Source organism: Streptomyces sp. NPDC001157, assembly GCF_053598255.1.
The window spans coordinates 1-56,252 of record NZ_JBSFJW010000049.1 but is presented as its reverse complement, the minus strand read 5'-3'; the positions used below and the strand labels follow the sequence as shown (position 1 = coordinate 56,252).

Here is a 56,252-nt window from a genome sequence, read left to right as displayed (position 1 = left end):
GCGATGATGTACACCTCTGGATGGCCGAAGAACCAGAAGAGGTGTTGCCACAGCAGCGCGCCGCCATTGGCCGCGTCGAAGACATGCGCACCGAACTTCCGATCCGCCTCCAGCGCGAACAGCGCGGCGGCGAGGACGGGGAAGGCGAGCAGGACCAGCACCGCGGTCAGCAGCACGTTCCACACGAAGATCGGCATGCGGAACATGGTCATGCCGGGTGCGCGCATGCAGATGATGGTGGTGATGAAGTTGACCGCACCGAGGATCGTGCCGAAGCCGGAGAAGGCCAGACCCATGATCCACAGGTCGGCGCCGACGCCCGGCGAACGGACCGCGTCCGACAGCGGGGAGTAGGCGAACCAGCCGAAGTCGGCCGCACCCTGCGGGGTGAGGAAGCCGCCCACGGCGATCGTCGAGCCGAACAGGTAGAGCCAGTAGGCGAACATGTTCAGCCGCGGGAACGCCACGTCGGGCGCGCCGATCTGCAGCGGCATGATCCAGTTGGTGAAGCCGGCGAACAGCGGCGTCGCGAACATCAGCAGCATGATCGTGCCGTGCATCGTGAACGCCTGGTTGAACTGCTCGTTCGACATGATCTGCAGACCAGGTCGAGCCAGCTCGGCGCGCATCAGCAGCGCCATCACGCCGCCGATCAGGAAGAACGCGAACGACGTGACGAGGTAGAGCGTCCCGATCGTCTTGTGGTCAGTGGTGGTGAGCCACTTGATGACGACGTTGCCGGGCTGCTTGCGCCGGACCGGCAGCTCGTCCGTGTAGTGGGACTCCGCCGCGGCGCCCTGGGGTTCGTTGACGATGCTCACAGGTTGTTCGTCTCCCGGTTCTTCTCGTGGCTCGTCTGCGCGATGCCGGCGGGAACGTAACCGGTCTGCCCCTTCTTGGCGAGTTCCTGGAGGTGCTTCTCGTAGCGGTCCGGGGAGACGACCTTCACGTTGAACAGCATCCGGGAGTGGTCGACGCCGCAGAGCTCGGCGCACTTCCCGAGGAAGGTGCCCTCCTTGTTGGGGGTCACCTGGAAGGCGTTGGTGTGGCCCGGGATGACGTCCATCTTCATCAGGAACGGCACCACCCAGAAGGAGTGGATGACGTCGCGCGAGGTCAGGACGAAGCGGACCGTCTTGCCCTTGGGCAGCCACAGCGTCGGGCCCGGGTTGCCGGTCTGCGGGTTCCTCGTGGCCGGCGTACCGACGTCGTAGACACCGCCGGCGTTCGCCGGGAACTCGTTCTTGAACCGGTCCGGAATGGCGGCCAGGTTCTGGTCGGTCTTCGCGTCACCGGTGACACCGGGCACGGGCTCGATGTAGTTGAAGCCCCAGCTCCACTGGAAGCCGACGACGTTCACAGTGACGTCGGGCTTCTTGTCGGAGAGGCTGAGCAGCTTCGACTCGTCGCGGGCCGTGAAGTAGAACAGCACCGAGACGATGACGAGCGGAACGACCGTGTACAGCGCCTCGATCGGCATGTTGTACCGGGTCTGCGGAGGAACTTCGACCTTGGTGCGGCTGCGCCGGTGGAAGAAAGCACTCCACAGGATCAGGCCCCACACCAGCACGCCGGTGGCCAGCGCGGCTGCCCAGGATCCCTGCCACAGGGAGAGGATCCGCGGAGCCTCTTCCGTGGTCGGGGTGGGCATACCAAGGCGGGGGAAGTCCTTGTATGTGCAACCGGTGGCGGTCGCCAGGACCAGGCCCGCGGTCATTGCCTGCAGCAGCTTCCGCCGCATCGGGCGCCGCGGCGAGCGGTCGGAGCCGTTGGGACTCACGTAGCGCCTTCCCGAGAGTCTCGCCCGCGCGGTTGGCTGCGGCCTGCCTTCTTCGGTGGTCGGTCGCCGCCCTGCGTCGGGCAGGGGTTTGGATGTTTATGCGGACCAAACCCTAGCCGACGCTCTTCGGGGGTTCGCGGGGAGGGGTGCCTAGTCACTCCGTGGGTTCGCTGGATTGGCGGCTGCGGGTGCGTGGGGGCTGGTCGCGCAGTTCCCCGCGCCCCTTTAGGGCGTTGCAGTGAACGGCGGTTTAGCGTTGCTGTGTGGGCTACTTCGACGCTGCTTCCAGTGCTCCTCTTCATCCTGTCGCCCGGCAGGCCCTGCTGGCCTCTCTGGACGAGGGGTGGGCCGACCCGGCGCGGTTGTACCGAGAGGGGCGGCGGGCCCGGATGCTGCTGGATGCCGCGCGGGAGGCTGCCGCCGAGGGCGTGGGGTGCCGTCCTGACGAGCTGGTCTTCACCTCATCCGGCACTCGGGCCGTACACAGCGGTGTCGCGGGGGCGTTGGCCGGGCGTCACCGGATTGGCCGTCACCTGATCGTGTCGGCGGTCGAACACTCTTCGGTGCTCCATGCGGCTGACGCGCACGAGGCCGGCGGTGGGAGCGTCACGCAGGTCTCGGTGGACCGGCGGGGCCGGGTGACGCCGGAGTCATACGCCGAGGCCCTGCGCCCGGACACCGCGCTGGCGTGCCTCCAGTCCGCCAACCACGAGGTCGGGACCGTGCAGCCGGTGGCCGAAGTGGCTGCCGTGTGCCGGGCGTCCGGCGTGCCGTTGCTGGTGGATGCGGCGCAGTCGCTGGGGTGGGGGCCGGTGGAGGGTGACTGGTCGCTGCTCACGGCCAGTGCGCACAAGTGGGGTGGGCCGTCCGGGGTCGGGCTGCTCGTCGTGCGGAAGGGTGTGCGGTTCGTGTCGCAAGGGCCTGCGGACGAGCGGGAGTCGGGGCGGGCCGCCGGGTTCGAGAACCTGCCCGCCATCGTTGCGGCCGCGGCCTCGCTGCGGGCCGTGCGGGCGGAGGCGGAGCAAGAGGCGGTACGGCTGCGGGAGCTGACGGAGCGGATCCGGGTGCGGGTGCCGCGGTCGGTGCCGGACGTGGAGGTGGTCGGGGATCCGGAGCGGCGGCTGCCGGGGATCGTCACCTTCTCCTGTCTCTATGTCGACGGGGAGACACTGCTGCATGAGCTGGACCGGGAGGGTTTCTCCGTCTCCTCCGGGTCGTCCTGCACCAGCAGCACACTGACGCCCAGCCATGTGCTGAAGGCGATGGGGGTGCTGAGTGAGGGGAATGTGCGCGTTTCGCTGCCGCTGGGGACGGCGGAGGAGGACGTCGAGCGGTTCCTCGCGGTGCTGCCGGGGGCCGTGGCGGGGGTGCGGGAGAAGCTGGGGGCGCCGGTTCCGGCGCCGACCGTGCGGGAGGACGACGCCCTGGTCGTCGACGCCCTCGGCAAGCGCTGCCCGATTCCCGTCATCGAGCTCGCCAAGGTGATCGGGGACGTGCCGGTGGGCGGCACGGTGCGCGTCCTGTCCGACGACGAGGCGGCGCGGCTGGACATCCCGGCGTGGTGCGAGATGCGGGGCCAGGAGTACGTGGGTGAGGAGCCGGCGGACCACGGTGCCGCGTACGTGGTCCGCCGGGTCTCGTAGGTCAGACCAGGTGCTTCTGGACCTCGGCGGCGGCCTCGTCGCCGTAGGCCTTGGTGAAGCGGTCCATGAAGTGGGCGCGCCGCAGGGTGTACTCCTGGGTGCCGACCGTCTCGATGACGAGCGTGGCGAGCATGCAGCCGACCTGGGCGGCGCGCTCCAGGGAGACGCCCCAGGCGAGGCCGGAGAGGAAGCCGGCGCGGAAGGCGTCGCCGACGCCCGTGGGGTCGGCCTTGCGCTCCTCCTCCGCGCAGCCGACCTCGATCGGGTCCTCGCCGACGCGCTCGACGCGGACGCCGCGCGAGCCGAGGGTGGTGACGCGATGGCCGACCTTGGCGAGGATCTCGGCGTCGCTCCAGCCCGTCTTGGACTCGATCAGGCCCTTCTCGTACTCGTTCGAGAAGAGGTACGTGGCGCCCTCCAGCAGTATCCGGATCTCGTCGCCGTTCATCCGGGCGATCTGCTGGGAGAAGTCGGCGGCGAACGGGATGGACCGGGAGCGGCACTCCTCGGTGTGGCGGAGCATCGCCTCCGGGTCGTCGGCGCCGATCAGGACCAGGTCGAGGCCGCCGACGCGGTCCGCGACGGTCTTCAGCTCGATCTGGCGGGCCTCGCTCATGGCGCCCGTGTAGAAGGAGCCGATCTGGTTGTGGTCGGCGTCCGTGGTGCACACGAAGCGGGCGGTGTGCAGGGTCTCGGAGATACGGACCGAGTCGGTGTCGACGCCGTGCCGGTCCAGCCAGGCGCGGTACTCGTCGAAGTCGAAGCCGGCGGCGCCGACCAGGATCGGGGCCGTGCCGAGCTGCCCCATGCCGAAGGCGATGTTGGCGCCGACGCCGCCCCGGCGTACGTCGAGGTTGTCGACCAGGAAGGAGAGCGAGACCGTGTGCAGCTGGTCCGCGACGAGCTGGTCGGCGAAGCGGCCGGGGAAGGTCATGAGGTGGTCGGTGGCGATGGAGCCGGTGACTGCGATGCGCACGGCGGGGACTCTCCTGTGGGAGACGAAATGACAGTTCACGCTACCGGGTCGTAGCGGAGGGCTGAAGGGGGTCTCTGAAGTGGCCAGAACTACCCGATAGTAGATCTTTCTTCACCGGCTTCGACGTGCATACGGTTCCGCTATGACGAACCTGAAGGTCCATGCCCCGGTCCCGGTCGACCTGGAAGGCGACCTGGCGTCGCTGCGCGGCGACTGCGCCCGGATGGTCCCCCACTGGACCGCCCCCGACCGCATCACCTCCCGCCCGGTCTCCCCGTCACTCATCCACGGCGTGATCGTGCCGCCGAAGTCGGCCCGCCTGCTGGACTCGATGTCGGACTACGGCGACTGAGTACGGCTCCGTGGTCCACTGCGGCCCGGTGGCCCGGGCCGGCGCACGTCAAGGGAACCGCGCGCTCCTCCGCTGCGTCCCATCGCCGTCCCCCGCGAAGGGGATGTGCGATACGACCCTCCAGCAGGCCGTTTTGACAGGGCCGGGTCAGGGTCACAGGACAGCTGTGCAGCCGAAGGAGCGATGCGGTGAACACCGAGCGACCCGACAACGACGCCCCGGACGAGAACGGCACCGCCGGCTCCGTCGAGGAGCAGGGTGCCGTGGAGGAGCAGGGCGCCGCTGCGGGCGCCGGGCTTCCGGGCGTCACGGAGGGCGATGCGGACGCTCCTGGGGAGGAAGCCGCGACCGAGGGGGAGGACGCCGAGGTCGAGGCGACCGCGCCGGTCGAGGAAGCCGCCGCAGCCGAGGCCACAGAGGCCGACGAGGACACCGGCGCCGAGGTTCCGGCAGCCGAGGAGGGCGGCACTGAGGTTCACGACGCCACCCCCGATCCGGACGCGGAGGAACCCCCTCCGTCCCGCCGCCGCTCCCCCGTGCTCATCGCCTCCGTCGCCGCCGCCGTGCTGCTGGTGGGCGGTGGCGGGGCGTACCTTGCCGCGTCGGCCTCCGGCGGGTCCGGTGGTCGTACGGAGTCCGGTGCCTCCGGTGACGGGACCACTCCCCCGCCGCTTGCGCTCGACGGTTACTCCGAGAGTGGTACGAACGGGATCGCGCCCGGGGAGCCCAACCCGTACGGCGTGCGGTACAAAGCCGACGGCGCCCTGCCGGACGGGCCGGACTCGGCGCCCGTGTACCGGGCGGCCGGCGAGGTCACCAAGGACGAGGTGGCACGGCTGGCCAAGGCCCTCGGGCTGGACGGGGCGCCGGTGGCGCAGGGGCAGGCCTGGCAGGTGGGGCCGGCCAAGGACGGATCCGGGCCGAGCCTGGTGGTGGACAAGCAGGCGCCGGGCACGTGGACGTTCCACCGGTACGCGGCCGGCACCGATGCCTGCCAGAGCGTCACCGCGTGTACGAAGGATCCCGTGAACCCGGCCGGTGCCACGGTGAGCGAGGCCGCCGCGAAGAAGGCCGCGGCGCCGGTGCTGAAGGCGGTCGGTCAGGACGACGCGAAGGTGGATGCGAGCCAGATCATGGGCGCCCAGCGGGTGGTGAACGCGAACCCCTTGGTCGGCGGGCTGCCCACGTACGGCTGGACGACCGGGCTGACCGTCGGCTCCCAGGGCGAAGTGGTGGGCGGCAGCGGGCAGTTGAAGGCGCCGGTGAAGGGCGACACGTACCCCGTGCTGGGCGCGCAGAAGACGCTGGACCTGATGAACTCGGCGCCCACGACCGACCACCGCATGGGCATCGGCGGCTGCGCCAGTCCCGTACCGCTGAAGGACCGGCTGGAGGCGCCGTGCGGGCAGTCGACGTCCGGGACGGGCGCGACGCCGCAGAAGCAGACCGTCACCGTCGGCGACGCGGTCTTCGGGCTGGCCGTGCATGCGGTGAACGGGCGGCAGGCGCTGGTGCCGTCCTGGCTGTTCCAGGTGAAGGGCGCGGGCGCGCAGAACGGCTTCACGGTGACGTATCCCGCCGTCGACCCGAAGTACCTGGCCTCGAACTCGACGACGCCGTCCGGGGAGCCCACCCCGTCGGCGAGCGCGCCCGGCGACGGGCCGTCCTCGGCGCCTGCCACCCGTGACGTCAAGGTGGACTACTACACCACCGACGGCAAGGAGCTGAGCCTGGGCTTCACCGGCGGTGTGTGCGCCGACTACAGGGCGACGGCGAGCGAGAGCTCCGACAAGGTGACCGTGAAGGTGACCGAGACGCCCTGGAAGGGCAAGATCTGCATCATGATCGCCAAGGCGATCGACCAGACGGTGCACCTGGACGAGCCGCTGGGCGACCGGAAGGTCGTGGGCACCGACGGCAAGGAGATCCAGCTGCCGAACCCGGGGCAGCGGCTGCCGGGGCAGACGACCGGCGGAGTGCAGTAGCCCGCTGGACACGCGAAGGCGGCGGCCCTGTCGGAGGGGGCCGCCGCCTTCGGTCTGTTCGGTTGTCCAGCAAGCCGAGAGGGCTTAGCTGAAGGAGTCGCCGCAGGCGCAGGAGCCCGTCGCGTTCGGGTTGTCGATCGTGAAGCCCTGCTTCTCGATGGTGTCGACGAAGTCGATCGACGCGCCGCCCAGGTACGGGGCGCTCATACGGTCGGTGACGACCTTGACGCCGCCGAAGTCCTTGACCACGTCTCCGTCGAGGGAGCGCTCGTCGAAGAAGAGCTGGTAGCGCAGGCCGGAGCAGCCGCCGGGCTGAACGGCGACACGCAGGGCCAGGTCGTCACGGCCTTCCTGGTCGAGCAGGGCCTTGACCTTCGCCGCGGCGGCGTCGGACAGGATGATGCCGTCGGTGACGGTGCTGGTCTCGTCCGATACGGACATCTACATCTCTCCCGGGTTGTACGGAGACTGCTTGCCGACTGGTGCAACCGGCAAGGCCGCGGATTCATTCCGGGCCGGGCGCCTTTTTCGGCGCCTCCTTCATGCTCGCACATGCGATGGCGGGCGGAAAACGGCTCATCGGGATTCATGTCACATCGACGCTATGACCATCGTCAAACTGACGTGAAGCGGGTTATGATAGATAGCGTCAGTTAGACGAGAAGCGTGTCCGCAGTACCTCCAGCAGAACCTCCCGCAGAACAGAAAGGGTGCGTGTCGTGACCACCGCCCAGACCCCGGAGCTCGACGTACAGCCGACTCCTCTCGCCCTGCTGCTGCTCGGCCGCGAGGCCGACCCGAAGAGCGAGCGGGGCGTCGAGTGCCCCGGCGACCTGCCGTCCCCGTCCGACCCGGACCTGGTGGCGCGCGCCCGCGCGGCCAAGGAGAAGCTCGGTGACAAGGTCTTCGTGCTCGGCCACCACTACCAGCGCGACGAGGTCATCCAGTTCGCCGACGTCACGGGTGACTCGTTCAAGCTGGCCCGGGACGCGGCGGCGCGTCCGGAGGCCGAGTACATCGTGTTCTGCGGTGTGCACTTCATGGCGGAGTCCGCGGACATCCTGACGTCCGACGACCAGAAGGTCGTCCTGCCCGACCTCGCGGCCGGGTGCTCGATGGCGGACATGGCGACGGCCGAGCAGGTCGCCGAGTGCTGGGACGTGCTGACCGAGGCCGGGATAGCCGAGCAGGTCGTGCCCGTCTCGTACATGAACTCCTCCGCGGACATCAAGGCGTTCACGGGCAAGCACGGCGGCACGATCTGCACCTCCTCCAATGCCAAGAAGGCCCTGGACTGGGCCTTCGAGCAGGGCGAGAAGGTGCTGTTCCTGCCCGACCAGCACCTCGGCCGCAACACCGCCGTCCGCGACATGGGCATGTCCCTGGGCGACTGCGTCGTCTACAACCCGCACAAGCCCGACGGCGGGCTGACGGCGGACGAGCTGCGCGCCGCGAAGATGATCCTGTGGCGCGGCCACTGCTCGGTGCACGGCCGGTTCTCGCTGGACTCGGTGAACGATGTGCGCGAGCGCATCCCGGGCGTGAACGTCCTGGTCCACCCGGAGTGCAAGCACGAGGTCGTGGCCGCGGCGGACTACGTCGGCTCCACGGAGTACATCATCAAGGCCCTGGAGGCCGCGCCCGCCGGTTCCAAGTGGGCCATCGGTACGGAGCTCAATCTCGTACGACGGCTGGCGAACCGTTTCGCGCCCGAGGGCAAGGAGATCGTCTTCCTCGACAAGACGGTCTGCTTCTGCTCGACCATGAACCGCATCGACCTGCCCCACCTGGTGTGGGCGCTGGAGTCGCTGGCCGAGGGCAACCTGGTCAACCGGATCGAGGTCGACAAGGAGACCGAGGCGTTCGCGAAGCTGGCGCTGGAGCGGATGCTGGCGCTGCCGTAGTCCTCGGTGCCCCTGCTCTCACCCCGAGACGGGTTTCCGCTCGGGGTGCGCGGGGTCGAGGGTGAAGAGCGTGCCGTCGGGGCTGGGGACCAGCAGGGCGCCCTGGTACGGGAGCGGTTGCGGTCGTGGGCCGCTGACCTCGCTCACTCGGTCCGCACGCGGGGTGGACTCCCACAGGAGACTCCCCCTGCGGGCATCGAGGGCCGCGACGCGTCCGCCGGCGCTGGCGACGAACACGCTGCGGCGCCCGTCGGCCACCGGTGCGCCGGGCTGCTCCAGTGTCGTCGCCGTCCGCCACAGGCGCGCGCCGGTCAGCGGCGAGAGTGCAGTCACCTGGCCGCTGGAGGTGGAGAAGCAGAGCACGCCGTGCACCAGGGTGCCGAGCCCCTGCTGCTCCTGGGCCAGTCCGGTGGTACGGGTGCTGTCGTCGGCGGGGTCGACCAGCACAGCCCGGGTGTATCCGTTGTCCTGAGCGGTCGGAGCGCTCCTACGGGGTTCGAGAAAGACAAGGCGGCCGTCCAGAGTTCCCACATAGGTGGCGTTCACCGCAGGCGCCGACCGTAGCCGGCGTATCGAGCCGTCGGAGGTGTCGACGGAGAGGAGCACCCGGTGCGCGCCGGAGACGGTGTGGTAGTCGACGCAGTCCGCGTAGAGGCGGCCGCCGTCCGCGAGGAACGCGCAGCGGTGACCGGCCGGCATCGGCATCGTCCAGCGCGCGGTGCCATCGCGCGGTGAGCGTGCCGTCACGGCCGATCCGTCGGGAGTGAGCAGGAGACCGCCGACGAGTTCCGCGTCCGCCAACTGGTTCCGGATCTGCCGCGCCCACAGCCGTTTGCCGTCGCCGGTGGCGAACGCGGCGACGGTGATCGTCCCGTCGGTGCCCGCGGCGTTCATGACCCCTTCCTGCACGAACACCACACCGTCGCGCACGGCGAGTACGGAGGCGCCGTAGCGGTCGAGAGGCGTGTCCCGGGGGGTGATCGCGGCCCGCCAGAGGGTGCGGCCGGTCGAGGCGTCGACACGGACCGGCAGCACTCTGTCGCCGGCACAGTAGACGGACCCACCACCTGGCACGCAGGACGGCAGCATCGTCACGGAGCCGTTGCCCTCGGGGTCCGCCGCCGGAGCCTGCTTCACTCCCTGGGCGGCGGTCGCGTACAGCGTGGTCTGCCAGGGCCGCCATCCGGCCGGGAGGGCTGCCCAGCGGCCCGCCGAGGCACTCGGCGAGGGCCCTGCCTCTGCTGCACCGCCGCCCCGGAGCGGTCCGAGGAAGTACGCCATGAGCGCGATCACCAGCACACCGGCCGTCGACACCAGCACCGGTATCCGGCGGTTGCGGGTCCGTGGGGCGGGCGCGGCGGGCTCCGGGTCGGCGGCCGGGGGCATCGTCGGCTGCGGATCCGCGCGGCGCTGGGGCACCGTGGGCACGTCGCCCGGTGCCGGGTCCGGCAGGGCCGTCACGAAGGCATGCGCGAGTTCGTCCAGGCCGGGGCGGGCGGCCGGCTCCTTGGCCAGACAGCGGGACACGACCGCGCGCAGCGACGGGGACACCGCGTCCAGCTCCGGTTCCTCGCTCATCACCCGGTACGCCGTCAGATAGGGGCTGTCGGTGTCGAAGGGGCCGCGTCCGGTCGCCGCGAACACCACCAGGGCGCCGAGCGAGAAGACGTCCGAGGCCGGCCCCACCGAGCGTGCGTCCACCAGCTGTTCGGGGGACATGAAGGGCGGGGTGCCCATCATGTGCCCGGTCTCCGTCAGCGTCAGGTCCCCCACCGCGCGCGAGATGCCGAAGTCGATGACGCGGGGGCCGTCCTCGGCCATCAGGACGTTGGCCGGCTTCAGGTCGCGGTGCACGACCCCGGCGCGGTGGATGTCACGCAGCGCCTCCACCAACCCGAGGACCAGACGCCGCAGTTCGGCGCCCTGAAGCGGGCCGTCGGCCCGGATGCGGTCGGCGAGCGAGCGCCCGGGCACGTACTGGGTGGCCATCCAGGGCAGCTCGGCCTCCGGGTCCGCGTCCACGACCGGCGCGGTGAAGGCGCCGCTCACCTTCCGGCAGGCCGCGATCTCCTGCCGGAAGCGGGTGCGGAACACGGCGTCCGCGGCGTACTGGGCGTGCACCACCTTGACGGCGACCTCACGGCCCGACCGGGACCTCGCCCGGTAGACGACGCCCATGCCGCCGGACCCGAGCCGGTCGACGATCCGGTACTCGCCCAGCGACCCGGGATCTCCCTCGTACAGTGCCACCGCCCCGTTCCCCCTCCCCCGCAGAGCAGTTCCGGATCACAGAATATGAGAGCCCTGTGAGGAAGGGGACGCAGCTGCGAGTGGATCAGACTCCTGCCGGCTCCGGCTCCGGCACCGGCGTGCCGGTCTTCGCTGCCTTCTTCGCCGCCCGCTTCTTCGCCCGCCGCTCCTTGCGGAGCTCCAGCATCGCGTACAGCGTCGGGACCAGGAGGAGGGTCAGGAGTGTCGACGTGATCAGGCCGCCGATCACGACCACCGCCAGGGGCTGGGCGATGAAGCCGCCCTCGCCCGTGACTCCCAGGGCCATGGGGAGGAGGGCGAAGATCGTCGCCAGTGCCGTCATCAAGATCGGGCGGAGGCGGTGGCGGCCGCCTTCCACCACGGCCTCGACGACGCCGTAACCCTGCTTGCGGTACTGGTTGATCAGATCGATCAGCACGATCGCGTTCGTCACCACGATGCCGATCAGCATCAGCATGCCGATCATCGCGGGGACGCCCATCGGGGTGCCCGTGACGACCAGCAGGCCGATCGCGCCCGTCGCCGCGAAGGGGATGGAGACCAGGAGGATCAGGGGCTGGGCCAGGGACCGGAACGTCGCCACCAGCAGCATGAAGACGATCGCGATCGCCGCCAGCATGGCCAGGCCCAGGTTCTTGAACGCGCTGTCCTGGTCGGACGTGACGCCGCCGATCTCGGCCGTGGCGCCCGCCGGGAGCTTCAGGGTCTTGATCTTGGACTGGAGCTTGGTGCTGACCGCGCCCGTGTTGTCGCCCGTCGGCTTGGCGGTGATGGTGGCGGCTCGTTGGCCGTCGATGCGGGTCATCGAGACCGGGCCGTCGACCAGCTGCACCGTGGCGATGTCGCCCAGTTCCACCGGGCCGAGCTGGAGGTTCTTGAGCTGGTCCAGGGTGGTCGCCGGGGTCGCCGACTTGATGACCACGTCACGCTCGGTGTCGTCCAGGATCGCCTTGGCTGCCGTGGTGCCCTTCACTGCTTGGGCCACCGCCGCGCCCAGCGTCTGGTCGTTGAAACCGGCCGCCGCCGCGCGGGAGTTGGCCTTGACCGAGATGCGCGGCACGCTCTGTGAGAGGTCACTCGTCACGTCCGTCACGTGGTCCAGGCCCGTCACTGCCGCACGTACCTGTTCCGCGGCCTTGCGCAGCACGTCCCCGTCGGCCGCCTTCACGACCACGCTCAGGTCCTGGTTGCCGAAGCCGTCACCGGCCGAGACCGTCGTCGTACCGATGCCGGAGAGCTTCTTCAGGCCCGACTCGATGTCGTCCTGGACCTGTGTGGCCGACGCGTCGTCCGCCAGCATCACCTGGTACGACGCGTGGTTGGTGGTCGTGCTGCCGCCGAAGGCCGCCATGAAGCCGGACGAGCCGACCGTCACCTGGTAGTCCTTGACGCCCTTCACCGAGGCGAGCAGCTGCTCCACCTTCTTCGCCTGCTCGTCGGTCGCCGCCAGGCCGGTGCCCGGCTTCAACTCCTGCTTGACGGTGAGGACTTCCTGCTCGCCCTGGTCGAAGAAGTTCGTCTTCAGCAGCGGCGCCATGCCGAAGGTGCCCACCAGGATCACCACCGCCAGCAGCACGCTGGTGAGGCGGCGGCGGGTCGCGAAGCGCAGGACGGGGACGTAGACGCGCTGGAGTCGGCTTCTCGTCTCCTTCTCCTCCGCCTTGCGGCGGGCCGCTTCCGCGTCCTCCGGTGTGCCCTTCGGGGCGCGTAGGAACCAGTACGACAGGACCGGTACGACCGTCAGGGACACGACGAGCGACGCCAGCAGGGCCGCCGTCACCGTCAGGCTGAACGGGCCGAACAGCTGGCCCACCATGCCACCGACCAGGCCGATCGGCAGGAAGACGGCGACCGTGGTGAGCGTCGAGGACGTCACCGCGCCGGCCACCTCGCGGACGGCGTTCAGGATCGCCGCCTGGCGCTCCTCGCCGTAGCCGAGGTGCCGCTTGATGTTCTCCAGGACCACGATCGAGTCGTCGACGACCCGGCCGATGGCGATGGTCAGCGCGCCGAGCGTCAGCATGTTGAGCGAGAGGTCGCGCGTCCACAGCACGATCAGGGCCAGGACGACCGAGAGCGGGATGCTCACCGCCGTGACCAGCGTCGAGCGGACCGACGCCAGGAAGACCAGGATCACGAGGACCGCGAAGAGGAGACCCAGCCCGCCCTCCGTCGTCAGGCCGCTGATGGCCTTCGAGACCGCCGGGCCCTGGTCGCTGACGACCGTGATCTTCGTTCCGGAGCCCAAGTCCTTCCGGAGACCCGGGAGTTTGTCCTTGACCGCGTTCGAGATCGCGACCGCGCTGCCGTCGTGGTCCATGGTGACCGTCACGGCGAGGGAGGGCTTGCCGTCGGTGCGGGTGATGGAGTCGGCGGTGGCCTGCTGCTGCTTGACGGTGGCCACGTCACCCAGGCGGACCGGGATCGGCTTCTTGGCCGCCGCCGGCGTGCCCTCGCCCGTGACCATGAGGTCCTCGATCTGGGCGAGCGAGGTGAAGCCGCCGCCCACCTGGACGGTGCGGTTGTTGCCGCCCTCGTCGAAGGAGCCGGCCGGGACGGTCGCGCCGCCCGCCTGCAGGGCCTGGGACAGCGCCTGGGTGGTGAGGCCGGCCTTCGCCAGCTTCTTGTCGTCCGGTGTGACGGTGACCTGCAGGTCGCGTACACCGTCGACCGTGACCCGGCCGACGCCGTCGATGCCCTTCAGGTCCGGTACGACGGTCTTGTCGAGCTGGTCGGCGAGGGCCTGCTGGTCCTTGCCGGAGGTGACGGCGAGGACGACGGTCGGCATGTCGTCGGTGGAACCGGCGACGACCTGCGGGTCGACGTCGTCCGGGAGCTGGGCGCGGGACCGGTTGACGGCCTGCTGGACGTCGGCGACGAGCTGCTTGGTGTCGTTGCCGTAGTCGAAGGACGCCATGATCACGGCGTTGCCCTCACTGGCCGTCGAGGTGACGCCCGAAATGCCGTCCACGGCTTCGAGGTTGTTCTCGATGGGCTCCACGACCTGCTTCTCGACGACGTCCGGGGACGCGCCCTGGTACGGAGCGAGGACGGACACCACGGGCAGTTCGATGGAAGGCAGCAACTGCTGCTTGAGCTGGGGTATCGCGATCGCTCCGAAGGCGAGCGCGATGACGGACATCAGCCCGATCAGGGCACGTTGCGCGAGGCTGAATCTCGACAGCCAGGACATGGATGAAGGATCTCTTTCTTCTGTGAGCGGCAGGAGTTCACACGCCGACGCACATGTGAGCGCCCGCCCCTTCACCCTGAGCCATCGGAACTCGGTGATCCGTAGGCCCCAGGTCCATTTCCTTATACGGCGCATACTCCGGCCGCAGTACGGCCGGGTAGAGCTCACTCCACCCTTGGACGTACCAGCCCCGACTCGTACGCGATCACGACCAGCTGGGCCCGGTCGCGCGCGCCCAGCTTGGCCATGGCCCGGTTGACGTGGGTTTTTACCGTGAGCGGGCTGACCTCCAGCCGCTCGGCTATCTCGTCGTTGGAGTGGCCGCCGGCCACCTGGACCAGGACCTCGCGCTCGCGGACGGTGAGCGCCTCCAGACGTTCGGCGCGGGTGGGGTCGCGGCCGTCGTCGCCCTGGGCGAGGAAGCGGGCGATCAGGCCCTTGGTGGCGGCCGGGGAGAGCAGCGCCTCGCCGCCGGCCGCGATCCGGATCGCGTTCAGCAGTTCGTCCGGCTCGCTGCCCTTGCCGAGGAAGCCGGAGGCGCCGGCCCGCAGGGACTGCACGACGTAGTCGTCGACCTCGAAGGTGGTGAGGATGACGATGCGGACATGGGCGAGGGTGGGGTCGTTGCTGATCATGCGGGTGGCGGCGAGACCGTCGGTGCCGGGCATCCGGATGTCCATCAGCACGACGTCGGCCCGCTCCTCCCTGGCCAGCCGTACCGCCTCCGCGCCGTCGGAGGCCTCGCCGACGACCTCCATGTCGGGCTCGGAGTCGACGAGTACGCGGAAGGCGCTGCGCAGCAGAGCCTGGTCGTCGGCGAGCAGGACGCGAATGGTCATGCGGTTCCCCCCGTGGTGGCCGTACGGGTCTTGACCGGCAGGATCGCATGGACGCGGAAACCGCCGCCGTAGCGGGGGCCGGTGGTGAGGGTGCCGCGCAGGGCGGTGACGCGCTCGCGCATGCCGAGCAGGCCGTGGCCGCCGCCGTTGTCGGGTTCGCTGGCGGGAGCGGTGTCCTCGCGGCTGCCGTTGTCGAGGACCGTGACCTCGATGTTCGGGCCCACGCGTACGACGCTGACCTCGGCCTTCGCCTCCGTACCGGCGTGTTTCTGGACGTTGGTGAGGGCTTCCTGGATGACGCGGTACGCGGCCAGGCCGACGGCGGCGGGCAGCGTGGTGCCGTTGTCGGCGCGGGCGACCTCGACGTGCAGGCCGGCGCTGCGGAAGGTGCCGACGAGTTCGTCGAGGCGGTCCAGGCCGGGGGCGGGTTCGGTGGGGGCCTCGGGGTCGCCGGACTGGCGCAACAGGCCGACGGTGGCGCGGAGTTCGTTCAGTGCGGAGCGGCTGGCCTCACGGACGTGGGCGAGGGCCTCCTTGGCCTGGTCGGGGCGCTTGTCCATGACGTGCGCGGCGACGCCCGCCTGGACGTTGACCAGGGCGATGTGGTGGGCGACGACGTCGTGCAGATCGCGGGCGATGCGGAGGCGTTCCTCGGCGACCCGGCGGCGGGCCTCCTCCTCACGGGTGCGTTCGGCTCGCTCGGCGCGTTCGCGGATGGCCTGGACGACGGCTCTACGACTTCGTACCGCGTCCCCCGCGGTGGCGCCGATGCCGGTCCAGGCGAAGACGCCGAGGTTCTCCTGGGCGTACCAGGGGAGCGGGCCGAAGAGCATGGAGGCGCCGGTGAGGACCGTCATCGTCAGCAGGCCGAGGCGCCAGGTGGTGGGGCGGTCGGTGGTGGCGGCGACGGTGAAGAGGGCGATCACCGCGGACATGGCGACGGGGGCCCGGGGGTCGCCCACGACGCACTCGACGAGGGAGACGGTGCCGGTGAGGGCGAGGACCGTTCGGGGGGCGCGGCGGCGGAAGACCAGGGCGAGGGCGCCGAGGACCATGAGGACGAGGGCGAGGGCGTCAGGGGTGCGGACGCCCCAGGTGACGCCGTTCTTGCCGTGCGGGTCGACGAAGGAGCCGGCCACCATGCAGGCGAGTACACCGGCCGCCAGCGTCGCGTCCAGCGCGAGGGGGTGCGCCGTCAGGCGACATCTCGTTCGTTCCAGGGTGCCGCTCACGTTTGAACAGTACGGCGTCCCTGCGGGGCTTGGAACGGGGGTCAGCTGCGGCTTCGTTTGTCGCACCCGGCGGTGACGTGCCCGCACTGGGGGCTGCCGCCCCCAGGCCCCCGCTTCGGCCCCGAAGGGGCCTCGTCCTCAAACTCCCCCACTCTCGGCTTCGCTCGAGCGGGGGGGGACCCCCACGACGGGCTGGTGGTGCCTACCCCGGGATCAAGCCGTCGTCCCTCAGCAGCTCCCGGACCTCCTCCAAGGTCGCGTCCTGGGACGGCAGGATCAGTTCCGACGGTTCCAGGGAGTCGTCGGGCAGGGGCTCGCCCAGTTCGCGGACCTTGGCGAGGAGGGCCCCGAGGGTGCGGCGGAAGCCGGGGCCGTCGCCGTTCTCCATTTCCTGCAGGAGTACGTCGTCGAGCTTGTTGAGTTCGGTGAGGTGGCTGTCGGCCAGCCTCACCTGCCCCTCCCCCATGATCCTTACGATCATGTCGCCCATGTCGGCCTCCTAGGCGTGGGCCCTACTGCTTGTCGAAGCGTGGGGTGTCCTGCGGCTGCTGCTGGGACTGCGACTGGCCGGTGCCGCCCTCGATCGCCTGCTGGGGCGAGCCTCCGGCGAGCTCCGCCTTCATGCGCTGCAGTTCCAGCTCTACATCCGTACCACCGGAGAGGCGGTCCAGCTCGGCCTGGATGTCGTCCTTGTGCATGCCGGACTGGTCGTCCAGGGCACCCGAGGCGAGGAGCTCGTCGATCGCGCCGGCGCGGGCCTGGAGCTGTGCGGTCTTGTCCTCGGCGCGCTGGATCGCCAGGCCCACGTCGCCCATTTCCTCCGAGATGCCGGAGAAGGCCTCGCCGATGCGGGTCTGGGCCTGGGCGGCCGTGTACGTCGCCTTGATCGTCTCCTTCTTCGTACGGAAGGCGTCGACCTTGGCCTGGAGGCGCTGGGCCGCCAGGGTGAGCTTCTCCTCCTCGCCCTGGAGCGTCGCGTGCTGCGTTTCGAGGTCGGTGACCTGCTGCTGGAGTGCGGCGCGGCGGGACAGCGCCTCGCGGGCCAGGTCCTCGCGGCCGAGCGCGAGCGCCTTGCGGCCCTGGTCCTCCAGCTTGGTGGACTGCGACTGCAGCTGGTTCAGCTGGAGTTCCAGGCGCTTGCGGGACGTCGCCACGTCGGCGACACCACGGCGCACCTTCTGGAGCAGCTCCAACTGCTTCTGGTACGAGTAATCGAGGGTTTCGCGCGGGTCCTCGGCCCGGTCAAGGGCCTTGTTCGCCTTCGCGCGGAAGATCATCCCCATACGCTTCATGACACCGCTCATGGGCTTCGCGCGCCCCCTTCTGACGGACTTCCAGCTCCAGCTCTGCGACAGAACCCACAGTACGGGCCCTGCATCCATTGACGCACTGTTCGGGGACGGATGCGCTCATCCCCAAGGACGACTGCGTCCCCTCCCGCTCCGGCCTAGGGAGTAGGTGCCCCCTGGGGAAACAGCCCCCTCTGTCCCTTACATGACGACTGGTGTTGCCGGATCGTTCCCCGCGGGGCTGGGGTCCAACCCCGGGCACCCCGTACCCTTGGGTTTTGTGTTCCGTAGCCGTGCCAAGGAAGAGAAGGCAGCCGTCGTCGACAAGGCGTCGCTGACCGACTCCAAGCAGCCCCGTGACCCGCAGGCGAAGAAGGGTCGGCCCACGCCCAAGCGCAGTGAGGCCCAGTCCCAGCGCCGCAGCGTCGCCAACACCTCGATGACGCGCAAGGACGCCTCCAAGCGCCAGCGCGAGGAGCGCCGTGCCGCGCTGGAGCGGCAGCGCCAGGCGCTGGCCGGCGGTGACGAGCGGTATCTGCCCGCCCGTGACAAGGGTCCGGTGCGGAAGTTCGCCCGCGACTGGATCGACTCGCGGTTCAACGTGGCCGAGTTCTTCCTGCCCATGGCCGTGGTCATCCTGGTGCTGAGCATGGTGCGGGTGGGCGCGCTGCAGAGCATCGCGCTGCTGCTGTGGCTCGTCGTGATCGTGCTGATCGTGCTGGACGCGATCGTCAGCGCCTTCCGGCTGAGGAAGCAGCTCGCCGAGCGCTTCCCCGACCAGAACACGAAGGGCGCCACCCGGTACGCCCTGATGCGCTCCCTCCAGATGCGTCGGCTCCGGCTGCCGAAGCCGCAGGTCAAGCGCGGAGAGCGGCCCTGAGCGCTACGTCGTTCTCCGGGGGCGCGGCGGATGCCTGGCTGGGCAAACTGGGCGGTCTGCGCAATGCCGTACGGCAGGAGCTGGTGGCCCGGCAGCTCGACGAGCAGATAGCGGGGCGGTTCCCGGTCGGGCAGCGGCTGCGGGTGCTCGATGTGGGCATGGGCCAGGGCACTCAGGCGCTGCGACTGGCGCGGGCCGGGCATCAGGTCACCGGCCTTGAGCAGGACCCGACGATGGTCGCGGTCGCGCGCGAGGCCCTTTCCGGTGAGCCCGACGGCATCCGGGAGCGGGTGCGGATCATCGAGGGCGACGGCCGGGACACCGGGGTGCACTTCCTGCCGGGCAGCTTCGACGTGGTGCTGTGCCACGGGGTGCTGATGTACGTCGAGGAACCGGATCCGCTGCTGGCCGGGCTGGCCCGGATGCTGGCCCACGGCGGGCTGCTGTCGCTGCTCGTACGCAACGGCGACGCGCTGGCGATGCGGCCGGGACTGTCCGGGGACTGGGCCGATGCGCTGGGCGCCTTCGACACCGTGTCGTACACGAACCGGCTGGGCCTCGACGTGCGCGCCGACCGCCTGGAGACGCTGACCGCGACACTCGCCGGGATCGCCGCGCCACTGCACGCCTGGTACGGGGTGCGGGTGTTCACGGACACCGCGGCGGACGGGGCGGAGATCCCGGCCGATCTGGAGACCCTGCTCGCGGTCGAGGAGCGGGCGGGGCGGACGGATCCGTATCGCGGGGTGGCGGCGTTGCTGCATCTGTGCGGCGTGCGCGGCTGAGCGCCGCTGGCTATTTCAGGCTGCGGCTGCGCCGCGGGCCACCACTTTCGCCTGCGAGCTCATCGTGGCTGGTCGCGCAGTTCCCCGCGCCCCTTCGGGGCGCTGCCGCACCGCACCGTTCGGGCGTATGGCGCGAGCCGGATATTCACCCCGTAGCGAGACTCGGGGCATGGACGTCACCCACACCCGTGTCCTCCGTCTGCTGGTTCCCGTCACCGTGCTCTGCTGTGTGCTTGCGCTCGTCTCCGGGTGCTCCGGTGAGCGTTCCTCCGGTCAGCAGGAGAAGACGACCGCACAGGCGGCGCAGCCCGCGCAGGCCGTTGCGCCCATGGCGGTCGGCGATCTGCAGAGCGCCTACCAGAAGGTGATCAAGGACGTTCTGCAGTCGGTCGTGCAGATCCAGGCCGACGGCGATCTGGGGTCGGGGATCGTGTTCGACAGCAAGGGGCGCATCGTCACCAACGCGCATGTCGTCGGGGAGTCGAAGACGTTCAAGGTGACGACCGCCAACAGCGTGGACCCGCTCACCGCCAGGCTCGTGTACTCGTACCCGGACCAGGACCTCGCCGTCATCAAGCTGGACAAGGTGCCGAGCGGGCTGAAGGCGGCCGCCTTCGCGGACTCCTCGAAGGTGCAGGTCGGGCAGATCGTGCTGGCGATGGGTTCGCCACTCGGGCTGTCGTCCAGCGTGACGCAGGGCATCGTCTCGGCGACCGGGCGGACCGTGAGCGAGGGCCGTAGCGGCGGGGGCACGGGCGCGACCATCGCCAACATGGTGCAGACGTCCGCGGCCATCAACCCGGGCAACAGCGGCGGCGCCCTCGTCAACCTCGACGGGCAGGTCATCGGCATCCCGACGCTGGCCGCCACCGATCCCGGCCTCGGCAACGGTGCGGCGCCCGGCATCGGGTTCGCGATCCCCTCGACGATGGTGAAGACGATCGCCGACCAGATCGTCAGGAGCGGCAAGGTCACCGACTCGGGGCGGGCCGCGCTCGGCATCACGGGCCGTACCGTCGTCGACGACAGCTACCAGGCAGCCGGGGTCGCCGTGGTCGCAGTGAAGAGCGGCGGGGCGGCCGACAAGGCGGGCATCGAGACCGGGGACGTCATCACCAGGCTGGGTGGTGACACGGACATCACCACGATCACGTCTTTGTCCGAGGCGCTGGCGGCGCAGAAGCCGGGTGACAGGACGTCGGTGACGTTCACCCGGAACGGGAGTCAGAAGAAGGTCGACGTGACGCTGGGCGAGCAGTGAGACGGGAAGGGGGTGGCAGCGGCCGGATTGCGCCGCTGCCACCCCCTCCGTACCGGCTACGCCTCTTCGGCGTGCAGGCTCATCGGTCCGTAGATCTCCGCGGAGTCCTCGAACAGTCGCACCTGGTCGGCGCCGCCGTCCTGCAGGGCCTTCCAGTGCTCCCCGATCCAGGACTCGGCGTCCCCCTGCGTGGTGAACTCCTCGGGCTGGACCGCGGGCTGGACCTCCGCCCCATCGGCCTTCTCGAACCGCCACGTCCATGACGCCATGTACGCCTCCCGTGTCTGAGCACCTGCAGAGCAGAAGGCGGATCTTGGTCCGCCTCCTGCGCGAAGCCTAGTCGGATGGGCAGCACCTGCGCAGACACGCGAAAATCACTTCCGTGGAAGTGACTCTGCTCGGCACCGGTGCCCCCGCGGGCCTGCCCCGCCCCGACTGTCCCTGTGCTGCCTGTGCGACCGCGCTCGGCGCGGATGCCCGTGCGGCGACCGCGGTGCTCGTGGACGGGACCCTGCTGCTCGATCTGACGCCGGGCGCGGCGTTCGCGGCGGCGCGGGCCGGGCATTCGCTCGGCGGTGTACGGCAGGTGCTGTTGTCGCATCCGCACCGCGGGCCCGTGGTCGAGGTGCCGGCGGGGCTGCCGCAGCCCGGGCGGGTGCCGGACGGGCGGGAGTTGGCGCTGCTGACGGGGCATCGGGTGCGGGCGGTGGCGATGGACGGGCCGGGCACGGGCTACGCGGTGACCGGGCCGAACGGGCAGCGGCTGCTGTATCTGCCACCGGGGGGTGCGCCGGCCGGGCTTGAGCACAACGGGGCCGCGGTGTACGACATGGTGCTGACCGATGTCGTGGGGCGGCCGGACGCGCTGGCCAAGCTGCGGGCGGTCGGCGCCGTCGGCCCGACCACGGATGTAGTCGCCGTTCATCTCGACCATGACGTGCCGCCGGGGCCCGAGTTGCGGCGGCGGCTCGCCGCCGCGGGGGCGCGGGCCGTGCCGGACGGGGCGACGCTGACGGTGGGGGTGTACGAGGACGTACCCGATGTGCCGCGGCGGACGCTGGTGCTGGGCGGGGCGCGGTCCGGGAAGTCGGTGGAGGCCGAACGGCGCCTGGAGGCCTTTCCGGAGGTGCTCTACGTGGCGACGGGCGGCTCGCGGAACGGGGACACGGAATGGGCGTCCCGGGTCGCCGTCCACCGGGAGCGGCGGCCGGGGTCCTGGCGGACGGCCGAGACCTGCGATCTGGTGCCGCTGCTGGCGGCCGACGGCCCGCCGCTGCTGATCGACTGTCTGTCGCTGTGGCTGACGGACGCGATGGACTCCGTCGGGGCGTGGGACGACGCGGAGTGGGCCGACGGCGGGGAGCGGGCCCTGCGGGAGCGGGTGCGGGAGCTGACGGACGCGGTGCGGGCGACCCGGCGGACCGTGGTCGCCGTGTCCAATGAGGTCGGCTCGGGGATCGTGCCGGCGACCGCGTCGGGCCGCCGGTACCGCGATGAACTGGGGCGGCTGAACGCGGCGTTCGCCGGGGAGTGCGAGCAGGTGCTGCTGGTGGTGGCCGGGCAGGCGATGGTGCTACGAGGCTGAGGGTCTGCGGCGCGCGATGATCCGGTGCGTGTACGGGAACTCGCCGAGGGCGTGCCGGCTCCTCGCGAGGATCGTGCAGTGCCAGGCCTCGAGTTGGGCGCGCAGGGCGTTCGACCGGGTGGCCGGAGCCTCCACGAGGAGGAGGCCGCCGCGGCGCACGAGAGTGAGGGCGGCGCGGAGCTCGGCGCGCAGATCCGGGACCGGTGAGCGGTGCTGGAGGAGCGTGACGACGTCGTAGCGGGCGCGCAGGATCGTGGTGATGTGAGGGTCCGTCACATGCCCCACGAAGGCCTCCTCCACACGCTCGGCATGGCAGGCGTACGACACCCGCGGGGTGGGGTCGAGGCCGTCGAAGGAGGTGTAGGGGAAGAGTTCGCGTGCCGTTTCGGGGAAGTGGGCGTCGCCCGTGCCCACGTCCAGCCAGCTCTCCGGTTCGGGCAGGAGCCGCAGGACCGCAAGGGCCCTCGCGAGGTGGCGGCGCCGGTCACGGGCACTGACGTGGGTGCTCAGGGCTGTCATGGCGGCTCCTGGAGACGTAGGACAATCCGCTGCAAAACGGAACGTATGGGATCCATATCCCGGGGGCAAAGACGTCACGCGCGCGTGGTCACCATGTGGCGCTGTCCCGTTCGACCGGTGCCGGTACTGTTCGGCGAATGAGCTCGCTTAATCTCGACGACTTCACCGATCTGATCGAGCGCCCCGACGGCGGGGTACGCCGCGACGCCGAGGCGCGCAGGGAGCGCCAGATCGTGCCGCCCGGGTCGCTGGGCCGCCTCGACGACCTGGGTGAGTGGCTGTCGGCGGCACAGTCCGCCGTGCCGGTGCGGCCGATCGAACGGCCCCGGGTGGTTCTCTTCGCCGGCGACCACGGAGTCGCCGAACTGGGAGTGTCGGCGGGGCCCGCGGGCGGCGCCCACCAGTTGGTGCGGGAGGTCCTGGAGGGCGCCCGCCCGGTGTCGGTGCTCGCCCGGCGGCTGGGTGTGCCGGTGCGGATCGTCGACATGGCGCTGGACTGCGACCCGGGGACGCTGCCCGACGAGGTCGTACGGCACCGGGTGCGGCGCGGCAGCGGACGTATCGACGTCGAGGACGCGCTGACGGCCGAGGAGGCCGAGGCCGCCTTCCGTGCCGGTGTCGCGGTGGCCGACGAGGAGGCCGACTCCGGTACGGATCTGGTGGTGCTCGGCGATGTGAGCGTGGGCGGGACGACCGCGGCCGGGGTGCTGATCGCCGCGCTGTGCGGGACCGACGCGTCCGTCGTCACCGGGCGGGGCGGACTCGCCATCGACGACCTGGCATGGATGCGCAAGTGCGCGGCGATCCGGGACGCGTTGCGCCGGGCGCGGCCGGTGCTGGGCGACCAGCTGCAGCTGCTGGCCACCGTCGGCGGGGCCGACCTCGCCGCGATCACGGGCTTCCTGCTGCAGAGCGCGGTGCGCAAGATGCCGGTGGTCCTGGACGGGGTCGTGACGGCCGCCTGCGCCCTGGTGGGGCAGCGGATCGCGTTCCGGGCACCCGACTGGTGGCTGGCCGCGCACGACAGCGGGGAGCCGGGACAGGCCAAGGCGCTGGACCGGATGGCCCTGGAGCCGCTGCTCTCGCACGGGGTGACCGTGGGCGAGGGTGCGGGGGCGCTGCTGGCGCTGCCGCTGGTGCAGGCCGCGGCGGCGCTGGCCGCTGAGCTGCCGGAGAAGCCGCAGGTCTCCGGGGTACCTGAGAAGGATGAACCCAAGGATGACTCCACGGCTGACCTCGTCACGAAGGAGGAGACCGAGTAGGCCGCAGGAGGGCCGAAAGTCGACAGAGCCGCAGACAAAAGATGGATGGGTTGACCCAGGCATCGCCCATATGATCCTTACTCATGGGAGATGCCCGAATTGCCTCGCGGCGAGCTGCCGCATTCGCCGTCTGGTATTTGCGGGCCGTCGCGTTCGTCAATTTCCTCAGTGCCGTCTGGGTCTCTCTGGGGCAGGACGTGCGGCGGCACAACCAGGAGAACTTCTTCACTCCGTATCTGCTGACCGCCGGTTTCGCCTCAGGGGTGTTCACGGCGTTCCTCGCCATCACCATGCGGCGCCGCAAGCGCGCCGCATGGATCCTCAACCTGGCCGTGGCCGGTTCGTTCCTCGTGCTGTTCGGCTTCGCGATGACGTTCCCGGAGATCCGGCAGTACGCCCAGAACTGGATCTCACTGGGCCTCACGGCCCTCTTCGTCGTCGCCCTGCTGGTCGGGCGGCGGGAGTTCTACGCCAAGGGCGACCGTTCGAACCCGAAGCTCGCCGCCGCCGTCGCGGTGGGCGGCACACTGGGCGCCTCGCTGCTCGCCGCGCTGTTGGTGACGGTCACCAACCAGGCGCCGGACGCGGCCAGTTCGACGTTCCTGGAGCGCTGGCGCTACGGCACGCTGAGGCTCGTCTCCGTCGCCGTCGACGAGTCCCGCTTCCCCGGCATCGACGCGCCGAACTGGGTCAACGTCGCCATCAACGTGCTCAGCACGATCCTCGTCCTCGCCGTCCTCTACGCCGCCTTCCGCTCCCGGCGGGCCGTCGACCCGCTCACCGAGGACGACGAGAAGCGGCTGCGGGAGCTGCTGGAGCGGCAGGGCGAGCGGGACTCGCTCGGGTACTTCGCGCTGCGGCGGGAGAAGAGCGTGGTGTGGTCGCCGACCGGCAAGGCGGCGGTCGCGTACCGGGTCGTCGGGGGCGTCTCGCTGGCATCCGGTGATCCGATCGGCGACCCGGAGGCCTGGCCGGGCGCCATCGAGCCATGGCTCGCCGAGGCACGCGCGCACGGGTGGATCCCTGCCGTGATGGGGGCGAGCGAGGAGGCCGGCACGGTGTACGCGCGGCACGGCCTGGACGCCCTGGAGCTCGGCGACGAGGCCCTGGTGGAGGTCGCCGACTTCACCCTCGACGGACGGGCCATGCGCACCGTCCGGCAGGCCTACAACCGGGTGAAGCGAGCCGGGTACACGGTGCGCATCCGGCGGCACGAGGACATTCCGACAGAGGAGATGACGTATCTGCTGAAGCGGGCGGACGACTGGCGCGACGGGGCCACCGAGCGCGGGTTCAGCATGGCGCTGGGGCGGCTCGGGGACCCCGAGGACGGGCGGTGCGTGATGCTCGAATGCACCGACGGCAAGGGCGAGTTGAGGGCGCTGCTGTCCTTCGTCCCCTGGGGCCCGCACGGGCTCTCCCTCGACCTGATGCGCCGGGACCGCGATTCCGACAACGGCCTGATGGAGTTCATGGTCATCGAGCTGCTGCGGCGCGCCGGCGAGATCGAGATCACGCAGGTCTCGCTCAACTTCGCGATGTTCCGTTCGGTCTTCGAACGTGGCGCGCGCCTCGGTGCCGGGCCGGTGCTGAGGCTGTGGCGCTCGCTGCTCAGCTTCTTCTCGCGCTGGTGGCAGATCGAGTCGCTCTACCGCGCCAACGCCAAGTACCGGCCCATCTGGGAGCCACGGTTCCTGCTCTTCGAGAAGAGCGCGGACCTGCCGCGCATCGGCATTGCATCCGCCCGCGCGGAGGGGTTCCTGGAGGCGCCCGGAATGCCGAAGTGGCTGTACCGCAAGCACCTGGAGACGCACAGATGAGGATCGCCGGATGAACAGGCTCGCCCGTTGGGCCCGTGCCGAATGGGGATTCCTGTACGTCACGGTCCGTGAGCCGCTGGTGAAGCGGCGCTGGCGGGCGATCCCGATGACTCTCGGGGCGGTGGTGCTGACGACGGCCATACAGATCGTGCAGAACCGGTCGTGGGGCTTTCAGCTCGTGCAGAACCTGGGGGGTGTGCGCGCCGAGGACCCGCTGTGGCTGTCGCTGCTGCGCACTCCCCTGTCGCTGTTCGTTCCGGCCCTCGACCTTCCCGTGTGGGGTGCGCTCGCGCAGATCCTGTTCGTCTTCGGCGTCGCGGAGATCTGTCTCGGCCGCTGGCGCACCCTCGTCATCGCCTACGCCGCCACGCTCGCCGGCACGCTGTACGCGCGTCTGGGCATCTGGCTGGGCTTCGACAACGCCTTCGGACTGCCCTCCTCGGACGCCCAGGTCGTGGACACCGGCCCGTCGGCGGCGGTGGTGGGCCTCGCCGTGTTCCTCGGCTGGCGCTACGGCGCGTACGTCACGGCGTGCGCGGTGACGGCGGCGATGGCGGTCGAGGTGTTGCTGAAGGGGAATCTTGCCGGCAAGGAACACATGGCGGCGATTGCGGCGGTGGGGGTGCTGTGTTTCATCTCGGCGGTGCGGCACCGCCACCGGCCGGTGGCGCGGATCGGTTCTGGTTCGGGTTTTCCACGGGCGAGATCTTGAACCGTGCGGTCCGGTTTTTAGGGGCGCGGGGCTGTATCGATGTGCGGCTCCGCCGCGATGGGGGTCCCCCCGCTCGAGCGGAGCCGAGAGTGGGGGAGCGACCAGCCACGACGGCGCAGCAGACGATCAACGACCGATGGCACGATTCGGTTGGGGGTCGGGCTTGCCGCCGAGCAGATCCTGGAATCTGCGGCGGGGCCGCGCCCACCGGCGGTCGTGGCGATACGCCCGCAGCGTGGCCTTGGCACGGGCACGCGGGCGGCGGCGGTAGAAGCGTCTGGCCCAGGGCGAGCCGGGGCGGGCCAGGCGGACCAGACCGATCAGGCCGATGAACGGGATGATCACGCTGAAGATCGCCATCCGCGCCTTGCCCTTGCTGAGCACGGCCAGCGAGAACAGGAAGTTGACCACCACGGTCGAGATCACGCTGCCCCGGTCGTGCAGCTCCTCCTGGCTCATGTCGTTGACGCCGAACGGCGAGAACCCCGAGAGCACCAGCCCGACCAGGGCCGCCGTGAGCACGACGACCTCGACGCTCTTGCGGCCCTCCTCGGTCCAGTACACGTCGTCGAGGTGCAGGATCAGTGCGAACTCGTCGAGGACCAGTCCGGCGCCCATGCCGAAGAGGACCGCGCAGACGGCCGCGCCGAAGCCGTGCCGGCTGCTGGCCACCGCCCCGAAGCCGCCGACGACGGTGAGGACGACGCCGGGCACGACGTGATGGATGTGCAGCCCGCCCGCCTTCACGTTCCCGAAGGGCCCCTTGCCCGCCCGGATGAGACGGGTGACGAGCCGGGTGATGAGGAACGTCAGCACGAACGCGGTGAGGGCGAGCAGCAGCGGCAGCTTGCCGGGCTCGACGATGTTGCGCTGCAGCCAATGTCCCATATGCGCACTGTATCCACGGCCGCCGCGGCCCTCCTGCGGACCGCCCGGACTGCGCTCTCCTGGGGGGCGCCCCCCAGACCCCCAGCAGAAAAGCAGGTCGCCCGGACGACCGGTGCGGACATCGCGAGGGAACCCGAGTAACCTGCGCCGATGCCCGACCCCTCCAAGACCCCCTGGCCGGACGGCCTCCGTTTCGCCTTCGGCACCCTCACCGTGCTCCCGGTGGAGGTGACCCGCTGGGACCGGGACGCCGCGCGTGGCGGCATGCTCTGTGCGCCGCTCGCCGGACTGGTCGTCGGCGGATGCGCGGCGTTGGCCGGGGTGGTGCTGCTGGCGCTGGGCGCGGGGGCGCTGCTCGCCGCCGTCGCCTCCGCCGCCGTACCCGCCGTCCTCACCCGCGGTCTGCATCTCGACGGGCTCGCGGACACCGCGGACGGGCTCGGCAGCGGGAAGCCCGCCGAGGACGCGCTGCGGATCATGAAGCAGTCGGACATCGGGCCGTTCGGGGTGATCACGCTCGTCCTCGTGCTGCTGGCGCAGGTGGCGGCGCTGGCTCAGGCGTACGGCGACTCGTGGGCCCGGGGTGCGCTCGCCGCGGTCGTCTCGGCGACGGCGGCCCGGCTGGCGCTCACCCTGGCCGCGCGGACAGGCGTGCCGGCCGCCCGGCCCGAGGGGCTGGGGGCGGCGGTCGCGGGCGTGGTGCCAGTACGGGCGGCTGTGGTCGCGGTGGCCGTGGTGACCGGGGCGGCCGCCGCCGGGGGTGCGCTCCTCGGGAGGTACGACCTGATCCGTACGGCGGCCGCGGTCGTCGTCGCCCTCGCCGGCGCCGAACTCCTGCTCCGGCACTGCACGCGCCGCTTCGGCGGGGTCACGGGCGATGTGTTCGGGGGGCTTGCCGAGACGGCTGCGACGGTTTCGCTCCTGGTGCTTTCGCTGGGGCAGTAATCTCTTCCGCCGTACACGGACAAGTGATCGTGATCGGGGGATGTTCGTGCCGAAGCTTCGTCGTGCCGTGGCCTGGTTCATCGACTTCGCGCTGGTGCTCACGCTGGCGTATCTGCTCGGCGTCCTGACCTTCCACCGGATATCCGCGCTGGTCACCGACGTGCCCGAGCTCGCCGCCCATGGCGGCTTCGACCTCCTGACCTCGCAGGGCGACGTCGTCGGCGCCTCGGAGACCCTCGGGCTGTCGCTGTGGCACAAGGCCGTGCTCGACGTGGAGGAGGCCTTCGGGATGCTGATCGTGGCGACGTTCCTCTACCAGTGGGGCTGCCTCGCCTTCGCCGGACGGACCCTGGGCAAGGGGCTGCTCGGGCTGCGGGTCACCCCGTGCGCCCCCACCCGGGCCGCGGTGCGTGCCATGGTCACCACGGCCGCCGACATCGCCGTCTACGCCGTCGCCTGCATCCTGCTGGTCGAGGGGCAGTTCGTGCTGTCGGTGCTGGTGTGGGCGCTGGCCGTGGTCGTCTTCCTGCTCAACGCGCTGCCGGTGTTCTCCCCCACCCGCCGCTCCCTCGCCGACCGGCTGGCGGGCACGGCGGTCACCGGGCTCGGGGTCAGCACGCCCGCCGCCACACCCCCAGTTCGTACTTTTTGAGCATCGAACTGAGCTTCAGCCGGCGGGACTCGGCGCAGAAGCGGCTGGTGGGCAGCTCGTACTCGACATGGAAGACGGCCTTGCCGGCCTTGATGAAGGGCTTCATGTCGGCGCACTCGCCGTACTGGGCGCACTGTTCGTTGACCGCGAAGTCGAAGTCCCCCACCAGCTGGGGAATCTGGTCCAGGTCGTTCTTCAGACCCACCGCCATGCCCCGCTCGTGGGCCAGCTTCGCGATCAGGCGGTTGTAGCGGAGCTGGTCGGCGGCCTTGAGGGGGAAGCCGGTGGTGTTCTTGTAGCCGTCCATGTTGTCCGGCTCCACCGCGTCGAAGCCCTTCTTGCGGCACATGTCGAAGCGGGCGGCCATCAGCGGCTCCAGTACGTCGGTGCGGCGGATGTCGAGCCAGCGCTCGCCCTTCCAGCCGTTGCCCTTGCCGAGCACCGACTTGGGGAACTTCTTCGCGTCGGGGCGCCAGTCCTCCCAGGCTCCCGTCGAGAGGTAGCAGATGACCTTGCGGCCCTTGCCGTGCAGCGTGGCGACCGTCGTCCTCGGCTGGTCGAAGCCGTCGATGTCGTAGACCGGCACGTCGACGGAGGTGTCGACGTGGCCGCTGAGCTGCCACTGCCAGGCCACACCGGGGCGCGGCTGCCAACGCCCGCCGGACGGCTCGGAGTCGGGCGCGCTGGTGCAGCCTGCCGTCAGCACGGACAGGGCGAGCAGGGCAAGCAGGCGTATCGGACGTTTCAACGAACGGGCTCCAGGGTGCGGGGAAGTGTTCGTACGGATGATCTCCGATACCGGGCACTTCGCACACGCCCACAGGAATGAGTGAACGCGTACACACGCGTAGGCTCATCCCGAGTGTTCGCCGTACCGGGGAAGGCCCCGCTGAGACCGCACCCTGAGGCTGGTCCTAGGGTCGGCTGTCGGGCCCGGTCGACCCACACAGATCGACCACAGAAACTTCACATTGGAAGCGAGAATTCACCACCGTGACTGCTCTCACTCTCAGCACCGCCGCGGCGGCCGGTCTTCGGGCCGACGCGATCGTGATCGGTGTGGCCAAGGGCGCGAAGGGCCCGGTCGTCGCACCGGGCGCCGAGGCCGTGGACAAGGCCTACGACGGCAGGCTCGCCGGCGTCCTGGAAACGCTCGGTGCCTCCGGTGCCGAGGGCGAGGTGACGAAGCTGCCCGCGCCGTCCGGCTTCAAGGCCCCGCTCGTGGTGGCGGTGGGCCTGGGCGCGGAGCCCGAGAAGGACTCCGGCTATGATGGCGAGGCGCTGCGCAAGGCCGCCGGTGCCGCGGCCCGCACCCTCACCGGCGCCAAGAAGGCCGCCTTCGCCCTGCCCGTCCAGGACGCCTCGGACGTCGGCGCGATCAGCGAGGGCGTGCTGCTCGGCGCGTACTCCTTCGACGCCTACAAGAACAACGCGGGCGGCAAGGACGCCAAGGACAAGAACGGCAAGGCGCCGCTCGCCGAGGCCTCCCTGCTGGGCGGCAAGCCCCGCGACAAGGAGCACAAGGCTGCCGTCGAGCGCGCCACCGCCGTCGCCGAGGAGCTCAACCGCGCCCGCGACCTGATCAACACCCCGCCGAACGACCTCGACCCGGAGGCGTTCGCCGCCGTCGCGACGGCCGCGGCCAAGGAGCACGGCATCAAGGTGCAGGTGCTCGACGTGAAGGCCCTGGAGAAGGGCGGCTACGGCGGCATCCTCGGCGTCGGCGCCGGCTCGGCGGCGGGTCCGCGGCTGGTGAAGCTGTCGTACTCCTCCGCCAAGGCGAAGAAGCACCTCGCGTTCGTCGGCAAGGGCATCACCTACGACTCGGGCGGCATCTCGCTGAAGCCGGCCGGCCACAACGAGACGATGAAGTGCGACATGAGCGGGGCGGCGGCCGTCTTCGCCGCCGTGGTCGCCGCCGCGCGCCTGGGTCTCGAGGTCAATGTCACCGGCTGGCTGGCGCTGGCGGAGAACATGCCGTCGGGTTCCGCGACCCGTCCCGGTGACGTGCTGCGCATGTACAGCGGCAAGACGGTCGAGGTCCTCAACACCGACGCCGAGGGTCGGCTGGTCCTCGCGGACGCGCTGTGGGCAGCCTCCGAGGAGAAGCCGGACGCCATCGTGGACGTCGCGACCCTGACCGGCGCGATGGTGCTGGCGCTGGGCAGCCGGACCTTCGGGATCATGGCGAACGACGACGCGTTCCGCTCCGCGGTGCACGAGGCGGCCGAGGAGGTCGGGGAGCCTGCGTGGCAGATGCCGCTGCCGGAGCACCTGCGCAAGGGCATGGACTCCCCCACCGCCGACATCGCGAACATGGGCGAGCGGATGGGCGGCGGCCTGGTCGCCGGCCTCTTCCTGCGCGAGTTCGTGGGCGAGGGGATCACCTGGGCGCACCTGGACATCGCGGGGCCGGCCTTCAACGAGGGCGGACCGTTCGGTTACACCCCCAAGGGCGGCACGGGCACGGCGGTGCGGACCCTGGTTCGGCTGGCGGAGCTGACGGCCTCGGGCGACCTGGGCTGATGTTCTGGTGAGTGAGGGGGCTCCGCGCGCGGGTAGGGCGGAGCCCCCTCGTTCATGCGCCTCACCCATCCGCTCAACTGAACGTGGGACGTCTCACACACCGGCCCGGCGTCTCGTTGCCCCTCGACAAGTGCGAAGATGGGGCACGGCAGGACAGGGCCCCCACCACAGGGCCGAAGAAAGAGCGGCCGGACACCAGCCGCCGACCGGTCACCGCTGACCGGCGTGGCGCACATGCATGGAGGACGTGACGTGGCGAACGACGCCAGCACCGTTTTCGACCTAGTGATCCTCGGCGGTGGTAGTGGCGGTTACGCCGCGGCCCTGCGGGGGGCCCAGCTGGGCCTGGACGTCGCCCTGATCGAGAAGGACAAGGTCGGCGGTACCTGCCTGCACCGGGGGTGCATCCCCACCAAGGCCCTGCTGCACGCGGGCGAGATCGCCGACCAGGCCCGCGAGAGCGAGCAGTTCGGCGTCAAGGCCACCTTCGAGGGCATCGACGTGGCCGCCGTCCACAAGTACAAGGACGGCGTCATCTCCGGCCTGTACAAGGGTCTGCAGGGTCTCATCGCGTCCCGCAAGGTGACGTACATCGAGGGTGAGGGCCGCCTGTCCTCCCCGACCTCCGTCGACGTGAACGGCCGGCGCGTCCAGGGCCGTCACGTGCTCCTCGCGACCGGCTCCGTGCCGAAGTCGCTGCCGGGCCTGGAGATCGACGGCAACCGCATCATCTCCTCGGACCACGCCCTCGTCCTGGACCGCGTGCCGAAGTCGGCGATCGTCCTCGGCGGCGGCGTCATCGGCGTCGAGTTCGCCTCCGCCTGGAAGTCCTTCGGTACGGACGTCACGGTCATCGAGGGCCTCAAGCACCTCGTCCCGGTCGAGGACGAGAACTCCTCCAAGCTTCTTGAGCGCGCGTTCCGCAAGCGCGGCATCAAGTTCAACCTGGGCACCTTCTTCTCGAAGGCCGAGTACACCGCCGACGGCGTCAAGGTCACCCTGGCCGACGGCAAGGAGTTCGAGGCCGAGCTCCTGCTGGTCGCGGTCGGCCGCGGCCCGGTCTCGCAGGGTCTCGGTTACGAGGAGCAGGGCGTCGCGATGGACCGCGGCTATGTCCTGGTCGACGAGTACATGCGGACGAACGTCCCGACCATCTCCGCCGTCGGTGACCTGGTCCCGACGCTCCAGCTCGCGCACGTCGGCTTCGCCGAGGGCATCCTGGTGGCGGAGCGTCTGGCCGGTCTCAAGACCGTCCCGATCGACTACGACGGCGTGCCGCGGGTGACGTACTGCCACCCCGAGGTCGCCTCCGTGGGCATCACCGAGGCCAAGGCCAAGGAGATCTACGGTGCGGACAAGGTCGTCGCTCTGAAGTACAACCTCGCGGGCAACGGCAAGAGCAAGATCCTGAACACCTCGGGCGAGATCAAGCTCGTCCAGGTCAAGGACGGTGCCGTGGTCGGCGTCCACATGGTCGGCGACCGCATGGGCGAGCAGGTCGGCGAGGCCCAGCTGATCTACAACTGGGAAGCGCTGCCCGCCGAGGTCGCCCAGCTCATCCACGCCCACCCGACCCAGAACGAGGCGATGGGCGAGGCCCACCTGGCTCTGGCCGGCAAGCCCCTTCACTCGCACGACTGATCCCTCGGTCGACGAAGCGACGACACAGACTTCCGCACTTTCCGTAAGGAGCAACCGAAACCATGGCGGTTTCCGTAACCCTTCCGGCGCTCGGCGAGAGCGTCACCGAGGGCACTGTCACTCGCTGGCTGAAGGCCGAGGGCGAGCGCGTCGAGGCCGACGAGCCGCTGCTCGAGGTCTCGACCGACAAGGTCGACACCGAGATCCCCTCCCCTGCTGCCGGTGTCCTGGCGTCCATCAAGGTCGCCGAGGACGAGACCGTTGAGGTCGGCGCCGAGCTGGCCGTCATCGACGACGGCACGGGCGCCCCCGCTGCCGCCCCGGCCCCCGCCGCTGCCGAGGCCCCCGCCCCGGCCGCCGAGCCCGCCCCGGCGCCGGTCGCCGAGGCCCCGGCCGCCCCTGCCCCCGCCCCCGCCGCCGAGGCGCCCGCCGCTCCGGCCGGTGGCGCCTCCGGCACCGACGTGGTCCTGCCCGCCCTGGGCGAGTCCGTCACCGAGGGCACCGTCACCCGCTGGCTGAAGTCGGTCGGCGACTCCGTCGAGGCCGACGAGCCGCTGCTCGAGGTCTCCACGGACAAGGTCGACACCGAGATCCCGGCGCCCACCTCCGGTGTGCTGCTCGAGATCACGGTCGGCGAGGACGAGACCGCCGAGGTCGGCGCCAAGCTCGCCGTCCTCGGCGCTCCCGGTGCCGCTCCGGCGGCCGCCCCGGCCCCCGCCGCTCCGGCCCCGGCGCCCGCCGCCGCTGCCCCGGCTCCGGCCCCGGCTGCCCCCGTGGCTCCGCCGGCCCCCGCGCCGACCCCGGCTCCGGCTCCGGCTCCCGCCGCACCGGCTCCCGCGCCCGCCCCGGTCGCCGCCGCTCCGGCTCCGGCCGCCCCGGCGCCCGCGCCGGCCGCTCCGGCTCCGGTCACCCCGGCTGCCCCCGCCCCCGCCGCGCAGGCCACCGACGAGGGCGCCTACGTCACCCCGCTGGTGCGCAAGCTCGCCGCCGAGAACGGCGTCGACCTGGCCGGCGTCAAGGGCACCGGCGTCGGCGGCCGTATCCGCAAGCAGGACGTCATCGCCGCCGCCGAGGCCGCGAAGGCCGCCGCCGCTGCTCCGGCTCCCGCCGCCGCCGCTGCCGCTCCGGCCAAGAAGGCTCCTGCCCTGGAGGCGTCCCCGCTCCGTGGCCAGACCGTCAAGATGCCGCGCATCCGCAAGGTCATCGGCGACAACATGGTCAAGGCGCTGCACGAGCAGGCGCAGTTGTCCTCGGTCGTCGAGGTCGACGTCACGCGTCTGATGAAGCTGCGCGCCCGCGCGAAGGACTCCTTCGCCGCGCGCGAGGGCGTCAAGCTCTCCCCGATGCCGTTCTTCGTCAAGGCCGCCGCCCAGGCGCTGAAGGCCCACGCGCCCATCAACGCCAAGATCAACGAGGCCGAGGGCACGATCACCTACTTCGACACCGAGAACATCGGTATCGCGGTGGACTCCGAGAAGGGCCTGATGACCCCGGTCATCAAGCACGCCGGTGACCTCAACATCGCCGGTATCGCCAAGGCCACGGCCGACCTGGCGGGCAAGGTCCGCGCCAACAAGATCACCCCGGACGAGCTGTCCGGTGCGACCTTCACCATCTCCAACACGGGTTCGCGCGGCGCGCTCTTCGACACGATCATCGTGCCGCCGGGCCAGGTCGCGATCCTCGGCATCGGTGCCACGGTCAAGCGCCCGGCGGTCATCGAGACCGAGGAGGGCACGGTCATCGGCGTCCGCGACATGACCTACCTGACCCTCTCCTACGACCACCGTCTGGTGGACGGCGCCGACGCGGCCCGTTACCTGACCGCGGTCAAGGCGATCCTGGAGGCGGGCGAGTTCGAGGTCGAGCTCGGCCTGTAAGTCACAGGGCCTGTACGCCGGTGCCCCCGTCCGGAGCTTTCCGGGCGGGGGCACCGGCGTATGCGCTACCGGGGCGTCAGCGTGTGGTCGCTCCAGTCCCACAGCGTCTCCACCCACACATTGGGGATGTCCAGGTGCGGCGCGTACGTCAGATCCCGCGTCCGGTAGGCGTGCAGGACGTCATAGGTGGCGTCGAGGCAGTCCCGGGAGGTGAGTTCGCCGGTCGTCCGGTCGAAGCCGACGAGGAAGCCGCGGCTCTCGACGGTACGGATCATCGACCGGGCGTTGTTCACGTCGCCGGTCGACGACGAGATGCAGCGGTAACGGCTGTACGGGTGCTCGGACTTGCCGGGGTAGTGCGCGTCCCGGGACATGTCACTGAGCATCCGCGCGTAGGTCCCCTGCGCATGCCAGGCGCCGATGTAGCCGCCGGGCGGGGTGTACAGCTTGTTCGTCGGGTTCTCGACGGCGCCGTAGACCCACTGGTGCGTGCCGGTGATCCGGAAGCCCCAGCCCACGTGCCCGAACTTCTGCGCCCCGTCGGGCTTGACGAAGACGCAGGCCCCGCCGGGTCCGTCGCCGCTGCGAGCCGCGCCCGCCATGTTCGTGATCGCTTCGGTGCTGCTCGGTTTCGGCTCGGCCGTCGCCCGTGTGGGCATCTGCCGGCAGCCTGTCACGACGACGATCGCGCCGATCACGGCCGCCGCGGCCGTCCAGCGCAGCGCTCCTCGTCGTCCCCCGATGTCCATGCCGTCCCCCTGCCGTTCCCAGGTACGCCTCTTTGCGTGCGCCCCTGCCGAACGCCACACGGATCGGGGCCGCCAGGTTCCGTCGGTGACACGGCGGTGACGGCTCCGGACCACATCCGGTACGGGTCTTTACAGGGGGGCCATGTCTGCCGGGCGTGTAAGTCTCGTCTCACCTGCATGAAAGCGCCCCCGTGCGCCCCTCCCGAACGGGCCCGCGGCCTTATTGTCTAAGCGTCAAACGCCCTTAAGGAGCTCTCATGACCGCGCCCGTCGTCCACTCGCTGCGCGAACAGATCCGCGAGCACATCGTGGAGGGGATCGTCAGCGGGCGCTGGAAGCCGGGCGAGCGGATCGTGGAGCGGCGGATCGCGACCGAGCTGGAGGTCAGCCAGACGCCGGTGCGGGAGGCGCTGCGCGAGCTGGAGTCACTGCGGCTGATCGAGTCGGCGCCGAACAAGGGCGTACGGGTGCGCAACCTGACGGCGGCCGACCTGGAGGAGAGCTACCCGGTGCGGGCCGGCCTGGAGGCGATCGCGGCGGAGCTGGCCGCGGAGAAGCTGGCGGAGGACTGCTCGGCCCTGGAGCCGCACGTCGCCGCCCTCTACGAGGCCGACCGCAACGCCGACGGCACGGGCCAGGTACGGCACACGGTCGGCTTCCACCGCGAGCTGGTGCGGGCGGCGGACAACTCCGTACTGCTGCACACCTGGGAGGGCCTGGGCATCGAGGTGTTCACGGCACTGTCGATCCGCTGGCTGGGCACGGTGCAGCAGTCGTACGCCGAGGAGCACGAGGAGCTCGTCCAGGCGTTCCGGCGCCGGGACCCCCGTATCGCGGAACTGGTGAAGGCACATGTACTGGGCTGCGCGCCGCGGGCCTGACACAGCCGAGCATACGTACGCTCACCTGCGAAAACCCTCGAAATCCACGGCACCGGGTGCCCGCCCGAAAGGCACCGCGTGCCTACTTTCTCGTAATCGAGAAGTTTTGCCTGCAACCCTTTGATCGATCATCGATCAGGGGGTTAGAGTCGCCGACGGGCCCGCGGCGGTAGCCGCAAAGTGTCACAGCACGAGGGCCCTCGCCCTGTCCTGCCAAAGACAAAGGGCACCCCCGAAACACCTCATAGGGAACCCCCTTCGACTGAGGAAGGCGGCGACATGACCGACCCCAACGCCATCCAGCCGAGCGAGCTCGACCAGCTCCCCGACCGGGACCCCGAGGAGACCGCCGAATGGCAGGCCTCCCTGGACGCGGTCGCCAAGGCGGCGGGCCCGCACCGTGCCGCGTATCTGATGCGCCGCACACTGGAGCGCGCGGAGGGCAACGGCATCGCGCTGCCCAAGCTCCTCGAGACGGACTACGTCAACACCATCCCCACCGCCGCCGAGCCGGGCGTGCCCGGTGACGAGGAGATGGAGCGGAAGATCACCGCGTGGAACCGCTGGAACGCGGCCGCGATGGTGACCCGGGGCGCGAAACACGGCGTCGGCGGCCACATCGCCACCTTCGCCTCCGCGGCCTGGCTGTACGAGACCGGCTTCAACCACTTCTTCAAGGGCAAGGAGGCCGACGGCTCGGGCGACCAGCTCTACATCCAGGGCCACGCCTCCCCCGGTATCTACGCCCGCGCCTTCCTCGACGGCCGTCTGACCGAGGCGCACCTCGACAACTTCCGCCAGGAAGCCGGCGGCAACGGCCTGCCGTCGTACCCGCACCCGCGGCGCCTGCCCTGGCTCTGGGAGTTCCCGACGGTCTCCATGGGCCTCGGCCCGCTGTCGGCGATCTACCAGGCCCGCTTCAACCGCTATCTGACGGCGCGCGGCATCAAGGACGTCTCGTCCTCGCACGTCTGGGCGTTCCTCGGCGACGGCGAGATGGACGAGCCCGAGTCGACGGCGGCACTCGCACTCGCCAGCCGCGAGGGTCTCGACAACCTCACCTTCGTCATCAACTGCAACCTGCAGCGCCTCGACGGCCCGGTCCGCGCCAACTTCAAGATCGTGCAGGAGCTGGAGGCCCAGTTCCGCGGCGCCGGCTGGAACGTCGTGAAGACGCTGTGGGGTACGGCCTGGGACGAGCTGTTCGCCCTCGACACGACCGGCGCGCTGGTACGCCGGCTGCGCGAGGTACCGGACGCCCAGGTGCAGACGTACCAGACGCGTGACGCGGCCTACATCCGCGAGGACTTCTTCGGCAAGGACCCGGCGCTCGTCGAGATGGCGAAGCTGCTGAGCGACGACAAGATCCTCGAGTGTTTCCACCTGTCGCGCGGTGGCCACGAGGCCCGCAAGGTCTACGCCGCCTACAAGGCCGCGCTCGACCACAAGGGTGCCCCGACGGTCATCCTGGCCCAGACCGTCAAGGGCTTCACCCTCGGTGAGGGCTTCGCGTCGAAGAACGCCAACCACCAGATGAAGAAGCTGACGGTGGACGAGTTCAAGAAGATGCGTGACCTTCTTGAACTGCCCATCAAGGACAGTGACTTCGTCGACGGTCAGGTGCCCTACGGCCACCCGGGCGCCGACTCCCCCGAGGTCCGCTACCTCCAGGAGCGCCGCGCCGCTCTCGGCGGGCCGGCCCCGGCCCGCCGTACGCACGCGCTGGCCCCGCTGCCCGCCCCCGCCGAGAAGGCCTTCGCCTCCTTCGACAAGGGTTCCGGCTCCCAGAACGTGGCCACCACCATGGCCTTCGTCCGCCTCATCAAGGACCTGGTCCGCGACAAGGAGACGGGCAAGCGCTGGGTGCCGATCGTCCCCGACGAGGCGCGCACCTTCGGCATGGAGTCGCTGTTCCCGTCGCTCGGGATCTACTCCCCCAAGGGCCAGACGTACGAGCCGGTCGACCGCGACCAGCTGATGTACTACAAGGAAGCCAAGAACGGCCAGATCCTCAACGAGGGGATCACCGAGGCCGGTTCGATGGCCGACTTCATCGCCGCGTCCACCGCGTACTCCACGCACGGCGAAGCGATGATCCCGTTCTACATCTTCTACTCGATGTTCGGCTGGCAGCGCACGGCCGACCAGATGTGGCAGCTCGGCGACCAGCTCGGCCGCGGCTTCCTCGTCGGCGCGACGGCCGGCCGTACGACGCTGACGGGCGAGGGCCTGCAGCACGCCGACGGCCACTCGCCGGTGATCGCCGCGACCAACCCGGCGGCGCTGACGTACGACCCGGCGTTCGCCTACGAGGTCGCCGCGATCGTCAAGGACGGTCTGCGCCGTATGTACGGCGAGGCGGCGCCGGGCGAGGACCCGAACGTCTTCTACTACCTCACGGTCTACAACGAGCCGCTGCCGCAGCCCGCGAAGCCTGCCGGTCTCGGCATCGACGAGGGCATCGTCAAGGGCCTGTACCGCTTCAACACGGCGGAGTCGGCCGGGCTTTCGCCGGTGGCCAACGCCCCGCGCATCCAGCTGCTGGGCTCCGGCACGGCGATCCACTGGGTGATCGAGGCACAGAAGCTGCTCGCACAGGAGTGGGGCATCGCGGCCGACGTCTGGTCGGCGACCTCCTGGACGGAGCTGCGGCGCGACGCGCTGGAGGCCGACGCGGCCCTGCTGCGCGGCGAGGAGCGGGTGCCGTACGTCCGTCAGGCGCTGCACGGCGCCGAGGGCCCGGTGCTGGCCGTCTCCGACTACATGCGGCAGGTCCCGGACCAGATCGCGCAGTGGGTGGACCAGGACTACTCCTCGCTCGGCGCCGACGGCTTCGGCCTGTCGGACACCCGCGAGGCGGCCCGCCGCCACTTCGGGGTCGACGCCCAGTCGATCGTGGTCGCAGCCCTCGCCCAGCTCGCCCGGCGGAGCGAGGTCAAGGCGACGGCGGTGAAGGAAGCGCGCGAGAAGTACGGGCTGTAGAGCCCGCGGTGCTGAAGGGGCCCTGCGGTCTGCCGCGGGGCCCCTTCACCCTTTTCCGGTTGTTTGTCGCTGCGGGCCGGTGGGGGCTTGTCGCGCAGTTCCCCGCGCCCCCAACAACCGGGCCCCGTCCGGGGGCGCGGGGCTGCATCGATTTGCGGCTCCGCCGCGTGGGCGCGATCAACCCCCACCGGCCCGCACCCGACGACGTACCCCACCCGCAGAGCCTCGGCAGAATGAACGCATGCGTGCTGCCCGCCTCATCAAGATGGTGCTGCTCCTGCAGTCCCGGCCCTCCATGACCGCCGCCGAGCTGGCGCGCGAGCTGGAGGTGTCCGAGCGGACGGTCACGCGGGACGCGCAGGCGTTGTCGGAGGCGGGGGTTCCGGTGTACGCGGACCGGGGCCGGGCCGGCGGCTACCGGCTCATCGGCGGGTACCGCACCCGGCTGACCGGGCTGGCGCGCGGTGAGGCCGAGGCGCTGTTCCTGTCCGGTGTGCCGGGGGCGCTGCGGGAGATGGGGCTGGAGGACGCGGCCTCGGCGGCCCGGCTGAAGGTGTCGGCGGCGCTGCTGCCCTCCCTGCGGGACGCCTCGAAGACCGCCGCGCAGCGCTTCCATCTGGACGCACCGAACTGGTTCACGGAGCCGAGGACACCCGAGCTGCTGCCGGCCGTGGCCGACGCCGTCTGGGACGACCGGCGGATCAGCGCGCGCTACCGGAGCCGGGAGGCCGAGGTGGAGCGGGAGCTGGAGCCCTACGGGCTCGTGCTCAAGGCGGGGGTCTGGTACGTGTGTGCGCGGGTTGCGGAGGGCCACGGGCCGTACCGCGTCTACCGGATCGACCGGTTCACGGCGGTGGCTGCCTCCGAGGAGCGTTTCTCGCGGGACGAGGAGTTCGACCTGCCCGGCTTCTGGGAGGAACAGGCCGAGCAGTTCGCGCGGTCGATCCTGCGGGCCGAGGTCGTGGTGCGGCTGTCGGCGGCCGGGGCGCGGAGACTGCCGTACGCCGTCGATCCCGCCTCCGCCCGGGAGGCACTGGCGGCCGCCGGCGCCCCCGACGAGGACGGTTGGCTGACGTTGACGGTCCCCGTGGAGTCCGAGGAGGTCGCCCATGCGCAGCTCGCGGGGCTCGGTCCGGAGGTGGAGGTGCTGGCGCCCGAGAGCCTGCGCGGGCGTTTCGCGGACGACGCGGCACGGCTGGCCGCCTTGTACGACCGGCTGAACGGGACATAACAATCCGCCGCACTCCACGTGCGTCCCACCCGCCCAGGGCCGATGCTGGACCCGTGATGGAAGAGTCGGAGTTCTGGGAGCTGGTGGACGCCGCCCGCGAGGCCGCCGAGGGCGATCCCGAGGAGCAGGCGGACCTGCTGGTGGAGCGGCTCCTGGAGCTCGACCCGGAGACGGTCCTGGACTTCTCCCGTCATTTCGAGTCCCGCTACAACCGGGCCTACAGCTGGGATCTGTGGGGTGCCGCCTGGGTGCTGCTCGACGGGGCGAGCGACGACGCGTTCGACTTCTTCCGGTGCTGGCTGATCGGGCAGGGGCGGGAGGTGTACGAGGGAGCCGTGCACGACCCCGACACGCTGGCCGACCTGCTGGACGACTTCGACGAGGAGATCGACGGGGACGGGGAGGAACTGGGCTACGCGGCGGACGAGGCCTACGAGCAGCTCACCGGGACCGTCGCCCCCGACCTGGGCATCCCGGCCGCGGCCTCCGAGCCGGAGGGCACACCGCTCGACTTCGAGAACGAGCGGGTGCTGGCGGAGCGATATCCCAAGCTGTGGGAACGCTTCCGGGAGTGACGCTCACATCCGTGCGACGAGGGGGACCATGGCTCGAATCCCGTACCCGGAGCGGCCGTCCGACGCCGTCGCCCGGCTGCCCGTGCCGCTCAACGCCTTCCGCATGCTCTCGCACGCCCCGCCGCTGACGGGCCCGACGATCGAACTGGGCCTGGCCGTGCTGCGCGAGTCGACGCTGTCGGTCCGGTTGCGCGAGCTGGTCGTGATGGCCGTCGCGGCCGCGACGCGGTGTGCGTACGAGTCCGCCCAGCACCACCCGATCGCCCTCGACGCGGGGGTGACGCCCGAACAGCTGGCGGCGATCGCCGAACGGCGCGCCGACGGGCGGGAGTTCGACGAGTCGGAGTCGGCGGCGGTGACCGCGGCGTTCGAGCTGGTGGCCCGGCACACCCTGTCCGAGGACACCCTGGCAGCTCTCCGCGCCTCCTTCACCGACCGGCAGGTCATCGAGATCGTCACCACGACCGGCTACTACGTCATGCTGGCAGGCCTCATGAACGGACTCGGCGTGGACGTCGACCCCTCCGGCGAACAGTTCCTGGGACTGGTGAACCGCGACCCCGGATGAGAATCAGGCCGTCCGTCGGCGGGTCGCGTCCGAGGGGATGTACGCCTGCGCCAGGGGGGCCTTGACCACGTGGTGCATCGGGGCCGCGTTGGCCTGGTCGAGAGCGGACGCGGTGACCGCGGCCGGGCCCAGGACGACGGCCGCGGCCGCGCACAGTGCCGCCCAGGGGCCATGGGCGGGCCGGGAGCGGCCCTCGGTCTTGTGCGTGGTGCTGTGGTGACTGTTCACTTCTTCCCCACCTCCAGTCAGTGCGTGTGCATGACGATAGGGAGAGCGCCTCGGGAAGATCCGTGAGGCGGCTGAGAGAGACCTGTGAGGCCATGACCAGCCCGTACGTGAGGGAGATCACGCGCGAGGAACACCTTGCCCATCTGCGGCAGCACCCCGACGCGAGCCATCTGCAGATTCCCGAGTGGGGCGATGTGAAGCCCGACTGGCAGGCGGAGAGCGTCGGTTGGTTCGAGGGCAGGGCGATGGTCGCCGCGGCCCTCGTGCTGTACCGGCCGCTGCCCGGCACCCGGCGCTGCCTCGCCTATCTCCCCGACGGGCCCGCGATCGACTGGCACACCGCTCGCCTGGAACGCCTGCTGGACCCGCTCGTCGCCCATGTCGAGGAGCGCGGGGCGTTCTCGCTCCGGATAGGACCGCCCCTCGTCGTACGCCGCTGGGAGGCGGCCGGCGTCACGGCGGGCATCGCCGACCCCGATGTACGCCATCTGCACGATCTTCCGGCGGACGGCCTCGACGGGTACGCGCTGGACGTTGCGGAGCGGCTGGGGCGGCTCGGGTGGCGGCGGTGCGAGGAGGACGAGGGCAGCGGCTTCGGGCTGGGCCAGCCGCGCTACGGCTGCCACATACCGCTCGCGGGGCGCTCGGTGGACGAGTTGCGCGGGGCCCTGGCACCGCACTGGGAGCGTGGCCTGCGCACGTCCGAACTGGCCGGTGTGCGCGTCGGCTGGGGCGGGGCCGCCGACCTGCCCGAGTTCTACCGGCTGTACACAGCGACCGCCGCCCGCGACGGTTTCAAGGCCCGCCCGCCGGAGTACTTCGGGCGCATGTGGAAGGTCCTGAACGCCGAGGACGACGACCGGCTGCGGCTGTATCTCGCCGAGTACGACGGCGAGGTGCTCTCCGCGGCGCTCATGATCAACGTCGGCTCGCGCGCCTGGCACTCATACGCCGCGTCCGGCCGCGAGGGGCGTGAACTGCGGCCCAGCAGCGCGCTGTTGTGGCGGATGCTGTGCGACGCGCGGGCGGCGGGGGCCGAGACGTACGACCTGCGGTCCGTCACCCCTGTCCTGACCGAGAACCGGCTGCTGAACCGGCTCCGTTACAAGACGGGCGCGGGCGGCCGGGCGGTGGAGTACCTCGGGGAGTGGAAGCTGCCGGTGGGCAGCCAGGGCAAGGTGCTGCAGCGGGCGCTGGGGGCGTATCTCGGGCGCAGGTGAGGCTGTATCGATGTGCGGCTCCGCCGCGTGGGTGCCGCTAGGGCGTGCGGCCCTGCAGCCGTGCCGCCAGCTGTCTGATCTCGGGGAGGCGGGCGGTGAGGGCCATGCCGGGGCAGCTGGTCATGTAGGCGTCCTTGTGGGCGGCGAGGGCGGGCAGGGTGGCGGTGGTGCCGGAGGCGTAGCGGCTGAGGCTGTTGCTGGAGACCAGGCGCGCCTCGGCACGCGGGTCGATGTCGGCGAGGCCCAGTTTCCAGGCGGCGAGGGCGGCTATCGCATCCGTCATGGCCTGCGGGACGGTGGCGCCCGCGGTGAACGTGCCGAGGGCCGCGATGCCTGCCGTGCGGTGGTTGAAACCCTGGGTGTGGGCGCCGGTGACGGCACGGTCGACACCGCCGGCGCGGCCCTCGTAGACGGTGCCGCAGCGGTCAACGACGAAGTTGTAGCCGATGTCGTCCCAGTTCCGGACGCCGGTCTGGCCCGTGTAGAGGTAGCGGATGATGCGGGGCGCCTCGGCGCAGTCGTAGTCGTTCGGCGAGTCGGTGTGGTGGACGAAGACCGCGACCACCTTGTCGTCGTAGCGCGGGGGCGGCTGGGCGTGCCGGGCGAGGGAGTCGAGCCAGGCCGACCGGGGCACGATGTGCGGCATGGGCGCGGTGTGCGGCGCGGCGGGGCGGGGGGCCGCGACGGGCGGCCGGTGCTTCGCGGCCGGGTGTCCGATGCCGTCGGCGCACAGGACCAGTCCGAGGGCCGCGGCCAGCCCGGGCAGGCAGGCGAGCAGCACGCGCGGGACACCGGGCCCCGCAGAGGCAGCGGCTGATGGCACGCATGATGTGCGGCTCCGTCGCGCGAGCGCGGCGCGTGCGTGCCGGGGTCCTCGCGATCTTCGGACGCGCATGCACCCACTCTCGGCCGGATCCGCTCCGTCCGCGATGTGTGCTGTGCCACCCGGTGGAACCATCGTCCTGGTCCGGGGCGTTTTTCCTCATGCACGCACGCGTGGCTGATCACTGGGCCCGTCCCGCGCGTACTAAGAGGTCTGAGAGAAAGGCGGCTCTGTGGACCTGCTCGACATCCTGCTGTTGCTGGTGGTCGTGGCCTACGCGGCATCGGGCTACCGGCGCGGACTGGTGGCCGGCTGTGTCTCGCTCGCCGGGTTCGTGGGCGGCGCCGTGCTCGGCGTGTGGATCCTGCCGTGGACGATGGACCTGGTGACCGCGGGGACGACCCGGGCGACGGTGACCGCGGTGCTGACCGTGCTGCTCCCGGCCGTGGTGGGGCACGAGCTGGCGGGGCGTCTCGCGCTCAGGCTGCGCCGGGAGCTGGACCGGGGGCCGCTCAGGGTGGCGGACGGAGTCGGCGGGGCCGCGGCCAACTCGGTCGCCGTGCTGATCGTGGCCTGGGTCGCCGCAAGCGTCCTCGGCGCCTCCTCGTCACCACTGCTCACGACCGCGATCCGGGACTCGGCGCTGCTCGGTGCCGTGCAGGACGCCATGCCGGACACCACCCCCGCCTGGTTCTCCCGGGCCACCTCGGCGCTCACCCAGGCGGGCTTCCCGCAGGTGTTCAACCCGTTCGAGAACGAGTCGACGGCAGAGGTAGCCAAGCCCACCGGCGACAGCGTCACGGCGAGCGCCACCGACGCGGCCAAGCGCAGCACGGTGAAGATCGAGGGCGTCTCCGGCACCCAGGGGCGCGAGGGCAGCGGGTTCGTGTACGCACGCGACCATGTGATGACCAACGCGCATGTGGTGGCCGGAATCAACGACCCGAACGTGCGGATCGGCGGGGTCGGGCGGTCGTACGAGGCACGGGTGGTGCTCTTCGACCCCGACAGGGACGTGGCGGTGCTGTACGTGCCCGGGCTGCGCGCGCCGGTCCTGAAGTTCGACGACGGGGCCGCGCGCGGTGACTCGGCGGTCGTGGCCGGCTATCCGCAGGACGGTGACCTCGACCTCCAGGCGGCAACGGTCGCGAACCGGGTGCGGGCGACCGGCCAGAACATCTACAGCGACGCCACGGTGACCCGCGAGATCTACTCGATCCGCTCGACCGTCCGCCCCGGCAACTCCGGCGGCCCGCTGCTGACGACCAAGGGCCGGGTCTACGGCGTCGTCTTCGCCCGTTCGACGTCCGACAACGAGACGGGCTACGTCCTGACGGCGGCCGAGGTCGCCTCGGATGCCGGGCGTGCGGCGACCGCGACGGCGTCGGTGGACACGGGCGACCTGGTCACGTCGTAGAGCCGGCGGTCAGAGACCGCACCCCATGAGCACGTCGTCGACGTACTCACCCTCCAGCAGGAACTCTCCGGGCAGGATCCCCTCGACGACGAACCCCTCGGCCTCGTAGAGCTTGCGGGCCGGGGTGTTGTGGCCCAGGACGCGCAGCGTGAGCCGGCGCGCGCCCTGATTGCGTGCCTCCTCCCGCACGGCCCGCAGCAGCGCCCGCCCGACGCCGGCGCCCCGCGCCTGCTCGGCGACGACGAGCCCCTGGATCTGCCGGACATGGGCGTTGCAGACGAGCGGGGTCGGGCGGGCCAGCCGGATGTAGCCGACGACCTCCCCGTCGAACTCCGCGACCAGATGGTCCCGGGGCCCGAACCGCTCGTTGTAGAAGGGTTCGTACGGCGGTTGGGGGCGCGGCTGCACGGAGTGCAGCGGGGACCAGGTGACACGGTCGAGGCGTCCCAGCGTCTCCTCGTCGCCGAGGGTTGCGTGACGTATGAACGGAACCGGCATGACGGCCACCTTATGAGTCCCCCGGGCAGAATGGGCCCATGGAACGCTCCCGAATCGCGGTGGCCGGTGCGTCCGGGCTCATCGGTGGCGCCCTGGTGCGGTCCCTGACCGCGGACGGGCACGAGGTGGTGCGGCTGGTGCGCCGGGCGCCCCGGGCGAAGGACGAGGTCCGCTGGGACCCGGAGGGCGGGCACGTGGATCCGGCCGTTCTCGCCGGGTGCGACGTCGTGGTCAACTTCGCGGGCGCCGGCGTGGGTGACCACCGCTGGACGGACGCGTACAAGACGCGCATCCGGAAAAGCCGGGTGCTCGGCACCGCCGCGCTGGCCGAGGCGATCGCCGCGCTGGACGAGAAGCCGCGGGTGTTCGTGAACGGCAGCGCGATGGGCTACTACGGCGAGACCGGCGACCGGGCGGTCGACGAGAGCGCGCCGCCCGGAACGGGGTTCCTGCCGGAGCTGTGCGTGGTGTGGGAGGGCGCCGCGGCCCCCGCGCAGGAGGCGGGCGTCCGGACCGTGTTCACCCGGACGGGTCTCGTGGTGGCCCGCGGCGGTGGCGCCTGGGGCCGTCTCTTCCCACTGTTCAGGGCGGGCCTCGGCGGACGCATGGGCGACGGCCGCCAGTACTGGTCGTACATCGCGCTGCACGACGAGGTGGCCGCCATCCGCCACCTCATCGACACCGACGACCTGTCCGGGCCGTTCAACCTCACCGCCCCGCACCCGCTGACGAACCGTGAGATCACCACGGCCATGGGGCGCGTACTGCACCGCCCGACGCTGTTCCCCGTGCCCGCGCCCATCCTTCGGACCGTGCTGGGCGAAATGGCCGGCGATGTGCTCGGCAGCGCACGAGTGCTGCCCAAGCGGCTACTGGAATCCGGCTTCACATTCGCATTCCCGGACATCGAAGGAACACTCAAGGCCGCACTCGCAGAGCCGTAGGCCCAGACACCCCAAGACCACCGCACCAGCCGACGCCGTTCCCCGCGCCCGCGCCCGTCCCGCGGACCGTACTCGGCGAGATAGCCGGCGATGTGCTCGGCAGCGCGCGGGTGCTGCCCGGGCGGCTGCTGGAATCGGGCTTCACGTTCGCGTCCCCGGACATCGAAGGGGCGCTCAGGGCCGCACTCGCAGAGCCTTAGGACGCAGGCGCTCCGGAGGCGCAACAAAGAAGGCGTGACCGTATGCGACCGCTGTGCGACCGTGCTCTGTTCATGCGCGACTGTTCTTGACCGGTCACGGACCTAACCTCGACCCGAACTCGGGTATCCCTGGAGCCAGTTGGGGGCATGACGTCTCCACCGGCCGCGCAACCTCGAGGAGGGGCACGTGCTTGAGCCCGCGTACCAGGCGGACGTCGTGATCGTGGGAGCCGGGGTTGCCGGACTCTCCGCGGCGCATCGGCTGACCAGCGCAGGAGTGACGACCGCGGTTCTGGAGGCCGCCCCTTGCGTGGGGGGCCGCATGTCGACGGAGAAGGTCGACGGGTTCCGGCTCGACCGGATCGGCCAGCTGCTGTCCACGGCGTATCCCGAGCTACGGCTGGCCCCCGGGCTGGACGCGCTCGTGCTGCGTCCGTTCGCGCCCGGCGTTCTGCTGCACAGCGACGGACGCCACCACCGCGCGGGCGCCCCGCCGGCCGCGGGTGGCGCAAGGGGCGCACTCCATGCGGTGCGCGCCCTGGCGAGCGCCCCCACCAAGGGCGCCCCCCGGACCACCGCCCCGCTCGGCAGTGCCGTGGACCAGGCCCGCCTCGGCAACGCCCTGTCCCGGCTCGCCACGATCCCCATCGAACGTCTGCTGTCCCGCCCGGAGTCGACCGCCGCCCAAGCCCTCACGGCCCGCGGTGTCCCCGCCCGCACCATCGACAGCTTCCTGCGCCCGTTGCTGGCCGCCCTGCTCTGCGACCCGGAACTGACCACCTCCAGCCGATGCGCCGACCTCGCGCTGCGCGCCTTCGCGTGCGGGCGCCTGTGCCTGCCCGAGGGCGGCGCCGAGATGCTCCCGGAGCTGCTCGCACGAGCCCTCCCGCCGGGCACGGTCCACACGGGCGTCCGCGTCACCTCGGTCTCGACCAGCGCCGTCACGACCGCCGAACACGGCGAGATCCGCTGCCGCGCCGTCCTCCTCGCGACCGACGCCCGCGCCGCAGCCGACCTGCTGCCCGGCCTGCGCGTACCGGACTTCCACCCCCTGACGGTGCTTCACCACACCACGGACGAGCCCCCGGCCACAGGCTCGTCCCTCCTCCTCGACGCCGACCGCGGCGGCCCTGTCGCCCACACGGCGGTCGTCAGCGCGGTGGACCCCGGCCGGGCCCCCGCAGGCCGCGCCCTCATCTCCTCCACCGTCCTCGGCCCACCCCCACCGGAACTGGACACCGCCGTACGCATGCACCTCTCCCGCCTCTACGGCACCTCGACCGCACGCTGGGAGACCCTCACCGTCCACCACACCGCCGAGGCCGTCCCCGCGATGCGTCCGCCACACGACCTCCGACGCCCCGTAAGGCTGCTGGCAGGCCTGTACGTCTGCGGCGACCACCGTGACACCAGCACAGTCCAGGGAGCCCTGCACTCGGCCCACAGGGCCTCAACAGCCATCCTGACGGACCTGGGAGCAGCGGGCTCGATACACAGGGCGGACCCACCCAGCAGCACAGTGAAGCAAGCGGCGTGAGCAAGCGCCCCTTCAGGGGCGCGGGGAACTGCGCGAGAAACCACGACGAACGCACGCACGGCATCCAGCAGTCGAAGTTACGGCGATACCCCGCCTAGCCCAGCGCAGCGACCTTGTCGCGATACCCCCGCACAGGCGCAGCATCCTTATACGGCTCCAACCGCCGCTCGAACTCCCGCACATACTCAACCGCCCGCACAGACCGCATCTCCGCCGCAGCACTCGCCGCCTCCGCCCCCAACGCACACGCCTGATCAAGCTCCCCCAGGCCCAGGCGGGCGGAGGCAAGCACCACCCGGCAGAACAGCCGACTCCGCGCATACGCAGGCGCACGCAACTGCAGCGACCGCTCCGCATGCTGCGCCGCCGCACGGAACTGCTGCAGATCCCGATGCGCGTGCCCGAACTCATCCGCCAGCTGTGCCTCGTCGAAGAACCGCGCCCAGAACGGCACCTCGTCACCAGTTCGCGCGGCCTCCAGGGCCCGCTCCGCCCGCACCAGCGAGGCGGTGCAGTTGCGCACCTCGCCGAGCACCCCGTGCCCGCGCGCCTCGGCCGAGTGCAGCAGCGCCTGCACCACCGGCGGGGCATTGGTCCCGACGCCCTGCTGGGCGACCCGCGCCAGCTGCACGGCCTCCCGTCCGTGGCCGAGATAGACGGCCTGGCGGCTCATGGTGACGAGCACGTACGAGCCGTACGCCCGGTCCCCGGCCGCCTGGGAGAGCCGCAGCGCCTGCACGAAGTACCGCTGCGCGAGCCCGTGCGCGGCGATGTCGTACGACGTCCAGCCGGCGAGCCGGGTCAGATCGGCGGCCGCGGCGAACAGCCGCCGTCCCGTCTGCTCGCCGTAGGTGCCGCGCAGCATGGGCTCGCACTCGTGCTCCAGGTAGCGCACGAGGGCCTGGCGGGCGTGGCCGCCGCCGTACTTGTCGTCGAGGGTGCGGAACAGTTCGCCGACCGAGCGGAGGGCGGCGATGTCGCCGGCGGTGACCTTCTGGCCGGGGCCGCGTTCGGCCTGGCCGCGCTGCCGGGGCACCGTCGGGCGCCCTTGAGCGGGGACCTTGGCCGGCTGTTCGCCGCGGGCGACCTTGTCGTCGGCGCGGCCGATCAGCCAGTCGCGGCTGGGCACGACGAGACCGGCGGGTGTGAACGCGATCTTGCGGAGCTCGGCGTGCGAACCGGAGTCCTTGCGCCACAGGCCGCCGACGATGTCGACGGCCTCCTCCGGGGCCGAGGCGAACTCGAGCCCGGCGTACACCGGCGCACAGGCGTCGAGGCCGAGGTCCTGGGCGGTGAGACGGCGGCCGAGGCGGCGGGTGAAGACCTCGGCGATCAGGGCGGGAGTGGTGCCGCGGGGCTGCTGCCCGCGCAGCCAGCGGGTGACCGATGTCTTGTCGTATCTGAGATCAAGCCCGTGTTCGAGGCCGAGCTGGTCGACTCGGCGGGCGAGACCCGCGTTGGAGAACCCGGCTTCTGCGATGAGCGCGGCGAGCTGGCGGTTGGGAGTGCGCTGCGCGGGTCGTTCCGTCATCTGCGGTGCGGTCTCCTGCCTTTCGGGCCTCCAGGGACCGTCGGCCCTCTGTGCCCGGATTGCCTGTGAGCAGCCCTTATGGCCTCTGTGAACGGCGCGAATGTAGCGGAGAGTGAGCGGGCGGTCGCACACTTCGACACTCGTTCATCCGATCGTGTGAGGATTGGCCGCAGGGCTGACGTGACACGGTCGGTCGTACAGTGGCGTAGGCGCGTTTCGTGCCTTACGACCTGCTAGGGAGGCGCTTGCCGTGAGTGAGCTGCGGTTCGTCCGCATGGGATTCGGTGCCGAGGCCGTCGAGTACCAGACGGCATGGGACGAGCAACGACGGGTGCACGCGGCGCGGTTCGCCGACGAGATCCCCGACACCGTCCTGCTGCTCGAACACCCTCCGGTCTATACGGCAGGGCGGCGCACGGCGGACAACGAGCGGCCCCTGGACGGCACCCCCGTCATCGACGTGGACCGCGGCGGCAAGATCACCTGGCACGGTCCGGGCCAGCTGGTGGGCTACCCCATCCAGAAGCTCCCGCGCCCGGTGGACGTGGTGGCCCATGTACGGCGCCTGGAGGAGGCCCTGATCCGCACCTGCGCGGAGTTCGGCGTGGAGACCACGCGGGTCGAGGGCCGCAGCGGGGTGTGGGTCCTCGGCGATCCGGTCGAGCAGCGCCCGTCGCTCGGCGGGCTGTCCCTCGACTTCGACCCCCGTCTGCACGACGAGGAGTTCGACCCCCGGATGAACGGCCCGGAGTACGCCCCGTCCAACGCGGGCCAGCGCCGCGAGGACCGCAAGATCGCGGCGATCGGCATCCGCGTGGCCAAGGGCGTCACGATGCACGGCTTCGCGCTGAACGTGAACCCGGACAACCGGTGGTTCGACCGCATCATCCCGTGCGGCATCCGCGACGCGGGCGTCGCCTCCCTGGCCGGCGAGCTGGGCCGTGACGTGACGATCGCGGAAGTGCTGCCGGTGGTGGAGCGGCACTTGGCGGAGGTACTGGAGAACGCGGACCTGAAGCCGAGGGTGATCGAGAAGACACCGGCAGCCTGAACACCGCGCCGGGCATTCAAATCAACGGGCGTACCCTTGAGCACGCCGAAGAATCAACGCTAGGGAGCCGGTCGTGTCCGCAGTCGCACCCGACGGACGCAAGATGCTGCGCCTGGAGGTCCGCAACAGCCAGACCCCCATCGAGCGCAAGCCCGAGTGGATCAAGACCCGGGCGAAAATGGGCCCCGAGTACACGAAGATGCAGAACCTCGTGAAGAGCGAGGGCCTGCACACGGTCTGCCAGGAAGCCGGCTGCCCGAACATCTACGAGTGCTGGGAGGACCGCGAGGCGACCTTCCTCATCGGCGGCGACCAGTGCACCCGGCGCTGCGACTTCTGCCAGATCGACACCGGCAAGCCCGAGGCCCTCGACCGTGACGAGCCGCGCCGCGTCGGCGAGTCCGTGGTCACGATGGACCTGAACTACGCCACCATCACCGGCGTCGCCCGCGACGACCTGGAGGACGGCGGCGCCTGGTTGTACGCCGAGACCGTGCGCCAGATCCACGCGCAGACCGCCGAGCGCGAGGCCGGGCGGACGAAGGTGGAGCTGCTCGCCCCGGACTTCAACGCCGTGCCCGAGCAGCTCGAAGAGGTCTTCTCCTCCCGTCCCGAGGTCTTCGCGCACAACGTCGAGACCGTGCCCCGGATCTTCAAGCGCATCCGCCCCGGCTTCCGCTACGAGCGCTCGCTGAAGGTCATCACGGCCGCCCGCGACTACGGGCTCGTCACCAAGTCGAACCTCATCCTCGGCATGGGCGAGACCCGCGAGGAGGTCAGCGACGCGCTGCGGCAGCTGCACGAGGCCGGCTGCGAGCTGGTCACCATCACGCAGTACCTGCGGCCGTCCGTGCGCCACCACCCCGTGGAGCGCTGGGTCAAGCCGCACGAGTTCGTGGAACTGAAGGAGGAGGCCGAGCAGATCGGCTTCTCCGGCGTGATGTCCGGCCCGCTGGTCCGGTCGTCCTACCGGGCCGGCCGGCTCTACCAGATGGCCGTCGAGCTGCGTCAATCAGCTGCTCCGCAGCGGGGCGGCTCCTACGTCGCTTCACAGGCCGTCTGACGGTCGCACGACCCATCGCCAGATGGCACGGAGTGCCACCTCTCCGTGTGAAACTGCGCACAAGAAACTACCAGCCAGTAACGGCCGATTCGACGCGGTCCTGACCGTCCTCGCAGATGAGGGCGCCGTCAGGGCCGCGTCAGCGTTTTCACCCGGCGCATCAAGGCTTCATTGGTGTTTGACCGGTCGGTCACGCCCTGGTAACACCAATCAGTGACGCTGGACTCACGCCACGTACACCCGCCCCAGTGCCCGTATCCCGAGGGGGGACCTCCACTATGCAGGCCGCGCCGGTTCGCGCCAACGCCATCCCGTCATTCACCACTGCACTGCGTGCCGTCGAGTCGCTGCTCATGAGCAGCGGTCAGCGCACCGCCCGTCGTAACGCCTGGACCTCCGTCCTGGAGGACCGCCGCCGCGCCAAGGACCGGGTCGAGGCCCAGCGCGTCATGGAGCAGACCCTCGTCGGCCGCCCCTGAATCCCACCCTCCGGACACTGCCGTCGTACGGCGCTTCCGGGGCCACGTAGACTTCGTGGCATGGCGAGGAAGGAACCTGCAGCGGACGCTGCGAACCCCGGGCGACTGAAGCAGATCGCTCTGACCTACAAGATGACCCGCAAGGCCGACAAGAAGATCGGTCTTGTACTCGCGGCTGTCGGCATCGGCATCTTCGGTGTTTTCCTCGCGATCGGTTTCTTGATCGGTCACCCCATCTATCTCGGCATCCTGGGCCTGCTGCTCGCCTTCCTCGGAACGGCGATCGTGTTCGGGCGCCGGGCCGAGCGGGCGGCCTTCGGGCAGATGGAGGGACAGCCGGGCGCGGCCGCGGCGGTCCTCGACAACATCGGCCGAGGCTGGACGACGACACCCGCGGTGGCGATGAACCGCAGCCAGGACGTGGTGCACCGGGCCGTCGGCAAGGCCGGCATCGTCCTGGTCGCCGAGGGCAACCCGAACCGGGTGAAGAGCCTGCTGGCCGCCGAGAAGAAGAAGATGAACCGCATCGTCGCCGACGTACCGGTGCACGACGTCATCGTCGGCACGGGCGAGGGCCAGGTCGCGCTGAAGAAGCTGCGGACCACGATGCTGAAGCTGCCGCGCGTGCTTACCGGGCCGCAGGTGACGGCCACCAATGACCGGCTGCGTGCCATGGGTGACCTGATGAGCAACATGCCGTTGCCGAAGGGGCCTATGCCGAAGGGTATGAAGCTGCCCAAGGGTGGGCCGAAGGCCCGCTGATTTCGCTGCTACGACGAGGGGGCGCCCGATTGCTTCGGGCGCCCCCTCGTCGTAGCGGAAGCATCTTCGTCTGCGGCGTCGCTGTGGCTGGTCGCGCCCACGCGGCGGAGCCGCTAATCGACACAGCCTCGCGCCCCTTCGGGGCGCTCCCTCAGCCGCGGACTTCGACCGTGCGGGCCAGGCGGTCGTGGAGGCCCCTGCCGTCGCGGTCCCAGATCAGTGCCGGGATCGCGATGCACAGCAGGACCGTGCGGAGCGTGGCGCGGAGGGGGCTCGGGCGGCCGGTGTCCAGGGCGACCACGCGGAGGCCGAAGAGGCGCTTACCGGGGGTGAAGCCGATCGTGCCGACCGTCAGGACGCCGAGCAGGAAGAAGACGAGCAGGGCCCAGTTGCCGGTCGCCTGGTTGTAGCCGTGAGTAATAAGACCGTATGCGATCAAGAGGCACAGGCCCCAGTCGACGAACAGGGCGCCGAACCGGCGGCCCGGGCGGGCGATCGAGCCGGGTCCCTCCTCGGGCAGACCGAGCTGCTGACCGCGGTATCCGAAGTCGACACCGGCTTCCTCTGCGGCCGCGCGGGGGCCCGAGAGCCATGAGCCGATTGCATCCCTGTTGTCCACGCGTCCACGGTACTGCGCCCGTTTCGCGATACGGACAGGTGGGGTACACCGGACTCGGTCCGGTTAACTTGTGCGAAACAAATGGGTCACGCCAGAGAAATCACCCGTCCCTAGGGTCGGGGACAGCGTGTGCCACCGCACTGGCCGCACGAACGAACTACCACCCCGGCAGGACGGTCGGGAGTAGGAGGAGCTGGATGTTCCAGAACGCCGACGAGGCCAAGAAGTTCATCGCGGACGAGGACGTCAAGTTCATCGACGTCCGCTTCTGCGACCTGCCCGGTGTGATGCAGCACTTCACGGTGCCGGCAGAGGCCTTCGACCCGGCCGAGGAGCTGGCCTTCGACGGCTCCTCGATCCGCGGCTTCCAGGCCATCCACGAGTCCGACATGGCGCTCCGCGCCGACCTGTCCACCGCGCGCGTCGACCCCTTCCGCCGCGACAAGACGGTCAACATCAACTTCTTCATCCACGACCCGATCACGGGCGAGCAGTACTCCCGTGACCCGCGCAACGTGGCGAAGAAGGCGGAGGCCTACCTGGCGTCCACCGGTATCGCCGACACCGCGTACTTCGGCCCCGAGGCCGAGTTCTACGTCTTCGACAGCGTGCGCTTCCAGACCTCCGCGAACGAGGCCTTCTACCACATCGACTCCGAGGCCGGCGCCTGGAACACCGGTGCCCTCGAGGACAACCGTGGTTACAAGGTCCGCTACAAGGGCGGCTACTTCCCGACCCCGCCGGTCGACCACTTCGCCGACCTGCGTGCCGAGATCTCCCTGGAGCTGGCCAACTCCGGCCTCCAGGTCGAGCGCCAGCACCACGAGGTGGGCACCGCCGGCCAGGCCGAGATCAACTACAAGTTCAACACGCTGCTCGCCGCGGCCGACGACCTCCAGCTCTTCAAGTACATCGTGAAGAACGTCGCCTGGCGCAACGGCAAGACCGCGACCTTCATGCCGAAGCCGATCTTCGGCGACAACGGCTCGGGCATGCACGTGCACCAGTCGCTGTGGGCCAACGGCGACCCGCTGTTCTACGACGAGGCCGGCTACGCGGGCCTGTCGGACACCGCCCGCTACTACATCGGCGGCATCCTCAAGCACGCCCCGTCGCTGCTCGCCTTCACCAACCCGACGGTGAACTCCTACCACCGTCTGGTGCCGGGCTTCGAGGCGCCGGTCAACCTGGTGTACTCGCAGCGCAACCGCTCCGCGGCCATGCGTATCCCGATCACGGGCTCCAACCCGAAGGCCAAGCGCGTCGAGTTCCGTGCGCCCGACTCCTCCGGCAACCCGTACCTGGCCTTCTCGGCCCTGCTGCTCGCGGGTCTGGACGGCATCAAGAACAAGATCGAGCCGGCCGAGCCGATCGACAAGGACCTCTACGAGCTGGCCCCCGAGGAGCACGCGGGCGTCCCGCAGGTCCCGACCTCGCTCCCGGCCGTGCTCGACTCCCTCGAGGCCGACCACGAGTTCCTGCTCGCCGGTGACGTCTTCACGTCCGACCTGATCGAGACGTGGATCGACTACAAGCGCGCGAACGAGATCGCTCCGCTGCAGCTGCGCCCGCACCCGCACGAGTTCGAGCTGTACTTCGACGTGTGATCGACGCCTGACCCAGGCCCTGCGCCCGCGCCCCCGTTGTCGTACCGACAGCGGGGGCGCGGGCGCATGTTCTATTCTGCCTCTGCCGATGACATGACACGGGGGTGGACGGGATGCCGGAGCACGAACACGACGACCAGGAGCGTGAGTTCGACCTGAGGTGGGCGGACGACGCGGAGCACAAGGAGCCCTCGGCGCGGGCCCGGATGCTGGCCGCGCGGTGGAGGGAGAACCCGCCGGAGCCGCAGCCGTTCCGTGCGGATCCCGAGCCGGTGGCGCCGCGCCGCTCCTCGTGGGTGTCGACGGCGATCGTGCTGGGCAGCGTGGCGGCGATCATCGTGCTGCTCGGGTGGGCGCAGTTCCGGGCCCCGTACTAGGGTCTGTTGTGAAAGTGGATCTTGATCGTGGATGATCACGTCCTGTGGGACGTGGTGATCTGACGAACGGCCAATGGGCCCGGCTTGCAC

General features: G+C 70.6%; 52 protein-coding genes. 32 read left to right on the top strand and 20 right to left on the bottom strand.

Annotation, left to right across the window (positions count from 1 at the left end; all coding sequences use genetic code 11):
- Window positions 1-821: cytochrome c oxidase subunit I (locus ACWDAG_RS43575; RefSeq protein WP_450701111.1), on the bottom strand; the 821-nt coding region annotated here is incomplete at its 3' end.
- Entirely contained in the window at window positions 818-1,780 is a 963-nt protein-coding gene (ctaC, locus tag ACWDAG_RS43570) for an aa3-type cytochrome oxidase subunit II (protein ID WP_450701110.1), read from the bottom strand. The genes ACWDAG_RS43575 and ctaC, both read right to left, overlap by 4 nt.
- A 263-nt stretch (window positions 1,781-2,043) precedes the next feature.
- On the opposite strand from ctaC, the gene ACWDAG_RS43565 reads away from it, so the two are divergent.
- Window positions 2,044-3,423 carry an aminotransferase class V-fold PLP-dependent enzyme gene (locus ACWDAG_RS43565; RefSeq protein ID WP_450701109.1) on the top strand — a complete coding sequence of 460 codons (1,380 nt, stop codon included), beginning with the start codon at window positions 2,044-2,046 and terminating at the stop codon, window positions 3,421-3,423.
- A gap of 1 nt (window position 3,424) precedes the next feature.
- Here ACWDAG_RS43565 and ACWDAG_RS43560 read toward each other — a convergent pair whose 3' ends face one another.
- A complete protein-coding gene (locus tag ACWDAG_RS43560) occupies window positions 3,425-4,399 on the bottom strand; it encodes a carbohydrate kinase family protein (RefSeq protein WP_450701108.1) in 975 nt (324 codons plus the stop codon).
- A 142-nt stretch (window positions 4,400-4,541) separates the two neighbouring features.
- On the opposite strand from ACWDAG_RS43560, the gene ACWDAG_RS43555 reads away from it, so the two are divergent.
- Together ACWDAG_RS43555 and ACWDAG_RS43550 are read left to right on the top strand one after the other, a co-directional pair.
- Window positions 4,542-4,751 carry a hypothetical protein gene (locus tag ACWDAG_RS43555; protein ID WP_450701107.1) on the top strand — a complete coding sequence of 70 codons (210 nt, stop codon included), beginning with the start codon at window positions 4,542-4,544 and terminating at the stop codon, window positions 4,749-4,751.
- A gap of 188 nt (window positions 4,752-4,939) precedes the next feature.
- Entirely contained in the window at window positions 4,940-6,736 is a 1,797-nt protein-coding gene (locus tag ACWDAG_RS43550; RefSeq protein WP_450701106.1) for a hypothetical protein, read from the top strand.
- An 84-nt stretch (window positions 6,737-6,820) separates the two neighbouring features.
- Here ACWDAG_RS43550 and ACWDAG_RS43545 read toward each other — a convergent pair whose 3' ends face one another.
- Complete coding sequence (locus ACWDAG_RS43545; protein ID WP_030582488.1) at window positions 6,821-7,177, bottom strand: iron-sulfur cluster assembly accessory protein; 357 nt, start codon at window positions 7,175-7,177, stop codon at window positions 6,821-6,823.
- Between the two features lie 278 nt (window positions 7,178-7,455).
- Here ACWDAG_RS43545 and nadA point away from each other — a divergent pair, with 278 nt between their 5' ends.
- A complete protein-coding gene (gene nadA / locus ACWDAG_RS43540) occupies window positions 7,456-8,640 on the top strand; it encodes a quinolinate synthase NadA (RefSeq protein WP_450701105.1) in 1,185 nt (394 codons plus the stop codon).
- 18 nt (window positions 8,641-8,658) lie between these two features.
- On the opposite strand, the gene ACWDAG_RS43535 is transcribed toward nadA, so the two are convergent.
- From ACWDAG_RS43535 to ACWDAG_RS43510, 6 genes are all read right to left on the bottom strand, one after another.
- Window positions 8,659-10,890: a protein kinase domain-containing protein gene (locus ACWDAG_RS43535; protein ID WP_450701104.1), complete on the bottom strand. Its 2,232-nt coding sequence runs from the start codon at window positions 10,888-10,890 to the stop codon at window positions 8,659-8,661.
- A gap of 85 nt (window positions 10,891-10,975) precedes the next feature.
- The gene (locus ACWDAG_RS43530; RefSeq protein WP_450701103.1) at window positions 10,976-14,104 is read right to left on the bottom strand and encodes an efflux RND transporter permease subunit; all 3,129 of its coding nucleotides are present in this window, start codon (window positions 14,102-14,104) and stop codon (window positions 10,976-10,978) included.
- Window positions 14,105-14,268: 164 nt separating this feature from the next.
- Window positions 14,269-14,943, bottom strand: a complete 675-nt coding sequence (locus tag ACWDAG_RS43525) for a response regulator (RefSeq protein WP_450701102.1) — start codon at window positions 14,941-14,943, stop codon at window positions 14,269-14,271.
- A complete protein-coding gene (locus ACWDAG_RS43520; protein ID WP_450701101.1) occupies window positions 14,940-16,175 on the bottom strand; it encodes a sensor histidine kinase in 1,236 nt (411 codons plus the stop codon). The genes ACWDAG_RS43525 and ACWDAG_RS43520 overlap by 4 nt, the downstream gene beginning before the upstream one ends.
- 202 nt (window positions 16,176-16,377) lie before the next feature.
- Complete coding sequence (gene pspAA, locus ACWDAG_RS43515) at window positions 16,378-16,656, bottom strand: PspA-associated protein PspAA (protein WP_450701115.1); 279 nt, start codon at window positions 16,654-16,656, stop codon at window positions 16,378-16,380.
- Between the two features lie 31 nt (window positions 16,657-16,687).
- Window positions 16,688-17,452: a PspA/IM30 family protein gene (locus tag ACWDAG_RS43510; RefSeq protein WP_390692834.1), complete on the bottom strand. Its 765-nt coding sequence runs from the start codon at window positions 17,450-17,452 to the stop codon at window positions 16,688-16,690.
- Between the two features lie 217 nt (window positions 17,453-17,669).
- Between ACWDAG_RS43510 and ACWDAG_RS43505 the strand changes: the two genes are divergently transcribed.
- The 3 genes from ACWDAG_RS43505 to ACWDAG_RS43495 all read left to right on the top strand — a co-directional run bounded on the left by ACWDAG_RS43505 (window position 17,670) and on the right by ACWDAG_RS43495 (window position 20,390).
- A complete protein-coding gene (locus ACWDAG_RS43505; RefSeq protein WP_450701100.1) occupies window positions 17,670-18,344 on the top strand; it encodes a DUF3043 domain-containing protein in 675 nt (224 codons plus the stop codon).
- Between the two features lie 83 nt (window positions 18,345-18,427).
- A complete protein-coding gene (locus tag ACWDAG_RS43500; protein WP_450701099.1) occupies window positions 18,428-19,129 on the top strand; it encodes a class I SAM-dependent methyltransferase in 702 nt (233 codons plus the stop codon).
- Window positions 19,130-19,298: 169 nt separating this feature from the next.
- The gene (locus ACWDAG_RS43495) at window positions 19,299-20,390 is read left to right on the top strand and encodes a S1C family serine protease (RefSeq protein WP_450701098.1); all 1,092 of its coding nucleotides are present in this window, start codon (window positions 19,299-19,301) and stop codon (window positions 20,388-20,390) included.
- A 56-nt stretch (window positions 20,391-20,446) separates the two neighbouring features.
- Here ACWDAG_RS43495 and ACWDAG_RS43490 read toward each other — a convergent pair whose 3' ends face one another.
- Window positions 20,447-20,659, bottom strand: coding sequence for a hypothetical protein (locus ACWDAG_RS43490; protein WP_030932574.1), 213 nt, complete (start codon window positions 20,657-20,659; stop codon window positions 20,447-20,449).
- A 113-nt stretch (window positions 20,660-20,772) separates the two neighbouring features.
- Between ACWDAG_RS43490 and ACWDAG_RS43485 the strand changes: the two genes are divergently transcribed.
- Entirely contained in the window at window positions 20,773-21,975 is a 1,203-nt protein-coding gene (locus tag ACWDAG_RS43485; RefSeq protein ID WP_450701097.1) for a bifunctional adenosylcobinamide kinase/adenosylcobinamide-phosphate guanylyltransferase, read from the top strand.
- Here the strand turns inward: ACWDAG_RS43485 and ACWDAG_RS43480 are convergent.
- Window positions 21,964-22,494 (bottom strand): methyltransferase domain-containing protein, encoded by a 531-nt coding sequence (locus ACWDAG_RS43480; protein WP_450701096.1) that lies wholly within the window; start codon window positions 22,492-22,494, stop codon window positions 21,964-21,966. The two genes, ACWDAG_RS43485 and ACWDAG_RS43480, sit on opposite strands and share 12 nt — an antisense overlap.
- A gap of 137 nt (window positions 22,495-22,631) precedes the next feature.
- On the opposite strand from ACWDAG_RS43480, the gene cobT reads away from it, so the two are divergent.
- The 3 genes from cobT to ACWDAG_RS43465 all read left to right on the top strand — a co-directional run bounded on the left by cobT (window position 22,632) and on the right by ACWDAG_RS43465 (window position 26,288).
- Window positions 22,632-23,756: a nicotinate-nucleotide--dimethylbenzimidazole phosphoribosyltransferase gene (gene cobT / locus ACWDAG_RS43475; RefSeq protein ID WP_450701095.1), complete on the top strand. Its 1,125-nt coding sequence runs from the start codon at window positions 22,632-22,634 to the stop codon at window positions 23,754-23,756.
- Window positions 23,757-23,839: 83 nt separating this feature from the next.
- Window positions 23,840-25,576 (top strand): phosphatidylglycerol lysyltransferase domain-containing protein, encoded by a 1,737-nt coding sequence (locus tag ACWDAG_RS43470; RefSeq protein ID WP_450701094.1) that lies wholly within the window; start codon window positions 23,840-23,842, stop codon window positions 25,574-25,576.
- 10 nt (window positions 25,577-25,586) lie between these two features.
- A complete protein-coding gene (locus tag ACWDAG_RS43465; protein WP_450701093.1) occupies window positions 25,587-26,288 on the top strand; it encodes a hypothetical protein in 702 nt (233 codons plus the stop codon).
- A gap of 126 nt (window positions 26,289-26,414) precedes the next feature.
- Here ACWDAG_RS43465 and ACWDAG_RS43460 read toward each other — a convergent pair whose 3' ends face one another.
- Window positions 26,415-27,176: a hypothetical protein gene (locus ACWDAG_RS43460; protein ID WP_450701092.1), complete on the bottom strand. Its 762-nt coding sequence runs from the start codon at window positions 27,174-27,176 to the stop codon at window positions 26,415-26,417.
- A 150-nt stretch (window positions 27,177-27,326) separates the two neighbouring features.
- Here ACWDAG_RS43460 and ACWDAG_RS43455 point away from each other — a divergent pair, with 150 nt between their 5' ends.
- On the top strand, window positions 27,327-28,121 hold the full coding sequence (locus ACWDAG_RS43455) for an adenosylcobinamide-GDP ribazoletransferase (RefSeq protein ID WP_450701091.1): 795 nt from the start codon (window positions 27,327-27,329) through the stop codon (window positions 28,119-28,121).
- Between the two features lie 46 nt (window positions 28,122-28,167).
- Window positions 28,168-28,773: an RDD family protein gene (locus tag ACWDAG_RS43450; RefSeq protein WP_450701090.1), complete on the top strand. Its 606-nt coding sequence runs from the start codon at window positions 28,168-28,170 to the stop codon at window positions 28,771-28,773.
- Here the strand turns inward: ACWDAG_RS43450 and ACWDAG_RS43445 are convergent.
- Complete coding sequence (locus ACWDAG_RS43445) at window positions 28,733-29,521, bottom strand: endo alpha-1,4 polygalactosaminidase (RefSeq protein WP_450701089.1); 789 nt, start codon at window positions 29,519-29,521, stop codon at window positions 28,733-28,735. The genes ACWDAG_RS43450 and ACWDAG_RS43445 overlap by 41 nt on opposite strands.
- Window positions 29,522-29,766: 245 nt before the next feature.
- Here ACWDAG_RS43445 and ACWDAG_RS43440 point away from each other — a divergent pair, with 245 nt between their 5' ends.
- The 3 genes from ACWDAG_RS43440 to sucB all read left to right on the top strand — a co-directional run bounded on the left by ACWDAG_RS43440 (window position 29,767) and on the right by sucB (window position 34,820).
- Window positions 29,767-31,299: a leucyl aminopeptidase gene (locus ACWDAG_RS43440; RefSeq protein ID WP_450701088.1), complete on the top strand. Its 1,533-nt coding sequence runs from the start codon at window positions 29,767-29,769 to the stop codon at window positions 31,297-31,299.
- A 252-nt stretch (window positions 31,300-31,551) separates the two neighbouring features.
- Complete coding sequence (gene lpdA / locus ACWDAG_RS43435) at window positions 31,552-32,940, top strand: dihydrolipoyl dehydrogenase (RefSeq protein WP_115908590.1); 1,389 nt, start codon at window positions 31,552-31,554, stop codon at window positions 32,938-32,940.
- Window positions 32,941-33,002: 62 nt separating this feature from the next.
- Window positions 33,003-34,820: a 2-oxoglutarate dehydrogenase, E2 component, dihydrolipoamide succinyltransferase gene (gene sucB, locus ACWDAG_RS43430; protein ID WP_450701087.1), complete on the top strand. Its 1,818-nt coding sequence runs from the start codon at window positions 33,003-33,005 to the stop codon at window positions 34,818-34,820.
- 65 nt (window positions 34,821-34,885) lie between these two features.
- On the opposite strand, the gene ACWDAG_RS43425 is transcribed toward sucB, so the two are convergent.
- Window positions 34,886-35,569 (bottom strand): hypothetical protein, encoded by a 684-nt coding sequence (locus tag ACWDAG_RS43425; protein WP_450701086.1) that lies wholly within the window; start codon window positions 35,567-35,569, stop codon window positions 34,886-34,888.
- Between the two features lie 257 nt (window positions 35,570-35,826).
- Between ACWDAG_RS43425 and ACWDAG_RS43420 the strand changes: the two genes are divergently transcribed.
- The 5 genes from ACWDAG_RS43420 to ACWDAG_RS43400 all read left to right on the top strand — a co-directional run bounded on the left by ACWDAG_RS43420 (window position 35,827) and on the right by ACWDAG_RS43400 (window position 41,806).
- Window positions 35,827-36,450, top strand: coding sequence for a GntR family transcriptional regulator (locus ACWDAG_RS43420; RefSeq protein WP_450701085.1), 624 nt, complete (start codon window positions 35,827-35,829; stop codon window positions 36,448-36,450).
- A 279-nt stretch (window positions 36,451-36,729) separates the two neighbouring features.
- A complete protein-coding gene (aceE, locus tag ACWDAG_RS43415) occupies window positions 36,730-39,432 on the top strand; it encodes a pyruvate dehydrogenase (acetyl-transferring), homodimeric type (RefSeq protein ID WP_450701084.1) in 2,703 nt (900 codons plus the stop codon).
- 241 nt (window positions 39,433-39,673) lie between these two features.
- Window positions 39,674-40,663, top strand: coding sequence for a helix-turn-helix transcriptional regulator (locus ACWDAG_RS43410; protein WP_450701083.1), 990 nt, complete (start codon window positions 39,674-39,676; stop codon window positions 40,661-40,663).
- 56 nt (window positions 40,664-40,719) lie between these two features.
- Window positions 40,720-41,238, top strand: coding sequence for a DUF4240 domain-containing protein (locus ACWDAG_RS43405; RefSeq protein WP_450701114.1), 519 nt, complete (start codon window positions 40,720-40,722; stop codon window positions 41,236-41,238).
- Window positions 41,239-41,266: 28 nt separating this feature from the next.
- The gene (locus tag ACWDAG_RS43400) at window positions 41,267-41,806 is read left to right on the top strand and encodes a carboxymuconolactone decarboxylase family protein (RefSeq protein WP_450701082.1); all 540 of its coding nucleotides are present in this window, start codon (window positions 41,267-41,269) and stop codon (window positions 41,804-41,806) included.
- 3 nt (window positions 41,807-41,809) lie between these two features.
- Here ACWDAG_RS43400 and ACWDAG_RS43395 read toward each other — a convergent pair whose 3' ends face one another.
- A complete protein-coding gene (locus ACWDAG_RS43395; protein WP_450701081.1) occupies window positions 41,810-42,034 on the bottom strand; it encodes a hypothetical protein in 225 nt (74 codons plus the stop codon).
- Between the two features lie 92 nt (window positions 42,035-42,126).
- Between ACWDAG_RS43395 and ACWDAG_RS43390 the strand changes: the two genes are divergently transcribed.
- Window positions 42,127-43,254: a lipid II:glycine glycyltransferase FemX gene (locus ACWDAG_RS43390; protein ID WP_450701080.1), complete on the top strand. Its 1,128-nt coding sequence runs from the start codon at window positions 42,127-42,129 to the stop codon at window positions 43,252-43,254.
- Window positions 43,255-43,291: 37 nt separating this feature from the next.
- Here the strand turns inward: ACWDAG_RS43390 and ACWDAG_RS43385 are convergent, their stop codons facing one another.
- The gene (locus ACWDAG_RS43385) at window positions 43,292-44,035 is read right to left on the bottom strand and encodes a peptidoglycan recognition protein family protein (RefSeq protein ID WP_450701113.1); all 744 of its coding nucleotides are present in this window, start codon (window positions 44,033-44,035) and stop codon (window positions 43,292-43,294) included.
- Between the two features lie 274 nt (window positions 44,036-44,309).
- Here ACWDAG_RS43385 and ACWDAG_RS43380 point away from each other — a divergent pair, with 274 nt between their 5' ends.
- Window positions 44,310-45,494, top strand: coding sequence for a MarP family serine protease (locus tag ACWDAG_RS43380; RefSeq protein ID WP_450701079.1), 1,185 nt, complete (start codon window positions 44,310-44,312; stop codon window positions 45,492-45,494).
- 9 nt (window positions 45,495-45,503) lie between these two features.
- Here the strand turns inward: ACWDAG_RS43380 and ACWDAG_RS43375 are convergent, their stop codons facing one another.
- Window positions 45,504-46,001, bottom strand: a complete 498-nt coding sequence (locus ACWDAG_RS43375; protein ID WP_450701078.1) for an N-acetyltransferase family protein — start codon at window positions 45,999-46,001, stop codon at window positions 45,504-45,506.
- Window positions 46,002-46,030: 29 nt separating this feature from the next.
- Here ACWDAG_RS43375 and ACWDAG_RS43370 point away from each other — a divergent pair, with 29 nt between their 5' ends.
- The 3 genes from ACWDAG_RS43370 (at window position 46,031) to ACWDAG_RS43360 (ending at window position 48,673) form a co-directional block, all read left to right on the top strand.
- Window positions 46,031-46,936 carry a TIGR01777 family oxidoreductase gene (locus ACWDAG_RS43370; protein WP_450701077.1) on the top strand — a complete coding sequence of 302 codons (906 nt, stop codon included), beginning with the start codon at window positions 46,031-46,033 and terminating at the stop codon, window positions 46,934-46,936.
- Entirely contained in the window at window positions 46,870-47,136 is a 267-nt protein-coding gene (locus ACWDAG_RS43365; RefSeq protein WP_450701112.1) for a DUF1731 domain-containing protein, read from the top strand. The genes ACWDAG_RS43370 and ACWDAG_RS43365 overlap by 67 nt, the downstream gene beginning before the upstream one ends.
- 187 nt (window positions 47,137-47,323) lie before the next feature.
- A complete protein-coding gene (locus ACWDAG_RS43360; RefSeq protein ID WP_450701076.1) occupies window positions 47,324-48,673 on the top strand; it encodes an NAD(P)/FAD-dependent oxidoreductase in 1,350 nt (449 codons plus the stop codon).
- Between the two features lie 94 nt (window positions 48,674-48,767).
- Here ACWDAG_RS43360 and ACWDAG_RS43355 read toward each other — a convergent pair whose 3' ends face one another.
- The gene (locus ACWDAG_RS43355) at window positions 48,768-50,204 is read right to left on the bottom strand and encodes a regulator (RefSeq protein WP_450701075.1); all 1,437 of its coding nucleotides are present in this window, start codon (window positions 50,202-50,204) and stop codon (window positions 48,768-48,770) included.
- A 250-nt stretch (window positions 50,205-50,454) separates the two neighbouring features.
- Here ACWDAG_RS43355 and lipB point away from each other — a divergent pair, with 250 nt between their 5' ends.
- The 4 genes from lipB (at window position 50,455) to ACWDAG_RS43335 (ending at window position 53,559) form a co-directional block, all read left to right on the top strand.
- Window positions 50,455-51,255 (top strand): lipoyl(octanoyl) transferase LipB, encoded by an 801-nt coding sequence (gene lipB, locus ACWDAG_RS43350; protein ID WP_450701074.1) that lies wholly within the window; start codon window positions 50,455-50,457, stop codon window positions 51,253-51,255.
- A 73-nt stretch (window positions 51,256-51,328) separates the two neighbouring features.
- Window positions 51,329-52,318 carry a lipoyl synthase gene (lipA, locus tag ACWDAG_RS43345; RefSeq protein ID WP_450701073.1) on the top strand — a complete coding sequence of 330 codons (990 nt, stop codon included), beginning with the start codon at window positions 51,329-51,331 and terminating at the stop codon, window positions 52,316-52,318.
- 278 nt (window positions 52,319-52,596) lie between these two features.
- Entirely contained in the window at window positions 52,597-52,797 is a 201-nt protein-coding gene (locus ACWDAG_RS43340; protein ID WP_450701072.1) for an SCO2195 family GlnR-regulated protein, read from the top strand.
- Between the two features lie 60 nt (window positions 52,798-52,857).
- The gene (locus tag ACWDAG_RS43335; RefSeq protein WP_351470106.1) at window positions 52,858-53,559 is read left to right on the top strand and encodes a DUF4191 domain-containing protein; all 702 of its coding nucleotides are present in this window, start codon (window positions 52,858-52,860) and stop codon (window positions 53,557-53,559) included.
- 151 nt (window positions 53,560-53,710) lie between these two features.
- Here ACWDAG_RS43335 and ACWDAG_RS43330 read toward each other — a convergent pair whose 3' ends face one another.
- A complete protein-coding gene (locus ACWDAG_RS43330) occupies window positions 53,711-54,178 on the bottom strand; it encodes an RDD family protein (RefSeq protein ID WP_450701071.1) in 468 nt (155 codons plus the stop codon).
- Between the two features lie 197 nt (window positions 54,179-54,375).
- On the opposite strand from ACWDAG_RS43330, the gene glnA reads away from it, so the two are divergent.
- Both glnA and ACWDAG_RS43320 read left to right on the top strand, forming a co-directional pair.
- A complete protein-coding gene (gene glnA / locus ACWDAG_RS43325) occupies window positions 54,376-55,785 on the top strand; it encodes a type I glutamate--ammonia ligase (protein WP_344406327.1) in 1,410 nt (469 codons plus the stop codon).
- 113 nt (window positions 55,786-55,898) lie between these two features.
- A complete protein-coding gene (locus ACWDAG_RS43320; protein ID WP_450701070.1) occupies window positions 55,899-56,162 on the top strand; it encodes an SCO2583/SCO2584 N-terminal domain-containing protein in 264 nt (87 codons plus the stop codon).
- Window positions 56,163-56,252 lie beyond the last annotated feature (90 nt).

Bases quoted from the DNA above. Each gene is read 5' to 3' on its own strand.
- ACWDAG_RS43320 (WP_450701070.1), top strand. From the start codon at position 55,899: ATGCCGGAGCACGAACACGACGACCAGGAGCGTGAGTTCGACCTGAGG.
- ACWDAG_RS43490 (WP_030932574.1), bottom strand. From the start codon at position 20,659: ATGGCGTCATGGACGTGGCGGTTCGAGAAGGCCGATGGGGCGGAGGTC.
- ACWDAG_RS43460 (WP_450701092.1), bottom strand. From the start codon at position 27,176: ATGGGACATTGGCTGCAGCGCAACATCGTCGAGCCCGGCAAGCTGCCG.
- ACWDAG_RS43480 (WP_450701096.1), bottom strand. From the start codon at position 22,494: ATGACAGCCCTGAGCACCCACGTCAGTGCCCGTGACCGGCGCCGCCAC.
- pspAA (WP_450701115.1), bottom strand. From the start codon at position 16,656: ATGATCGTAAGGATCATGGGGGAGGGGCAGGTGAGGCTGGCCGACAGC.
- ACWDAG_RS43455 (WP_450701091.1), top strand. From the start codon at position 27,327: ATGCCCGACCCCTCCAAGACCCCCTGGCCGGACGGCCTCCGTTTCGCC.
- ACWDAG_RS43510 (WP_390692834.1), bottom strand. From the start codon at position 17,452: ATGATCTTCCGCGCGAAGGCGAACAAGGCCCTTGACCGGGCCGAGGAC.
- sucB (WP_450701087.1), top strand. From the start codon at position 33,003: ATGGCGGTTTCCGTAACCCTTCCGGCGCTCGGCGAGAGCGTCACCGAG.
- ACWDAG_RS43340 (WP_450701072.1), top strand. From the start codon at position 52,597: ATGCAGGCCGCGCCGGTTCGCGCCAACGCCATCCCGTCATTCACCACT.
- ACWDAG_RS43545 (WP_030582488.1), bottom strand. From the start codon at position 7,177: ATGTCCGTATCGGACGAGACCAGCACCGTCACCGACGGCATCATCCTG.
- ACWDAG_RS43410 (WP_450701083.1), top strand. From the start codon at position 39,674: ATGCGTGCTGCCCGCCTCATCAAGATGGTGCTGCTCCTGCAGTCCCGG.
- ACWDAG_RS43505 (WP_450701100.1), top strand. From the start codon at position 17,670: ATGACGACTGGTGTTGCCGGATCGTTCCCCGCGGGGCTGGGGTCCAAC.
- ACWDAG_RS43465 (WP_450701093.1), top strand. From the start codon at position 25,587: ATGAACAGGCTCGCCCGTTGGGCCCGTGCCGAATGGGGATTCCTGTAC.
- ACWDAG_RS43355 (WP_450701075.1), bottom strand. From the start codon at position 50,204: ATGACGGAACGACCCGCGCAGCGCACTCCCAACCGCCAGCTCGCCGCG.
- ACWDAG_RS43470 (WP_450701094.1), top strand. From the start codon at position 23,840: ATGGGAGATGCCCGAATTGCCTCGCGGCGAGCTGCCGCATTCGCCGTC.
- ACWDAG_RS43405 (WP_450701114.1), top strand. From the start codon at position 40,720: ATGGAAGAGTCGGAGTTCTGGGAGCTGGTGGACGCCGCCCGCGAGGCC.
- ACWDAG_RS43335 (WP_351470106.1), top strand. From the start codon at position 52,858: ATGGCGAGGAAGGAACCTGCAGCGGACGCTGCGAACCCCGGGCGACTG.
- ACWDAG_RS43525 (WP_450701102.1), bottom strand. From the start codon at position 14,943: ATGACCATTCGCGTCCTGCTCGCCGACGACCAGGCTCTGCTGCGCAGC.
- ACWDAG_RS43555 (WP_450701107.1), top strand. From the start codon at position 4,542: ATGACGAACCTGAAGGTCCATGCCCCGGTCCCGGTCGACCTGGAAGGC.
- ACWDAG_RS43420 (WP_450701085.1), top strand. From the start codon at position 35,827: ATGACCGCGCCCGTCGTCCACTCGCTGCGCGAACAGATCCGCGAGCAC.
- glnA (WP_344406327.1), top strand. From the start codon at position 54,376: ATGTTCCAGAACGCCGACGAGGCCAAGAAGTTCATCGCGGACGAGGAC.
- cobT (WP_450701095.1), top strand. From the start codon at position 22,632: ATGAGCTCGCTTAATCTCGACGACTTCACCGATCTGATCGAGCGCCCC.
- aceE (WP_450701084.1), top strand. From the start codon at position 36,730: ATGACCGACCCCAACGCCATCCAGCCGAGCGAGCTCGACCAGCTCCCC.
- ACWDAG_RS43400 (WP_450701082.1), top strand. From the start codon at position 41,267: ATGGCTCGAATCCCGTACCCGGAGCGGCCGTCCGACGCCGTCGCCCGG.
- ACWDAG_RS43370 (WP_450701077.1), top strand. From the start codon at position 46,031: ATGGAACGCTCCCGAATCGCGGTGGCCGGTGCGTCCGGGCTCATCGGT.
- ACWDAG_RS43530 (WP_450701103.1), bottom strand. From the start codon at position 14,104: ATGTCCTGGCTGTCGAGATTCAGCCTCGCGCAACGTGCCCTGATCGGG.
- ACWDAG_RS43390 (WP_450701080.1), top strand. From the start codon at position 42,127: ATGACCAGCCCGTACGTGAGGGAGATCACGCGCGAGGAACACCTTGCC.
- ACWDAG_RS43425 (WP_450701086.1), bottom strand. From the start codon at position 35,569: ATGGACATCGGGGGACGACGAGGAGCGCTGCGCTGGACGGCCGCGGCG.
- ACWDAG_RS43495 (WP_450701098.1), top strand. From the start codon at position 19,299: ATGGACGTCACCCACACCCGTGTCCTCCGTCTGCTGGTTCCCGTCACC.